The sequence below is a fragment of the Simplicispira lacusdiani genome, from assembly GCF_003604195.1.
In the GTDB taxonomy this organism is placed as follows: Bacteria; Pseudomonadota; Gammaproteobacteria; order Burkholderiales; family Burkholderiaceae_C; genus Simplicispira; species Simplicispira lacusdiani.
Window position 1 is genome coordinate 56,132 of sequence record NZ_QXGR01000006.1, and the last position, 56,931, is coordinate 113,062.

At 67.2% G+C, this 56,931-nt stretch carries 48 protein-coding genes and 2 tRNA genes (2 of these 50 only partly in view); 37 read left to right on the plus strand and 13 right to left on the minus strand.

The genetic code is table 11. From position 1 onward, the window contains the following. Together D8S75_RS09785 and D8S75_RS09790 are read right to left on the minus strand one after the other, a co-directional pair. On the minus strand, positions 1-987 hold the 5' portion of the coding sequence (locus tag D8S75_RS09785) for a glycerol-3-phosphate dehydrogenase/oxidase (protein ID WP_232829001.1). The gene continues 609 nt to the left of window position 1, outside the view; 987 of the gene's 1,596 nt are visible here — the first part of the coding sequence; its start codon is at positions 985-987; the stop codon falls past the left edge of the window. Next, positions 975-2,591: an FAD-binding oxidoreductase gene (locus D8S75_RS09790; protein WP_119966163.1), complete on the minus strand. Its 1,617-nt coding sequence runs from the start codon at positions 2,589-2,591 to the stop codon at positions 975-977. The genes D8S75_RS09785 and D8S75_RS09790 overlap by 13 nt, the downstream gene beginning before the upstream one ends. Before the next feature lie 95 nt (positions 2,592-2,686). Between D8S75_RS09790 and D8S75_RS09795 the strand changes: the two genes are divergently transcribed. From D8S75_RS09795 to D8S75_RS09835, 8 genes are all read left to right on the plus strand, one after another. Next, positions 2,687-3,700, plus strand: a complete 1,014-nt coding sequence (locus D8S75_RS09795) for an AraC family transcriptional regulator (RefSeq protein ID WP_198673178.1) — start codon at positions 2,687-2,689, stop codon at positions 3,698-3,700. Between the two features lie 179 nt (positions 3,701-3,879). Next, positions 3,880-4,077, plus strand: coding sequence for a hypothetical protein (locus D8S75_RS09800; RefSeq protein ID WP_119966165.1), 198 nt, complete (start codon positions 3,880-3,882; stop codon positions 4,075-4,077). Positions 4,078-4,289: 212 nt separating this feature from the next. Further along, positions 4,290-6,737: a YgiQ family radical SAM protein gene (locus tag D8S75_RS09805; protein WP_119966166.1), complete on the plus strand. Its 2,448-nt coding sequence runs from the start codon at positions 4,290-4,292 to the stop codon at positions 6,735-6,737. 205 nt (positions 6,738-6,942) lie between these two features. Continuing rightward, positions 6,943-8,673: a cation:proton antiporter domain-containing protein gene (locus tag D8S75_RS09810; protein WP_119966167.1), complete on the plus strand. Its 1,731-nt coding sequence runs from the start codon at positions 6,943-6,945 to the stop codon at positions 8,671-8,673. A 270-nt stretch (positions 8,674-8,943) separates the two neighbouring features. Continuing rightward, the gene (locus tag D8S75_RS09815; protein ID WP_119966168.1) at positions 8,944-9,852 is read left to right on the plus strand and encodes a DMT family transporter; all 909 of its coding nucleotides are present in this window, start codon (positions 8,944-8,946) and stop codon (positions 9,850-9,852) included. 295 nt (positions 9,853-10,147) lie between these two features. Next, positions 10,148-12,070, plus strand: a complete 1,923-nt coding sequence (locus D8S75_RS09820; RefSeq protein ID WP_119966169.1) for a PrkA family serine protein kinase — start codon at positions 10,148-10,150, stop codon at positions 12,068-12,070. A gap of 170 nt (positions 12,071-12,240) precedes the next feature. Continuing rightward, positions 12,241-13,506, plus strand: a complete 1,266-nt coding sequence (locus D8S75_RS09830; RefSeq protein WP_119966170.1) for a YeaH/YhbH family protein — start codon at positions 12,241-12,243, stop codon at positions 13,504-13,506. Beyond that, positions 13,503-15,131 carry a SpoVR family protein gene (locus D8S75_RS09835; protein WP_119966171.1) on the plus strand — a complete coding sequence of 543 codons (1,629 nt, stop codon included), beginning with the start codon at positions 13,503-13,505 and terminating at the stop codon, positions 15,129-15,131. The genes D8S75_RS09830 and D8S75_RS09835 overlap by 4 nt, the downstream gene beginning before the upstream one ends. Positions 15,132-15,201: 70 nt before the next feature. Here the strand turns inward: D8S75_RS09835 and D8S75_RS09840 are convergent, their stop codons facing one another. From D8S75_RS09840 to D8S75_RS09850, 3 genes are all read right to left on the minus strand, one after another. Beyond that, positions 15,202-15,840, minus strand: a complete 639-nt coding sequence (locus tag D8S75_RS09840) for a DUF1294 domain-containing protein (RefSeq protein WP_119966172.1) — start codon at positions 15,838-15,840, stop codon at positions 15,202-15,204. Positions 15,841-15,847: 7 nt separating this feature from the next. Further along, positions 15,848-16,735: a CoA transferase gene (locus tag D8S75_RS09845; RefSeq protein ID WP_119966173.1), complete on the minus strand. Its 888-nt coding sequence runs from the start codon at positions 16,733-16,735 to the stop codon at positions 15,848-15,850. A gap of 124 nt (positions 16,736-16,859) precedes the next feature. Beyond that, on the minus strand, positions 16,860-18,056 hold the full coding sequence (locus tag D8S75_RS09850) for an amino acid aminotransferase (RefSeq protein WP_119966174.1): 1,197 nt from the start codon (positions 18,054-18,056) through the stop codon (positions 16,860-16,862). Between the two features lie 101 nt (positions 18,057-18,157). Here D8S75_RS09850 and uvrB point away from each other — a divergent pair, with 101 nt between their 5' ends. From uvrB to D8S75_RS09905, 11 genes are all read left to right on the plus strand, one after another. Next, complete coding sequence (gene uvrB / locus D8S75_RS09855; protein ID WP_119966175.1) at positions 18,158-20,257, plus strand: excinuclease ABC subunit UvrB; 2,100 nt, start codon at positions 18,158-18,160, stop codon at positions 20,255-20,257. A gap of 224 nt (positions 20,258-20,481) precedes the next feature. Beyond that, positions 20,482-21,018 (plus strand): Fe-S cluster assembly transcriptional regulator IscR, encoded by a 537-nt coding sequence (iscR, locus tag D8S75_RS09860; RefSeq protein WP_119966176.1) that lies wholly within the window; start codon positions 20,482-20,484, stop codon positions 21,016-21,018. A 115-nt stretch (positions 21,019-21,133) separates the two neighbouring features. Then, positions 21,134-22,354, plus strand: coding sequence for an IscS subfamily cysteine desulfurase (locus tag D8S75_RS09865; RefSeq protein WP_119966177.1), 1,221 nt, complete (start codon positions 21,134-21,136; stop codon positions 22,352-22,354). A gap of 33 nt (positions 22,355-22,387) precedes the next feature. After that, on the plus strand, positions 22,388-22,786 hold the full coding sequence (gene iscU, locus D8S75_RS09870; RefSeq protein ID WP_119966178.1) for a Fe-S cluster assembly scaffold IscU: 399 nt from the start codon (positions 22,388-22,390) through the stop codon (positions 22,784-22,786). A gap of 4 nt (positions 22,787-22,790) precedes the next feature. After that, positions 22,791-23,114 (plus strand): iron-sulfur cluster assembly protein IscA, encoded by a 324-nt coding sequence (gene iscA, locus D8S75_RS09875; RefSeq protein ID WP_119966179.1) that lies wholly within the window; start codon positions 22,791-22,793, stop codon positions 23,112-23,114. A gap of 64 nt (positions 23,115-23,178) precedes the next feature. After that, on the plus strand, positions 23,179-23,697 hold the full coding sequence (gene hscB, locus D8S75_RS09880) for a Fe-S protein assembly co-chaperone HscB (RefSeq protein ID WP_119966180.1): 519 nt from the start codon (positions 23,179-23,181) through the stop codon (positions 23,695-23,697). A 63-nt stretch (positions 23,698-23,760) separates the two neighbouring features. After that, on the plus strand, positions 23,761-25,632 hold the full coding sequence (hscA, locus tag D8S75_RS09885; protein WP_119966181.1) for a Fe-S protein assembly chaperone HscA: 1,872 nt from the start codon (positions 23,761-23,763) through the stop codon (positions 25,630-25,632). 22 nt (positions 25,633-25,654) lie between these two features. Then, on the plus strand, positions 25,655-25,993 hold the full coding sequence (fdx, locus tag D8S75_RS09890) for an ISC system 2Fe-2S type ferredoxin (RefSeq protein WP_119966182.1): 339 nt from the start codon (positions 25,655-25,657) through the stop codon (positions 25,991-25,993). Continuing rightward, positions 25,990-26,703: a DNA polymerase III subunit epsilon gene (dnaQ, locus tag D8S75_RS09895; RefSeq protein ID WP_119966183.1), complete on the plus strand. Its 714-nt coding sequence runs from the start codon at positions 25,990-25,992 to the stop codon at positions 26,701-26,703. Before fdx ends, dnaQ begins: the two co-directional genes overlap by 4 nt. Before the next feature lie 37 nt (positions 26,704-26,740). Beyond that, positions 26,741-26,815 (plus strand) — tRNA-Val (locus D8S75_RS09900). A gap of 41 nt (positions 26,816-26,856) precedes the next feature. After that, positions 26,857-26,931: transfer RNA gene (locus tag D8S75_RS09905), tRNA-Val, on the plus strand. 49 nt (positions 26,932-26,980) lie between these two features. On the opposite strand, the gene D8S75_RS09910 is transcribed toward D8S75_RS09905, so the two are convergent. Beyond that, a complete protein-coding gene (locus D8S75_RS09910; RefSeq protein WP_232829002.1) occupies positions 26,981-27,592 on the minus strand; it encodes a TetR/AcrR family transcriptional regulator in 612 nt (203 codons plus the stop codon). A gap of 292 nt (positions 27,593-27,884) precedes the next feature. Here D8S75_RS09910 and D8S75_RS09915 point away from each other — a divergent pair, with 292 nt between their 5' ends. The 10 genes from D8S75_RS09915 (at position 27,885) to D8S75_RS09965 (ending at position 38,185) form a co-directional block, all read left to right on the plus strand. After that, positions 27,885-29,039: an acyl-CoA dehydrogenase family protein gene (locus tag D8S75_RS09915; RefSeq protein WP_232829003.1), complete on the plus strand. Its 1,155-nt coding sequence runs from the start codon at positions 27,885-27,887 to the stop codon at positions 29,037-29,039. A gap of 40 nt (positions 29,040-29,079) precedes the next feature. Beyond that, positions 29,080-30,285 (plus strand): acetyl-CoA C-acetyltransferase, encoded by a 1,206-nt coding sequence (locus D8S75_RS09920; protein ID WP_119966186.1) that lies wholly within the window; start codon positions 29,080-29,082, stop codon positions 30,283-30,285. 13 nt (positions 30,286-30,298) lie between these two features. Further along, positions 30,299-32,446 (plus strand): 3-hydroxyacyl-CoA dehydrogenase NAD-binding domain-containing protein, encoded by a 2,148-nt coding sequence (locus D8S75_RS09925; protein ID WP_119966187.1) that lies wholly within the window; start codon positions 30,299-30,301, stop codon positions 32,444-32,446. Beyond that, on the plus strand, positions 32,439-33,605 hold the full coding sequence (locus D8S75_RS09930; RefSeq protein ID WP_119966188.1) for an acyl-CoA dehydrogenase family protein: 1,167 nt from the start codon (positions 32,439-32,441) through the stop codon (positions 33,603-33,605). The genes D8S75_RS09925 and D8S75_RS09930 overlap by 8 nt, the downstream gene beginning before the upstream one ends. A gap of 180 nt (positions 33,606-33,785) precedes the next feature. Next, on the plus strand, positions 33,786-34,805 hold the full coding sequence (locus D8S75_RS09940) for a CaiB/BaiF CoA transferase family protein (protein ID WP_119966397.1): 1,020 nt from the start codon (positions 33,786-33,788) through the stop codon (positions 34,803-34,805). Between the two features lie 30 nt (positions 34,806-34,835). Beyond that, on the plus strand, positions 34,836-35,873 hold the full coding sequence (locus tag D8S75_RS09945) for a histone deacetylase family protein (protein WP_119966189.1): 1,038 nt from the start codon (positions 34,836-34,838) through the stop codon (positions 35,871-35,873). Between the two features lie 15 nt (positions 35,874-35,888). After that, a complete protein-coding gene (locus D8S75_RS09950) occupies positions 35,889-36,983 on the plus strand; it encodes an NAD(P)/FAD-dependent oxidoreductase (RefSeq protein ID WP_119966190.1) in 1,095 nt (364 codons plus the stop codon). A 129-nt stretch (positions 36,984-37,112) separates the two neighbouring features. Beyond that, a complete protein-coding gene (locus tag D8S75_RS09955) occupies positions 37,113-37,424 on the plus strand; it encodes a DUF883 domain-containing protein (RefSeq protein ID WP_119966191.1) in 312 nt (103 codons plus the stop codon). Between the two features lie 48 nt (positions 37,425-37,472). Beyond that, positions 37,473-37,868: a phage holin family protein gene (locus D8S75_RS09960; RefSeq protein ID WP_119966192.1), complete on the plus strand. Its 396-nt coding sequence runs from the start codon at positions 37,473-37,475 to the stop codon at positions 37,866-37,868. Continuing rightward, positions 37,865-38,185, plus strand: a complete 321-nt coding sequence (locus tag D8S75_RS09965; protein ID WP_119966193.1) for a hypothetical protein — start codon at positions 37,865-37,867, stop codon at positions 38,183-38,185. The genes D8S75_RS09960 and D8S75_RS09965 overlap by 4 nt, the downstream gene beginning before the upstream one ends. 56 nt (positions 38,186-38,241) lie before the next feature. On the opposite strand, the gene D8S75_RS09970 is transcribed toward D8S75_RS09965, so the two are convergent. Continuing rightward, positions 38,242-39,291: a quinone-dependent dihydroorotate dehydrogenase gene (locus tag D8S75_RS09970; RefSeq protein WP_119966194.1), complete on the minus strand. Its 1,050-nt coding sequence runs from the start codon at positions 39,289-39,291 to the stop codon at positions 38,242-38,244. A gap of 35 nt (positions 39,292-39,326) precedes the next feature. Between D8S75_RS09970 and rpiA the strand changes: the two genes are divergently transcribed. Then, on the plus strand, positions 39,327-40,016 hold the full coding sequence (rpiA, locus tag D8S75_RS09975; RefSeq protein WP_119966195.1) for a ribose-5-phosphate isomerase RpiA: 690 nt from the start codon (positions 39,327-39,329) through the stop codon (positions 40,014-40,016). Between the two features lie 31 nt (positions 40,017-40,047). Here the strand turns inward: rpiA and D8S75_RS09980 are convergent, their stop codons facing one another. From D8S75_RS09980 to D8S75_RS10000, 5 genes are all read right to left on the minus strand, one after another. After that, positions 40,048-40,716, minus strand: coding sequence for a glutaredoxin family protein (locus tag D8S75_RS09980; RefSeq protein WP_119966196.1), 669 nt, complete (start codon positions 40,714-40,716; stop codon positions 40,048-40,050). A 46-nt stretch (positions 40,717-40,762) separates the two neighbouring features. Beyond that, on the minus strand, positions 40,763-42,793 hold the full coding sequence (locus tag D8S75_RS09985; RefSeq protein WP_119966197.1) for a M3 family metallopeptidase: 2,031 nt from the start codon (positions 42,791-42,793) through the stop codon (positions 40,763-40,765). A 57-nt stretch (positions 42,794-42,850) separates the two neighbouring features. Further along, complete coding sequence (gene folD / locus D8S75_RS09990; RefSeq protein ID WP_119966198.1) at positions 42,851-43,705, minus strand: bifunctional methylenetetrahydrofolate dehydrogenase/methenyltetrahydrofolate cyclohydrolase FolD; 855 nt, start codon at positions 43,703-43,705, stop codon at positions 42,851-42,853. Between the two features lie 74 nt (positions 43,706-43,779). Then, entirely contained in the window at positions 43,780-44,406 is a 627-nt protein-coding gene (locus tag D8S75_RS09995; protein WP_119966199.1) for a response regulator transcription factor, read from the minus strand. Further along, positions 44,403-46,958, minus strand: coding sequence for a PAS domain-containing sensor histidine kinase (locus tag D8S75_RS10000; protein WP_119966200.1), 2,556 nt, complete (start codon positions 46,956-46,958; stop codon positions 44,403-44,405). The genes D8S75_RS09995 and D8S75_RS10000 overlap by 4 nt, the downstream gene beginning before the upstream one ends. 162 nt (positions 46,959-47,120) lie before the next feature. Between D8S75_RS10000 and aceE the strand changes: the two genes are divergently transcribed. Genes aceE through D8S75_RS10020 form a run of 4 tightly spaced genes read left to right on the plus strand, consistent with a single transcriptional unit; the run spans position 47,121 to position 53,615 of the window. Then, a complete protein-coding gene (gene aceE, locus D8S75_RS10005; protein WP_119966201.1) occupies positions 47,121-49,835 on the plus strand; it encodes a pyruvate dehydrogenase (acetyl-transferring), homodimeric type in 2,715 nt (904 codons plus the stop codon). 17 nt (positions 49,836-49,852) lie between these two features. Next, the gene (aceF, locus tag D8S75_RS10010) at positions 49,853-51,514 is read left to right on the plus strand and encodes a dihydrolipoyllysine-residue acetyltransferase (protein ID WP_119966202.1); all 1,662 of its coding nucleotides are present in this window, start codon (positions 49,853-49,855) and stop codon (positions 51,512-51,514) included. Between the two features lie 16 nt (positions 51,515-51,530). Next, on the plus strand, positions 51,531-53,363 hold the full coding sequence (gene lpdA, locus D8S75_RS10015) for a dihydrolipoyl dehydrogenase (protein WP_119966203.1): 1,833 nt from the start codon (positions 51,531-51,533) through the stop codon (positions 53,361-53,363). Positions 53,364-53,396: 33 nt separating this feature from the next. Next, complete coding sequence (locus tag D8S75_RS10020) at positions 53,397-53,615, plus strand: DUF3079 domain-containing protein (RefSeq protein WP_119966204.1); 219 nt, start codon at positions 53,397-53,399, stop codon at positions 53,613-53,615. A gap of 54 nt (positions 53,616-53,669) precedes the next feature. Here the strand turns inward: D8S75_RS10020 and D8S75_RS10025 are convergent, their stop codons facing one another. After that, on the minus strand, positions 53,670-54,626 hold the full coding sequence (locus D8S75_RS10025) for a DMT family transporter (RefSeq protein ID WP_119966205.1): 957 nt from the start codon (positions 54,624-54,626) through the stop codon (positions 53,670-53,672). Between the two features lie 157 nt (positions 54,627-54,783). Here D8S75_RS10025 and D8S75_RS10030 point away from each other — a divergent pair, with 157 nt between their 5' ends. The 3 genes from D8S75_RS10030 to D8S75_RS10040 form a co-directional block, all read left to right on the plus strand. Further along, entirely contained in the window at positions 54,784-55,683 is a 900-nt protein-coding gene (locus D8S75_RS10030; protein WP_119966398.1) for a LysR family transcriptional regulator, read from the plus strand. A gap of 236 nt (positions 55,684-55,919) precedes the next feature. Next, positions 55,920-56,579: a glutaredoxin family protein gene (locus D8S75_RS10035; protein ID WP_119966206.1), complete on the plus strand. Its 660-nt coding sequence runs from the start codon at positions 55,920-55,922 to the stop codon at positions 56,577-56,579. A 264-nt stretch (positions 56,580-56,843) separates the two neighbouring features. After that, positions 56,844-56,931 carry the start of a dihydrofolate reductase family protein gene (locus tag D8S75_RS10040; RefSeq protein WP_119966207.1) on the plus strand. It continues 563 nt past the right edge of the window, so 88 of the gene's 651 nt are visible here — the first part of the coding sequence; it begins with the start codon at positions 56,844-56,846; the stop codon falls past the right edge of the window.

Genomic DNA, 56,931 nt, shown 5'->3' on the forward strand with positions numbered 1-56,931 from the left:
CGGGGTGAGCTGGGCACCGGGAAACTGGTCGTTCACGGCCTCGATGAGGTAACCGACCTCGGCCGGGGTGATGCTGGCCTCAAGATCGAGCGAGCCTGGGTGGTCCAGGTCGGTGGTGCCGATCAGCGTGGCGCCCTCCCAGGGGTAGAGGAAGACCGGGCGGCCGTCGCGTGGGTGCATGAGGCTGATGCTTTGCGCCACCGGCAGGCGCCAGAACGGCACGAGCAGGTGGCTGCCGCGCAGCGGGCGCAGCAGGGGTGCGCCGCCCACGCCCGCGCGCAGCCGGTCGGCCCAGGCGCCGGTGGCGTTGACCACGCAGCGCGCGCGCACGGTGTGGGTGCGCCCATCCAGCGCGTCCTGCAGTTCCAGGCCCGCCACGCGGCCGTTTTCCAGCCGCAGCCCGCGCGCGGCCAGGTAGTTGAGCGTGGTGGCGCCCAGCAGCCGTGCTTCCTGCAGCACGCGCAGCACCAGGCGGGCGTCGTCGGTCTTGGCGTCCTGGAACACCAGCGCGCCGCGCAGGCCGGGTGGCGCCAGGCCCGGTGCCAGCGCCTGCGTGGTGGCCAGGCCGGCATGGAAGTGGCCGCGCTGCCCTGCCATGAGGTCGTACACCGCCAGTCCGGCCTGCATCAGCCAGCGCCCGGGCTTGCGGCCGGGGCAGTCGGCGAACAGGAAGCTTTGCGGTTCCACCAGGCCCGGGGCCTCGCGCAGCAGGCGGTTGCGCTCGCGCACCGAATGCAGGGTGGTCTTGAGGTCGCCCTCCTTGAGGTAGCGCAGACCGCCGTGCACCAGTTTCGACGAACGGCTGGACGTGCCCCAGGCGAAGTCGCGCTGCTCCACCAGCAGCACGCGCCAGCCCAGCCGCGCCGCCTGCTGCGCCACACCCGCGCCGGTGATGCCGCCGCCGATGACGGCCAGGTCCCATTCCTGCGCCGCGAGCCGGGCCAGCGCCTCGGCGCGCGCGGGGCAGGCGCCCATCAATCCGCCCATGGCCCGCCATCCTGCAGCAGCTTGCCGGGGTTCATGATGCCGTGCGGGTCGAACTGGCGGCACAGTCCGGCCAGCGTCGCCATGCCCAGCGGGCCTTTTTCGTCCGCGAGGTGCGCGGCATGGTCGCGCCCCACGCCGTGCTGGTGGCTCACGGTGCCGCCGTGCGCGGCGATGGCGCGGGCCACGGCGATCTTGAGCTTTTTCCAGCGCTCGAAATTGGGCGCGAAACCGCCCGGCGCCGTGGGCCAGACGTACTGCGCATAGATGCTGCTGCCCTGCGGGTAGACATGCGAGAGGTGGGTGAAGGCGTGCACCGGCTCGCCGAATGTGGCGAACACGTCGCGCGCGGCCTGCTCCATCGCGTGCATCAGCGGCTTGACCTGGGGCCAGTCCACCGCCGTCTCGATGGTGTCCACGCTGTAGCCCAGGTCCCACAGCGTGTTGCGCAGGTAGGGGCCACGGAAGCGGTTGGCCGCCCATTTGCCGCCCATGGCCGGGCCGATGTAGACGGCGCCGTGGCGGCCCAGCAGCTTGCGCGCCTCGCGCAGCGCATGGCGCGCGGTGGCGGGGTCGGCGGTCACGCCGAGCATCAGCAGGCACTTGCCCTCGCCGCAGCCGCGCCAACCCAGGTAGCGCTCCAGCAGGGCGATCAGGCGCTCGTGGCCGGCGAGGCTCAGGTTGGTCTCGGTCTCGATGGCGTTGGACAGGCGCAGCATCGACAGCGGCAGGCGCCGCTGCACCAGCGCGCGCACGGCGGCCTCGGCGCTGTCCCAGTCGGGCAGGAAGAGGGCGTGGAAGCTCTCGTGCCCGGGCAGGGGCGAGACGCGCACCGTGGCCTCGGTGAGGATGCCAAAGCGCCCCTCGGAGCCGAGCACGATTTCGCGCAGGTCGGGCCCCGCGCTGGAGGCAGGCAGGGTGGGCAGCACCAGTGGGCCCACGGGGGTCTCCATGCGGCCGCCCGCGAACAACTGCTCGATGCGCCCATAGCGCAGCGACTGCTGGCCGCTGGAGCGTGTGACCACCCAGCCGCCCACGGTGGAGTATTCAAACGACTGCGGAAAATGCCCCAGGGTGTAGCCTTGCGCGCGCAACTGCGACTCCACCAGGGGCCCCGGCGTGCCCGCGCCGAAGGTGGCGAGCTGGCTGGTTTTGTCCAGGTGCAGCAGACGGTTCATGCGCGTGAGGTTCATCGAGAGGATGGGCCGCTCGCCCAGCGGGCAGTCGAGGTGGCCCGACACGCTGGTGCCGCCCGCGAACGGGATCACCGTCCAGCGCTGGGCGTGCGCCAGATCGAGCAGCGCGCGCACCTGCTCGCCCGACTCGGGAAAGGCCACGCCATCGGGCACCGGGGGCAGGTGGCCGAAGCGCTTCTTGATCCAGTCGGAGTAGCTTTCGCCCAGCGCCACGGAAAGGCGCGCCGAGGGCCCGCGTTCGATCAGTGGGTGCTCCGGCAGGCGCGAGGCCGGAATGCGCGCCAACAGGGCCTCGCGCGTGGCATCCTGCCCGGGCCGCCCCGGCCCGAGGCGTTCTGCCAGCATGGCGCGGGCGCCTTCGCCCAGGTTCATCGAGGTGGCGTCGTCGCCCCAGCCGTTCCAGCGTCGCATGAATGCATACTCCCGTGTTTGAGCGCCACTGTAGGCGCGAGCCGCCCATTTGCCATTCCGCAATGCCGCCAACCGATTGTTCGATCACGCCAAACGTGCCGCCATCGCGTGTCGTGGGCCCCTATGCGCGCACGCTGTGGGACGCCGCGCACGCCGAGGGCGTGCCACCGGCGGACCTGGTCCGGGCGCTGGGCCAGGATGCGCCGGGCGAGCAGGACGTGCCCGTGGCCGCCTACCTCGCGCTGCTGCAGCGTGCGCTGGCGCATGCCGGGCCGGGCTTCGGCTGGCGCCTGGGGCAAAGTGTCAAGCCCACCACCTACGGCGTCAACGGCATCCTGCTGCTGGCCTGCCCCACGCTGGGCGAGGCCCTGGCCCGGGTGCTGCGCTTCGAGTCGCTGGTGCATGACCTGGGGCGCTCGTCCTTCGCGCGGCATGGCGACACGGTGGAATATGCCTGGCGCAACGACTGGGCCGGCCACCCGGCGGCCGACGCGCTGGCCGAGTCGGTGTTCTCGGGCATCCAGACCTGCGCGCAGTGGCTGGTGGGCCAGCCCATCGCCGGCTTCGGCCTCGAATTCATGCACCGGCGCGACGACGCCACCGCGCAGGCCATCGCCCAGGCCAGCGGCGCGCGGGTGCGCTGGGGCTGCGCGGCGCACCGCGCCGTGTTCCCGGCGGCGCTGTTGGATCTGCCCATCCCCCAGGCCAACAAGGCCCTGCTGCCGCTCTTGCAGCGCCATGCCGACGAGCTGCTGCAGGCGCGCCACCCGCGCGAGAGCGGCACCGTGGCCCAGGTGCGCCAGTGCATCTCGGGCCGGCTGGGGCAGGGCGCCGTCAAGCTGGCCGACGTGGCGCGCGACCTGAACCTGTCCACGCGCACCCTGCAGCGCCGCCTGGCGGAGGCCGGCGTGGCCTACCAGGCGCTGCTCGACGCCACGCGGCACGAGCTGGCCTGCCACTACCTGGCCACCTCGGCCATGCCCATTGCCGAGGTGGGCTACCTGCTGGGCTACCAGGAGCCCACGGCCTTCCACCACGCCTTCAAGCAATGGCAGGGGCAGGGGCCGGGGCAGTACCGGGCGCAAGCCCGGCCCGCCGGCGCCGGCTGAGCCGCGCGGCGGGTTGTGATTTCCATCACGCCCGCGGACATTTCGCGTGGGGTGCCCGCGCCATGAGGCTGCGCGGTGTGCGTTCTGTCACACGCCTGTACGGCTTGTCTTCCTACACTGGGCCTTGCTTCGCGCACCTACGCTGTCGTGCACGCCCCACTTCCCAGGAAAGCCCTCCCATGCTCGCAATCCCTCTCGCCGCCCCCCTGCAGCAGTCCCTGGCCAGCCATGTCTTCGGCCGCCTGATCGCGCGCACGCCGCCGGCCCGTGCCGCTGCCGCGCCGGTCGAGGCCAGCGCCACGCCCGCCATGCCGGAGCCGCTGGAGGAAGAGCTGCCCGACCTGGCCCAGCGCGTGCGCGAACTCGGCGAGTGGTGATCGGGCTTCCCAGTCGACGCGGATAGCTATCAAAATAGTAGCTTTTAGCGCCCTGTGGGCGGGCGAAAAGGCCATTTTTCCCTTGCGAAATCCGCACAACACCTGCTCGGTGTGGGGGCAAGTGTCCCGGGGTGCGGATTTTGGGGGTGCGTCGTAAAATCGAGGGTTATCCCCACAAGAGCGCCGCCGTTGCCGCATGGCCGCCCACCCCCATGACCGCCTACGTTGACGTTTCCCAGTTTCCGCGCGCCGCCAAGCCGCTGACCAGCTACCGCCCGTTCTGGGCCAAGCGCTTCGGCACGGCCCCGTTCCTGCCCATGAGCCGCGCCGAGATGGAGCAACTCGGCTGGGACAGCTGCGACATCGTGCTGGTGACCGGCGACGCCTATGTGGACCACCCGAGTTTCGGCATGGCCGTGATCGGCCGCCTGCTCGAAGCCCAGGGCTTTCGCGTGGGCATCATCGCCCAGCCCGACTGGCAGAGCGCCGAGCCCTTCAAGGTACTGGGCAAGCCCAACCTGTTCTGGGCCGTGACCGCGGGGAACATGGATTCCATGATCAACCGCTACACGGCCGACCGCAAGATCCGCAGCGACGATGCCTACACCCCCGGCGCCGAGGGCAACCGCCGCCCCGACCGCGCCGCCGTGGTCTACAGCCAGCGCTGCCGCGAGGCCTACAAGGACGTGCCCATCGTGCTGGGCGGCATCGAAGGCTCGCTGCGCCGCATCGCCCACTACGACTACTGGAGCGACAAGGTGCGCCGCTCCATCGTGGTGGACGCCAAGTGCGACCTGCTGCTCTACGGCAACGCCGACCGCGCCATCGTCGAGATTGCCCACCGCCTGGCCGCGCGTGAGCCCGTGCTGAACATCACCGACGTGCGCGGCACCGCCTTCGTGCGCCGCAGCTCGCCCGAGGGCTGGTTCGAGATCGACTCCACCAGCGTGGACCAGCCCGGCCGCGTGGAAGACCACATCAACCCCTACCAGACCACGAGCGAGCAGGCGGCGGCCCAGGGCGCCAGCTGCAATGGCCCGAACACTACGGTTTCGATAGCTGATGGCGCACAGCCGGCGGGCGCTGGCGGCCAAAATGGCCCAAAAACGGAAGACGCCAACACGCACAAGCTCAACTTCGTGCCCAACCCGGCCCTGGCCGCCAAGCGCAAGCTGCCGCCGCAGGACCGCACCGTGATCCGCCTGCCCAGCTACGAGCAGGTGCGCAGCGACGCCGTGCTCTATGCCCACGCCAACCGCGTGATGCACCTGGAGACCAACCCCGGCAACGCCCGCGCCATGGTGCAGGCGCACGGCGATGGCGCCACGGCGCGCGACGTCTGGCTCAACCCGCCGCCCATCCCGCTGACCACGGCCGAGATGGACTATGTCTTCGACCTGCCGTATGCGCGCAGTCCGCACCCGCGCTATGCCGACGAGCGCGGCCGCCACGACGGCGCGACCAAGATCCCGGCGTGGGAGATGATCCGGTTCTCGATCAACATCATGCGCGGCTGCTTTGGCGGCTGCACCTTCTGCTCGATCACCGAGCACGAGGGGCGCATCATCCAGAGCCGTTCCGAAGAATCCATCATCCGCGAGATCGAGGATGTGCGCGACAAGGTGCAGGGCTTCACCGGCACCATCTCCGACCTGGGCGGTCCCACGGCCAACATGTACCGCCTGGGCTGCCGCACGCCCGAGATCGAGGCCGCCTGCCGCAAGCCCAGCTGCGTCTACCCGGGCATCTGCCAGAACCTCACCACCAACCACGACCCGCTCATCAAGATCTACAAGCGCGGCCGCGAGATCAAGGGCGTGAAGAAGATCCTCATCGGCTCGGGCCTGCGCTACGACCTGGCCATCCAGTCGCCCGAGTACGTCAAGGAACTGGTGCAGCACCACGTGGGCGGCTACCTGAAGATCGCCCCCGAGCACACCGAATCCGGCCCGCTCACCAAGATGATGAAGCCGGGCATCGGCAACTACGACAAGTTCAAGGTGATGTTCGAGAAGTACACGGCCGAGGCGGGCAAGAAGCAGTTCCTCATCCCGTACTTCATCGCCGCCCACCCCGGCACCAGCGACGAGGACATGATGAACCTCGCCATCTGGCTGAAGAAGAACGGCTTCCGCGCCGACCAGGTGCAAACCTTCTACCCCAGCACCATGGCCACCGCCACGGCCATGTACCACACCGGCATCAACACCCTGAAGGGCGTGCACCGCGACGAGCGCGGCGAAAAGGTCGACGTGGTGCGCGGCGAGAAGCGCCGCCGCCTGCACAAGGCCTTCCTGCGCTACCACGATCCGAACAACTGGCCGCTGCTGCGGGACGCCCTCAAGGCCATGGGCCGGGCGGACCTCATTGGCAACGGCAAGCACCACCTGATCCCCACCTACCAGCCGCTGGCGGGGCAATGCTCCAAGGCCGACAAGGGCAAGTACCTGGTGATCCCGACCATGGTGCTGGACAAGGCGCGCGCCGACACCGCCAAGGGCCAGGCCGGGGCGCAAGCCGCCGGGCGCGGTGCAGGCCAACCGGCGGCCAAGATGGCGCCCAAGGCGCCGCGCCCTGGCCAGACCCTGACGCAGCACACCGGGTTGCCGCCGCGCGTCACGGGCAATGCCCGTCCGGGCCCGAAGAAGAAGCCCCGCTGAACGCTAGCGCGCGCCGCTTGCTACACTTTACGTAGCTGAAAACCCTGCCAGGCCCCGTGCCTTGGCATGGCCTGAGCCAAAACCCACGGTATTCCACCCAGAATGGTTTTCATCCTGGGGCCGTGGGCTGACTTCCTGCGCCCAGGTTGGGGTGCCCTTTGAAACGGTTGCACCCGGTCGTGTCCGGACTCACCATTGGAAGCCCATGGAACACAACATTCCGCTCATCACCACGCTGGCCGCGGGCTTCGGCATCGCCCTGGTGCTCGGCTTCATCGCCGAACGCATCCGCCTGCCCGCGTTGGTGGGCTACCTGCTCGCGGGCATTGCCATCGGCCCGGCCACGCCGGGTTTCGTGGCCGATATGCACATCGCCGCGCAGCTGTCGGAAATCGGCGTGATGCTGCTGATGTTCGGCGTGGGCCTGCATTTCTCGCTCAACGACCTCATGGCCGTCAAGCGCATCGCCATCCCCGGCGCCGTGGTGCAGATGGGGCTGGCTACGGTGCTGGGCATGGGGCTGGCCTCGTGGTGGGGCTGGAGCTGGGGCGAGGGGCTGGTGTTTGGGCTCTCGCTCTCGTGCGCCAGCACCGTGGTGCTGCTCAAGGCGCTGGAGGTGCGCGGCCTGCTCGACACCATGAACGGCCGCATCGCCGTGGGCTGGCTGGTGGTCGAGGACCTGGCCACGGTGCTGGTGCTCGTGCTGCTGCCGCCGCTGGCCGGGGTGCTGGGCGCCCCGGGGGCGCAGGCCGTGGACCAGCCGCTGTGGCGCACCATCGGCCAGACGCTGCTGCAGGTGGCGGCCTTCATCGCGCTGATGCTCATTTTCGGCCGCCGCGCGCTGCCCTGGCTGCTGTGGCAGGTGGCCAAGACCGGCTCGCGCGAGCTGTTCACGCTCTCGGTGGTGGCCTGCGCCATCGGCATCGCCTATGGCGCGGCGGGGCTGTTCAGCGTGTCGTTCGCGCTGGGCGCCTTCTTCGCCGGCATGGTGATGCGCGAGTCCGAGTTCAGCCACCGCGCGGCGCAGGAGTCTCTGCCGCTGCGCGACGCGTTCTCGGTGCTGTTCTTCGTGGCCGTGGGCATGCTGTTCGATCCCCAGGTGCTGCTCGAACAGCCGCTGCAGGTGCTGGGCGTGCTGGCCATCATCATCGTGGGCAAGTCGCTGGCCGCGCTGGGGCTGGTGCTGGCCTTCCGCTACCCGCTCAACGCCGCGCTCACGGTGGCCGCCAGCCTGGCGCAGATCGGCGAGTTCTCTTTCATCCTGGCGGGCCTGGGGCTCACGCTGGGTCTGCTGCCGCCCCAGGGCATGAGCCTGGTGCTGGCCGGCGCGCTGATCTCCATCGCGCTCAACCCCTTCCTGTTCACGGCGGTGGAGCCGGTGCGGCGCTGGATCCTGGAGCGCTCCGAGCTGGCACGCCGCCTGGAGCAGCGCGACGACCCCTACGCCGAACTGCCCATGAGCACCGAGCGCAAGTACCTCCAGGGCCAGGTGGTGCTGGTGGGCTACGGGCGCGTGGGGCGCCGCATCGCCCGGTCGCTGGAGGAGCGCGGCATTCCCTACGTGGTGGCCGAGCAGAACCGTGAGCTGGTCGAGGACCTGCGCAAGCAGGGCCGGGTGGCCGTCTCGGGCAATGCCGCCGAGCCGGTGGTGCTGGTGCAAGCCCACATCGCCGACGCCGCCATGCTGGTGGTGGCCGTGCCCGACCCGATCCATGTGCGCCAGATGGTGCAGACCGCGCGCACGCTGAATCCGGGCATCGAGGTGGTGCTGCGCAGCCACGGCGAGGACGAATCGCAGATGCTGCGCATGGACGGCGTGGGCACGGTGTTCTACGGCGAGGAGGAACTCGCCAAGGGCATGACTCGCCATGTGCTGGAACGCTTCGCGCCCGGGCCGGATGAACCCGCCGGCAAGCATGCCTCGCACGGCGCTTGATTTGCTATCGGAAGAGTAGCGTCTGGCGCTTTTTGGGTAAGCGCTAGAGCCGTTTTTCATGTGTTTTTTGGCCAGCGCGCTGTGTCGTCGCGGGCGCTGCTACCATGGGCGGCTTATGCATCTGCTTTCTCCTCCCTCCTTCCGCTGATCCGCGTTGCCCTCGCTGGCAACGCCCGGGCCCTGCGGGCCCGGGGTGGACCGCGCGCCCCTAGGGGCCGCGCGGCTTGGACACGGGTGCGCCGCCGCGCGCACCGCACGGGAGAACTTCACATGGAAAGATCGAAAGCCGCCCTGGCCTGGGGCGGAGTGTTGCTGGCGGGCGCGCTGTGGGGCGGTGGCGCCCTGGTGGCCCAGCAGTTGATGGCGGGCGGCATGTCGCCCGCGAGCCTGGCCCTGGCGCGGTTCGGGCTGGGTCTGCCCCTGCTTCTGGGCTGGGCCCATGCGGCTGCGGCGCGCGATGCGGGGCGGATGCGCCAGCCGCCATGGCCGGGACGGGTGCGCGCCCTGGTGCTGGGCACGGGGGTGGCCATGGCCTTGAGCGTGGGGTGCTGGTTCATGGCCATCACGCTCATGGGCGCGGCGCTGCCCACGGTGATTTCCGTCTGCTGCGCGCCGGTGTTCGTGGCGCTCATCGCCGCCTGGCGTGGCTATGAGCGCATGGATGCCGGGCTGCTGCGCGGCCTGGCACTGGCCTTGCTGGGCACCGGGCTGCTGGTGGCGCCTGAGGGCGGCTGGCATCTGCCGGCGGACCAGTGGGCGGGCGTGGCCTGGTCGCTCGGCGCCGCCGTGACGCATGCGCTGGTGGTTCTGGGCAATGCGCGCATGCCGCGCGCGGTGTCGCCCCTGGCGGCCTCGGCCTGGGGCATGGCGGCCGCCGCCGCGTGCACGGCGGCCGTGGCGTTGCTGCAGGGCCTGACCTGGCCTCGGGGCGCCGCGCAGTGGCTCGGCGCGGGCTACACCGGCGTGGTCACCACGGCGCTGGCCTACGTGGCGTTCGCCTGGGGCGCACGGCGCCTGGGACCGACCGCGGCGGTGGTGGGCACGCTGGTGGAGCCGCTCGTGGCGGCGCTGCTCGCGGCCTGGCTGCTGGGCGAGGCCCTGGGGGTTGCGCAGGTGGCTGGCGCGCTGGTGCTGTGCGCGGCGATCCTGGTGCTGTCACGCCGGGGGCGTTTTGCGTGAAGCTATTGAAAGGATAGCTTCCGGCGCCCGTCGCACGGCCGCTGAAGCCATGCTTCATGCGGCCCGTGGCGGCCGGGCACGGGGGAAAGCGATGTGCGCGAAGACATGAACTTTGCGCAGTGTGCCACGCTCTATCCATGTGCGTGCAGGCCATGAAAAAAAGCATCGCGTGCGTCCACGGATACCTGTTCAAGGGCGGGCCGTGGTGCTACAAAGGGCCAAGCCGGTAGCGATTCCCACTGCAACACCGTGGCACCACCCGAGCCCGCCGGGGGGTGCCGCCACAGGAGGTCGTATGGATGCCATCAGCAGTTTCACCGCGCGCTATGCCCGTAGCCGCGAAGAGGAAATGTCGGTCGACGAGTACCTCGCCGAGTGCAAGCGCGATCCCATGGCCTATGCCACGGCCGCCCAGCGCATGCTGGCCGCCATCGGCGAGCCCGAGATGGTGGACACGCGCAACGATCCGCGCCTCTCGCGCCTCTTCGCCAACAAGGTGATCAAGCGCTACCCCACGTTCGCCGAGTTCTATGGCATGGAGGATTCCATCGAGCAGGTGGTGAGCTTCTTCCGCCATGCCGCGCAGGGGCTGGAGGAGCGCAAGCAGATCCTCTACCTGCTGGGCCCAGTGGGCGGGGGCAAGAGCTCCATCGCCGAGCGGCTCAAGTACCTGATGCAGAAGGTGCCGTTTTATGCGCTCAAGGGCTCGCCGGTGAACGAGTCGCCGCTGGGTTTGTTCGATGCGGTGGAGGATGGGCCGGTGCTGGAAGAGCAGTTCGGCATCCCCAGGCGCTACCTGCAGCGCGTGCTGTCGCCCTGGGCGGTGAAGCGGCTGGAGGAATTCGGCGGTGACATCCGCCAGTTCCGCGTGGTCAAGCGCTACCCCAGCATCCTCAAGCAGGTGGGCATCGCCAAGACCGAGCCGGGCGACGAGAACAATCAGGATATTTCGAGTCTGGTGGGCAAGGTGGACATCCGCAAGCTCGAAACCTTCGCCCAGGACGACACCGACGCCTACAGCTACAGCGGCGGCCTGTGCCTGGCCAACCAAGGCTTGCTCGAATTCGTGGAGATGTTCAAGGCCCCCATCAAGGTGCTGCACCCGCTGCTCACCGCCACGCAAGAGGGCAACTACAAGGGTACCGAGGGCTTCGGCGCCATCCCGTTCGACGGCGTGGTGCTGGCGCACAGCAACGAGAGCGAATGGAAGGCGTTCCGCAACAACAAGAACAACGAGGCCTTCCTGGACCGCATCTACATCGTCAAGGTACCGTACTGCCTGCGCGTGAGCGAGGAGATCCGCATCTACGAGAAGCTGATCCGCGAATCGTCGCTGGGCAACGCCGTGTGTGCGCCGGGCACGCTCAAGATGATGTCGCAGTTCGCCATCCTCACGCGGCTGAAGGAGCCGGAGAACTCCAGCATCTTCAGCAAGATGCAGGTGTACGACGGCGAGAGCCTGAAGGACACCGACCCGCGCGCCAAGAGCTACCAGGAGTACCGCGACTATGCCGGCGTGGACGAGGGCATGACGGGCATCTCCACGCGCTTCGCGTTCAAGATCCTGTCCAAGGTGTTCAATTTCGACAGCGCCGAGGTGGCGGCCAACCCGGTGCACCTGATGTATGTGCTGGAGCAGCAGATCGAGCGCGAGCAGTTCCCCGCCGAGCTGGAGACCAAGTACACCAGCTACATCAAGGAATTCCTCTCACCGCGCTATGCCGAGTTCATCGGCAAGGAGATCCAGACCGCCTACCTGGAGAGCTACAGCGAGTACGGGCAGAACATCTTCGACCGCTACGTCACCTACGCCGACTACTGGATCCAGGACAACGAGTACCGCGACACCGACACGGGCGAGGTGTTCGACCGGGGTGCGCTCAACGCCGAGCTGGAGAAGATCGAGAAGCCCGCCGGTATTGCCAACCCCAAGGACTTCCGCAACGAGATCGTCAACTTCGTGCTGCGGGCGCGGGCCAACAACCAGGGCAAGAACCCGAGCTGGACCAGCTACGAAAAACTGCGCCTGGTGATCGAGAAGAAGATGTTCTCGAACACGGAGGAGCTGCTCCCGGTGATCAGCTTCAACGCCAAGGCCAGCGCCGAGGAGGCGCGCAAGCACGAGGACTTCGTCACCCGCATGGTGAACAAGGGCTACACCCCCAAGCAGGTGCGCTTGCTGTGCGAGTGGTACCTGCGCGTGCGTAAAAGCAGTTAGATATGGTGCAACCCCCTGAGTCGCTGCGCGCCTTCCCCCTTCTCTCGAATGGCTGCGCCATTCGGGAAGGGGGACGCAGCCAGCGCGGCGGGGCGGCCCTTGCGCGGCTGCCCGCGCGGGCGCGGGGGACGAACGGAGGCAGAGGGTCGGGGCCACACGAGGGCTGAAAAATGGCACTGCAGATCATCGACCGCAGACTCGCAGGCAAGAACAAGTCCGTCGGCAACCGCGAGCGCTTTGTCCGCCGCTTCAAGGAGCAGATCGCGGAGAGCGTGCGCCGCGCGGTATCGCAGCGCGGCATCCGCGACATCGAGCAGGCCGAGAGCATCACCATTCCCCGGAAGGACATCAGCGAACCGGTGTTCCACCACGGCCCGGGCGGCATCCGCGACGTGGTGCACCCCGGCAACGCGGAGCATGTGCGCGGCGACCGCATCCAGCGGCCCCAGGGCGGGAGCGGGCGCGGCTCGCAGGCCAGCGACAGCGGGGAAGGGGAGGACGACTTCACCTTCACGCTGACCAAGGAAGAGTTCATGCAGCTCTTCTTCGAGGATCTCGCGCTGCCGCACCTGCTGCGCACGCACATCGGCGAGAACCCGCTCTGGAAGTCGCGCCGCGCCGGCTACAGCCAGGACGGCATTCCGAACAACCTGGCGGTACTGCGCACCATGCGCGGGGCGCTGGGCCGGCGCATCGCGCTGGGCAAGGCGCCGCACCGGGAGCTGCTGGCGCTGCAGGAGCAGCTCGATGCCCTGCTGGCCCAGGACGATGGCACCAGCGAGGCGGTGGCGGAGCTGCAGCGCCGCATCGACACGCTCAAGGAGCGCCTTGGCCGCATCCCCTACCTCGATCCCATCGACCTGCGCTTCCGGGCCCGCATCCAGGTGCCCGTGCCCAACAGCCAGGCGGTGATGTTCTGCGTGATGGACGTGTCGGGCTCCATGGACCAGGCGCGCAAGGACCTGGCCAAGCGCTTTTTTATCCTGCTTTACCTGTTCCTCACGCGGCACTACGAGAAGATCGACATCGTCTTCATCCGCCACCACACCCAGGCCGCCGAGGTGAGCGAGGAGCAGTTCTTCCATTCCACCGAAAGCGGGGGCACGGTGGTCAGCAGTGCGCTGGTGCTGCTCGACCAGATCATCCGGGCGCGCTATCCCACGGGAGACTGGAATATCTATGTCGCCCAGGCCAGTGACGGCGACAACTTCACCAACGACAGCGGCAATTGCCGCAACCTGCTGGTGGACCGCATCCTGCCCTTGGTGCGCTACTTCGCCTACGTCCAGGTGGCCGAGGCGGAGCAGAACCTGTGGGAGGAATACAGCCAGTTGCTGCCGCTGTTCTCCCACTTCGCCATGCGCAAGGTCTCCGAGCCGGGCGAAATCTATCCCGTGTTCCGCGACCTCTTCAAGAAAGAGGGGGTGCAGGTATGAACATGGCCCAGTATCCGGTGCTGGAACGCCGCATCAACGACAACCCCTGGAAGGCCGCCGCCGTGGGTGAGCGCCGCCACCATGCCGTGCCCCGGCAGCCCCTGCCTGCCGGCGAGCGCCCGGCGCAGCCGCTGCCCGACCCGAGCGACTGGACGTTCGAGCTGATCGAGCGCTACCACGCCGCCATCGCCGCCACCGCCGAGCGCTTCGGCCTCGATACCTACCCCAACCAGCTGGAGATCATCACCGCCGAGCAGATGATGGACGCCTATTCCAGCGTGGGCATGCCGGTGAACTACCGGCACTGGAGCTACGGCAAGGAGTTCCTGGCCACCGAGCGGCGCTACCGGCGCGGGCACATGGGGTTGGCCTACGAGATCGTCATCAACTCCAACCCCTGCATCAGCTACCTGATGGAGGAGAACACCACCGCCATGCAGGCGCTGGTGATCGCCCATGCCGCCTACGGACACAACAGCTTCTTCAAGGGCAACTACCTGTTCCGCATGTGGACGGACGCCTCCAGCATCATCGACTACCTGGTCTACGCCAAGGACTACGTGGCCCAGTGCGAGGAGCGCTATGGCTTCGATGAAGTGGAGCGGCTCATGGACTCCTGCCACGCGCTGGCCAACTTCGGCGTGGACCGCTACCGCCGCCCCTCCAAGAAGAACCTGGCGCGCGAGCGCCTGGAGCGCGAGCAGCGCGAGGCCTATGCGCAGCAACAGGTCAACGAACTCTGGCGCACCCTGCCCACGCGCCCCGGCAAGGACGGCGCGGCGCTGGAGCACAACCGCTTCCCGAAAGAGCCGCAGGAGAACATCCTGTACTTCATCGAGAAGAACGCGCCGCTGCTCGAACCCTGGCAGCGCGAGATCGTGCGCATCGTGCGCAAGATCGCGCAGTATTTCTATCCACAGCGCCAAAGCCAGGTCATGAACGAGGGCTGGGCCACCTTCTGGCATTACACCCTGCTCAACACCCTGTACGACGAGGGCTACCTCAGCGACGGGGTAATGGTCGAGTGGCTGGGCTCCCACACCAACGTCATCTTCCAGCCCCCGGTCGGGCACCGCGCCTACAGCGGCATCAACCCCTACGCGCTGGGCTTCGCCATGTACCGCGACATCCAGCGCATCTGCCAGAACCCCACGCCCGAAGACCGGCACTGGTTCCCCGACATCGCGGGCACGCCCTGGCTGCCCGCGCTCGACCACGCCATGCGCAACTTCAAGGACGAGAGCTTCGTTGGCCAGTACCTGAGCCCGCACCTGATGCGCGAGATGCGCCTGTTCGCCCTGCATGACGACGCCAGCGAGGACGAACTGGTGGTCAGCGAGATCCACGACGAGAACGGCTACCGCAGCCTGCGCCAGATCCTCTCGCAGCAATACGACCTGGGCACGCGCGAGCCCAACATCCAGGTCTGGAACGTGAACCTGCGCGGCGACCGCAGCCTGACCCTGCGCCACACCCAGTACCAGGGCCGCCCGCTGGCCGATGATGCGCAGGAGGTGCTCAAGCATGTGGCCCGCCTGTGGGGCTTTGGCGTGCAGATCGAGAGCGTGGATGGCTACGGCAACCACCCCGTCCTGCTGCACTCGGTGCCGGCCCCCGCCGCATGAACGCGATGGCAATGCCGGGGTTTTGAGGTTTTTTGGGCCCTTTGGCCCGTGGAGCAAGCGCTTGCAGCTATTAAAAATGTAGCAATCCAGGCCGCAGCACGATGGCGGCCAGTGCCGTGCCGTGCAGCAGTACCGTGCCCCAGTAGGCCGCGCGGAACGACGGTTTGCGTGATTTGTGGCGCAGCCATTGCTGCGCCCACCAGGCGGCGGGCCAGCCGCCCAGCAGGGCCAGCAGGTGCAAGGTTTTTTCCGGCGTGCGCCAGGCGCCGCGCTGGGCGGCGCTCTTGTCGAGCGCGTAGGCGAAAAAGGTCACCATGTTGAGCAGCGCCAGGAGGCCCAGCAGCCCCAGCGGCAGGCGCTGCGCCCAGGCACCCCAGGCCAGCAGGGCCAGCCAGCCCAGCATCAGCGCCATCGCCAGGCTGGCGCCCGTGGGAGCGTCATTCTGCGACCCTGCGGGGCGGGGCCGTTCGGTGCGGCGCCGGGGCGGCGCTGGCCGGGTGGCTGCCACCGGCGCGGAGCGCGGCCGCACCTGCATGGCGCGCGGCCCCTTGCCACCGACCTGGATTTCTTCGTATTCCACTTCCATGCCTTCGGCGGGTGGCGCGGCGCCCTGGTAGTCGCGGATGTGGAAGAACACGTCGCGGTGGTGCGCGGCCGCGATGAAGCCAAAACCCTTGTCGGCGTGCCAGCGCCGGATGGTGCCTCGCATGGGGTGGTCAGTGCAGCGCGTGCAGCGGGATGTCGCGCTCCTGTGCCAGCGCCGTGAGCTGCGCGCGCGTCCGGCCTTGCAGGAAGCGGGCGATGGCCTCGTGCGTGGCCGGGTCGCGCAGGTGTTCCATGTCGCCCCGCACCGCCAGGCCCGCCGCCTCGCACAGGCGGGCGGCGAAATGCGGCTCCAGCGCGGCCACGGCCACGCGGCCGTCGGCACAGGGGTAGATGCGGTAGCCCGCGTGGGCGCCGCCCACGTCGCCCTGCGGCGTGGTCAGGCCCCACTGCAGCGGCAGGGCCAGCCACTCTGCGGCCTCGGCCAGGCCGACCTCGATGCACACGCCCGCGCCGTGCTGCGCGCGCGCCTGCAATGCCTGCAATACGGCCTCGCTGGCCATCAGGGCGCCGGCCATGTCGGCGAACAGGGTGGGGGGCACCTGCAGGCCGGCCAGCAAGCCGGCCTCGGCCTGGTAGGTGAGGTCGTGGCCGGGCTCCTCGGCGCGCTCGCCCAGCGCGCCGACGATGCGCACCAGCGACAGGCGCGGGTAGCGCGCCTGCAGCGCCTCCCAGCCCAGCCCCAGCTTGGCCAGCGCCGAGGGACGGAAGGAGGTGATCACCACATCGGTGCGCGCCAGCTCGGCGTGCAGCGCGGCCTGGCCTTCGTCCGTCTTGAGGTGGGCCTGCAGCACGCGCACGCCCTGGTGCAGCTCGCCGTAGGCCGCCGGGCTGTAGATGCCCATGGGGTCGGCGCTGGGCTGGCCCGGCGCCGGCAGGGGTTCGAGCTTGGTGCACTCGGCGCCCATGCGCGCGCAGCGCAGCAGGGCGGCGGGGCCGGGCAGGTTGAGCGCCAGGCTCAGGATGCGGGTGCCATGCAGGGGTTGCAGGGGCGTGGTCATGCGGCGGGTCTCCTTTTTGCTATTTATTCCATAGCTTCCGGCGCCCGATGGTAGGGCGCTAGAGCCGATTTTGTTCACAAAAAAGCCGCCCTGGGGCGGCTTCATGGCACGGCATGCGCTGCGCTTACATCACCTTGGCGATGGCCTGGCAGACGTAGTCGATGTTCTTGCTGTTGAGCGCGGCCACGCAGATGCGGCCGGTGTCGGTGCCGTACACGCCGAACTCGCTGCGCAGGCGCACCATCTGGTCCTTGGAGAGGCCGGAGTAGCTGAACATGCCGATCTGCTGCGTCATGAACGACATGTCTTGTTGCACGCCGGCGGCCTTGAGGCCGTCGACCAGCTTCTGGCGCATGGCCTTGATGCGCACGCGCATCTCGCCCAGTTCCTTTTCCCACAGGGCGCGCAGCTCGGGGTTGTTCAGCACCGCGGCCACCACGGCGCCACCGTGCGTGGGCGGGTTGCTGTAGTTGGTGCGGATGACGATCTTGAGCTGGCTCAGCACGCGGCCGGCTTCTTCCTTGTCGGCGCACAGCACCGACAGGCCGCCCACGCGCTCGCCGTAGAGGCTGAAGCTCTTGGAGAACGAGGTGGAGACGAAGAAGTTGAGGCCGGCGGCGACGAACTTCTGGATCACGGCGCCGTCTTCGGCGATGCCGTGGCCGAAGCCCTGGTAGGCCATGTCGAGGAAGGCGGTCAGGCCCTTGGCCTTGACGGCGGCGATGACCTGGTCCCACTGCGCGGGGGTGATGTCGTAGCCGGTGGGGTTGTGGCAGCAGGCGTGCAGCACCACGATGGTGCCGGGCGCGGCGGCGTTCAGGCTGGCCAGCATGCCGTCGAAGTTCACGCCGCGCTTGGCCGCGTCGTAGTAGGCATAGGTGTCGACCGTGAAGCCGGCGTTGGTGAACAGGGCGCGGTGGTTTTCCCAGCTCGGGTCGGAGATCAGCACCTTGGCGTCGGGGCTGACGCGCTTGAGGAAGTCGGCGCCGATCTTCAGGCCGCCGGTGCCGCCGATGGCCTGCACGGTGGCCACGCGGCCGGAGGTGACGGGTTCGCTGTCGGCGCCAAAGACCAGGCCTTTGACGGCGTTGTCATAGGCGACGATGCCGTCGATGGGCAGGTAGCCGCGCGCGGCGGGCTTGTCCATCATGGCCTTTTCGGCGGCCTGCACGCACTGCAGCAGGGGCAGCTTGCCGTTGTCGTCGAAGTACACGCCCACGCCCAGGTTGACCTTGTTGGGGTTGGTGTCAGCGTTGAATTGCTCGTTGAGACCCAGGATGGGGTCGCGGGGGGCCATTTCGACGGCGGAGAACAGAGACATGGAACGTCCTTGGAGGGTGGATGTGGCGGGCAAACCCAAGCTGCGTTAGGCTTTCGGGTTAACCCGCTGATTTTAGCGGCCCGCGCGGGCCGTGCCGCACCATGACCTTGCAAGAAGCCACCGCCGAGCCCGCCAAGGGGCAGTTCGTCCATTTCCCCGGTTCGCCCTTCGAGCTGTTCCAGCCCTATCCACCGGCGGGCGACCAGCCCGGCGCCATCGACCAGCTCGTCGAAGGGGTGAACGCGGGCGAGGTGTTCCAGACCCTGCTGGGCGTGACGGGCTCGGGCAAGACCTTCACCATGGCCAACGTGATCGCGCGCCTGGGCCGGCCGGCCATCGTGTTCGCGCCGAACAAGACACTGGCGGCCCAGCTCTACAGCGAATTCCGCGAGTTCTTCCCGAAGAACGCGGTGGAATACTTCGTGAGCTACTACGACTACTACCAGCCCGAGGCCTACGTGCCCCAGCGCGACCTGTTCATCGAGAAGGACAGCGCCATCAACGAGCACATCGAGCAGATGCGCCTGTCGTGCACCAAGAGCCTGCTGGAGCGGCGTGACGTGGTGATCGTGGCCACGGTGTCGGCCATCTACGGCATCGGCAACCCCGAGAGCTATCACCGCATGGTCATGACGCTGCGCGCTGGCGACAAGCTGGGCCAGCGCGATGCCATCGCCCAGCTCGTGCGCATGCAGTACCAGCGCAACGACATGGATTTTTCGCGCGGCAATTTCCGGGTGCGCGGCGACACCATCGATGTCTTCCCGGCCGAGCACTCGGAACTGGCCCTGCGTATCGAGCTGTTCGACGACGAGATCGAGAGCCTGCAGTTGTTCGACCCGCTGACGGGCCGCGTGCGCCAGAGCATTCCGCGCTTCACCGTCTACCCCAGCAGCCACTACGTGACGCCGCGCGACCAGGTGCTGCTGGCGGTCGAATCCATCAAGGCCGAGCTGGCCGAACGGCTGAAGCAGTTGCTGGCCGACGGCAAGCTGGTGGAGGCCCAGCGCCTGGAGCAGCGCACCCGCTTCGACCTGGAGATGCTCAGCGAGGTCGGGCACTGCAAGGGCATCGAGAACTATTCGCGCCACCTCTCGGGCTCGGCCCCTGGCGACCCGCCGAGCACGCTGACCGACTACCTGCCGCGCGACGCGCTGATGTTCCTCGACGAGAGCCACCAGATGATCGGCCAGCTCAACGCCATGTACAACGGCGACCGCTCGCGCAAGACCACGCTGGTGGAATACGGCTTTCGCCTGCCCAGCGCGCTGGACAACCGGCCGCTGAAGTTCGAGGAGTTCGAGCAGCGCATGCGCCAGGTGGTGTTCGTGTCGGCCACGCCGGCCGACTATGAAAAGCAGCATGCCGGTCAGGTGGTCGAGCAGGTGGTGCGCCCCACGGGGCTGGTGGACCCCGAGGTCGAAGTGCGGCCTGCCACCCACCAGGTGGACGATGTGCTGCAGGAGATCCGCATCCGCACCGAACGCAACGAGCGCGTGCTCGTGACCACGCTGACCAAGCGCATGGCCGAGCAGCTCACCGACTACCTCACGGACAACGGGGTGAAGGTGCGCTACCTGCATTCCGACGTGGACACCGTGGAGCGCGTGGAGATCATCCGCGACCTGCGCCTGGGGGCCTTCGACGTGCTGGTGGGCATCAACCTGCTGCGCGAGGGCCTGGACATTCCCGAGGTGTCGCTCGTGGCCGTGCTCGACGCCGACAAAGAGGGCTTTCTGCGTTCCGAGCGCAGCCTGATCCAGACCATCGGCCGCGCGGCGCGCAACCTCTCGGGCAAGGCCATTCTCTATGCCGACCGCGTGACCGACTCCATGGCGCGCGCCATGGGCGAGACCGAGCGGCGGCGCGCGCGGCAGATCGCCTTCAACGCGGAGCACGGCATCACGCCGCGCAGCATCGTCAAGCAGGTGCGTGATCTGATCGACGGTGTCTACAGCGAGAAGGCGGGCAAGGATGCCGAGCGCCTGGCCCAGGAGGCCCTGCAGCGGGCCAAGGCCGAGGACATGTCGGAAAAAGACATGGCCCGCGAGATCAAGCGCCTGGAGAAGCAGATGCTCGAACATGCGCGCAACCTGGAGTTCGAACAGGCCGCCCGGGTGCGGGACCAATTGGCCCGCCTCAAGGACATGGCGTTCGGCGCGCATGGGGGCGACAATATCCCTTCAGGCAAACAGGGATGAAAGGTTTTTGCAACTTGATGGGCGCATCGTGACCGCTGAGTCTATTTACCCGACAAAATTAATCTGGTTTGTGCTACAATGCCCCTACTAACGACAAGAACCCATGATTGAAGGGCCTGCAGCGCCTCAGGGCACCGCAGGAATAAGGGTGGAGACGGTGTCCTGGTGGCCATGAACCATTCAGGCGTTTCATGAACCAACAAGCCTGAACAAAGGAGCTTGCGATGCGTCTCACAACCAAAGGCCGTTTTGCGGTCACCGCCATGATCGACCTGGCCCTGCGCCAGAACAACGGTCCGGTCACCCTGGCTGCCATCAGCCAGCGCCAGCGTATTTCGCTGTCGTACCTTGAGCAGCTCTTTGGCAAGCTGCGCCGCCACGAGCTGGTCGAGTCCACGCGCGGTCCGGGCGGCGGCTACACGCTGGCCCGCAAGGCAGCCGACATCACCATTGCCGACATCATCGTTTCGGTGGACGAGCCGATCGATGCCACGCAGTGCGGCGGCAAGGAAAACTGCATGGGTGATTCCGGCCGTTGCATGACGCACGACCTCTGGGCCACGCTGAACCAGCGCGTGGTGGAGTTCCTCGATTCCGTCACGCTGCAGAAGCTGGTGGACGAGCAGCTCGCCAAGGGCCTGCAGATCGAGGAAAAGCCCATGGTGCGCCGCGCGATCTCCACGACGCCCGTGGTCAAGCCGATCCGTGTGAACGCGCCCAACTCGGTCTTTGCCCTGGGCAACGTGTTCGCCAAGCCCTGAAGACCCTGATAGAGACGCGGGTGGCTGTGCGCCTGCCGGTGCGCAGCGCTCGTTTGCGGCAAGCTATCGACTTCCGTATTGCAATTGCCAGCCCGTATATCCGACCGAGCCAGCCATGGACACGACCCCGCATTTCCCCATCTATCTTGACTATGGCGCCACGACGCCGGTTGATCCCCGCGTCGTGGACGCCATGATCCCGTGGTTGCGCGAGCATTTCGGCAACCCCGCCTCGCGCAGCCATGCCTGGGGCTGGGAGGCCGAGGAAGCGGTCGAGAAGGCGCGCGTGCAGGTGGCCGAGCTGATTGGCGCCGACCCGCGCGAGATCGTCTGGACCAGCGGCGCCACCGAGTCCAACAACCTGGCCATCAAGGGCGCGGGCCATTTCTACAAGGGCAAGGGCAAGCACCTGATCACGGTGAAGACCGAGCACAAGGCCGTGCTCGACACCATGCGCGAGATGGAGCGCCAGGGCTTCGAGGTCACCTATCTCGACGTCAAGGCCGACGGCCTGCTCGATTTCGAGGTGCTCAAGGCCGCCATCCGCCCCGACACCATCCTGATCAGCGTGATGTTCGTGAACAACGAGATCGGCGTCATCCAGGACATCCCGGCCATTGGCGCGCTGTGCCGCGAGAAGGGCATCATCTTCCACGTCGATGCGGCCCAAGCCACCGGCAAGATCGCCATCGACATGGCAAACCTTCCGGTTGACCTGATGAGCCTGGCCTCGCACAAGACCTATGGCCCCAAGGGCATCGGCGCGCTGTATGTGCGCCGCAAGCCGCGCGTGCGCCTGGAGGCGCAGATGCATGGCGGTGGCCATGAGCGCGGCATGCGCTCGGGCACCCTGCCTACGCACCAGATCGTCGGCATGGGCGAGGCCTTCCGCATCGCCCGCGAGGAAATGACCCAGGAGCAGGAAAAGGCGCGCCGCCTGCAGAAGCGCCTGCTCGACGGTCTCACCGACATGGAGCAGGTCTTCATCAATGGCGACATGCAGCAGCGCGTGCCGCACAACCTCAACATCAGCTTCAACTATGTCGAGGGCGAGTCGCTGATCATGGGCATCAAGGGCCTGGCCGTGTCCTCGGGCTCGGCCTGCACCTCGGCCAGCCTGGAGCCCAGCTACGTGCTGCGCGCGCTGGGCCGCAGCGACGAGCTGGCGCACAGCAGCCTGCGCATGACCATCGGCCGTTTCACCACCGAGGAAGAGATCGACTACGCCATCGCCACGATCCGCGAGAACGTGGCCAAGCTGCGTGAACTCAGCCCCTTGTGGGAGATGTACAAGGATGGCGTGGACCTGAGCACCATCCAGTGGGCCGCGCACTGACCCCACGGCACCCAGAATCAAAGAGGTAACACCATGGCTTACTCTGAAAAAGTGATTGACCATTACGAGAACCCGCGCAACGTGGGTTCGTTTGACAAGGGCGACGAATCGGTGGGCACCGGCATGGTGGGCGCGCCGGCTTGCGGCGACGTGATGAAGCTGCAGATCAAGGTCAACCCGGAAACCGGCGTGATCGAGGACGCGCGCTTCAAGACCTACGGTTGCGGCTCGGCCATTGCCTCGTCGTCGCTGGTGACCGAATGGGTCAAGGGCAAGACGCTCGACGAAGCGGCTGCGTTGAAGAACAGCGAGATCGCCGAAGAGCTGGCGCTGCCGCCCGTCAAGATCCACTGCTCCATCCTGGCCGAAGACGCCATCAAGGCGGCGGTCAACGACTACAAGACCAAACACGGCGCGGCTGTCGCCGCCTGAAACCATGGCAATCACCCTCACCGAAGCGGCAGCCCGGCATGTCAGCCGTTACCTGTCGCGGCGTGGCAAGGGCCTTGGGGTGCGGCTGGGCGTCAAGACCAGCGGCTGCTCGGGCCTGGCCTACAAGCTGGAGTATGTGGACGATGCCGAGCCCGAAGACATCATCTTCGAGCAGCATGGCGTCAAGGTGCTGATCGACCCCAAGAGCCTGGCCTATATCGACGGCACGGAGCTCGATTTCGTGCGCGAGGGCCTGAACGAGGGCTTCAAGTTCAGCAACCCGAACGAGCGCGACCGCTGCGGCTGCGGAGAGAGCTTCCGGATCTGATGCGTCCCCTTCTGTGCCATCTGAAACCGCCATCGCATCGCGTGCTGGCGGTTTTTTTGCTGATATGAACCTGCAATCCGACGATTTCGAGCTGTTTGGCGTCCCCCGGCGCTTTGCGCAGGACCGCGCGGTGCTCGACGCGCGCTGGAAGGAGTTGCAGCGCGAAGCCCACCCCGACCGCCATGCGGCCAGCGGCGCAGCGGCGCAGCGCCAGGCCATGCAATGGTCGGTGCGCATCAACGAGGCCTACCAGCGCATCAAGGATCCGATGCGCCGCGCGGCCTACCTCTGCGAGCTGCATGGCGCACCCGTGCGCGCCGAGGACAACACCGCCATGCCCGCCGCCTTCCTCATGCAGCAGATGGAGTGGCGCGAGGCGCTGGAGGAGGCGGACAGCGCCGCCGAGGTGGATGCGCTCGAAGCCCAGGTCCAGCAGGCCCGGCGCGCCGCCCTGGAGCACTGCGCCGAGTGCATCGACACGCGGCAGGACTACACCGCCGCCGCGCAGCAGGTCAGAGCCCTCATGTTCATTGCGCGATTTGCGCAGGATATCGAGCGCCGGCTCGATCAACTGGGACAATAGCGCCCCTAGACCCGTTTTTGCGTGTCCTGCGCGTGCAGGCACATTCCCGACAAGACAAGATCCATGGCGCTGCTGCAGATTTCCGAACCCGGCCAGTCCCCCGACCCGCACCAACGGCGCATCGCCGTGGGCATTGACCTGGGGACCACGCATTCGCTGGTGGCGGCCGTGCGCAATGGCGTGGCCGAGTGCCTGCCCGACGATGGCGGCCGGGTGCTGCTGCCCTCCGTGGTGCGCTACCTGGACGGGGGAGGGCGCCAGATCGGTCATGCCGCCGTGGCCGAGCAGCACGCCGATGCGCGCAACACCATCGCCTCGGTCAAGCGCTTCATGGGCCGGGGGCTGGGCGATATCGCCCATGCCGCGAAGCTGCCCTACGAACTCGTGGGCACCGGCCAGGACGGCGGTGGCATGGTGGCCGTGGCCACGGCCGGTGGCGTCAAGTCTCCGGTAGAGGTCAGCGCCGAGATCCTGGCCACGCTGCGCTACCGCGCCGAGGACACCTTCAACGACGACCTGTACGGCGCCGTCATCACCGTGCCGGCCTATTTCGACGATGCCCAGCGCCAAGCCACCAAGGACGCCGCGCAACTGGCCGGCATCCACCTGCTGCGCCTCATCAACGAGCCCACGGCGGCGGCCATCGCCTACGGCCTGGACAACGCCAGCGAGGGTGTCTACGCCGTCTACGACCTGGGCGGCGGCACCTTCGACATCTCCATCCTGCGCCTGACGCAGGGCGTCTTCGAGGTGCTGGCCACGGGGGGCGATTCGGCTTTGGGCGGCGACGACTACGATGCCGCGCTCGCCGACTGGGTGCTGGGCCAGCTTGGCCTGGAGGTGCAGACCCCCGCCGACAAGGCGGCCGCCCGTTTGGCGGCCCGGGCCTGCAAGGAAGCCTTGACTGCTACAGAAACAGTAGCTTACAGCGCCCGTCTGGCGGGCGTTGATGTGCGATTTGATGTGAAACGCAGCGATTTCGACGCCGCCACGGCCGACCTCACGGCACGCTCGCTGGCGGCCGTGCGCCGCACCCTGCGCGATGCGCTGCTGGCCCGCGACGAGGTGCAGGGCGTGGTGCTGGTGGGGGGCTCCACGCGCATGCCGCAGGTGCGCCGCGCAGTGGCCGAGTTTTTCGGCCGCGAGCCGCTCACCAACCTGAACCCCGACGAGGTGGTGGCGCTGGGCGCCGCCATCCAGGCCAACCAGCTGGCCGGCAACAACACCGCCGGCGACCTGCTGCTGCTCGATGTGATTCCGCTGTCGCTGGGCATCGAGACCATGGGCGGTCTGGTCGAGCGCATCGTGGCGCGCAACGAGACCATTCCCACGGCCAAGGCGCAGGATTTCACCACCTACAAGGACGGCCAGACCGCCCTGGCCATCCACGTGGTGCAGGGCGAGCGCGACCTGGTGCAGGACTGCCGTAGCCTGGCGCGCTTCGAGCTGCGCGGCATCCCACCCATGGCGGCGGGCGCGGCGCGCATCCGCGTCACCTTCACGGTCGACGCCGACGGGCTGCTGAATGTGAACGCGCGCGAGCAGATCAGCGGCGTGGAGGCGCGCATCGACGTCAAGCCCACTTACGGGCTGAGCGACGAGCAGATTGCCCGCATGCTGCAGGAGGGCTTCGCCACCGCCGCGCAGGACATGCAGGCGCGCGCGCTGGTCGAGGCCCGCGTGGACGCCGACCGCATGCTGATCGCCACGCAAAGCGCGCTGGATGCGGACGGTGACCTGCTGACCGAGGATGACCGCGCAGCGATCGGCGCACGCATGGAGGCGCTGCGCATCCAGATCGCCACCGCCACGGAGGCCGCGGCGCTGGAAGCCGCCACCCAGGCGTTGGCCAAGGACACCGAGCCCTTCGCCGCGCAGCGCATGAACCGGGGCATCCGCCAGGCGCTGGCGGGCAGGAACGTCCAGAACCTTTGACCACGAACACCCGAAGCGAGCCATGCCCGTCATCAAGATACTGCCCCACGCCGAGTACTGCCCCGAGGGCGCCGAGATCACCGCGCCCGCAGGCACCTCGATCTGCGAGGCCCTGCTGGAGCACCGCATCAACATCGAGCACGCCTGCGACATGAGCTGCGCCTGCACCACCTGCCACGTCATCGTGCGCGAGGGCTTTGCCTCGCTGAACGACGCCGAGGAAGAGGAAGAAGACCTGCTGGACCGCGCCTGGGGCCTGGAGCCGCAGTCGCGCCTGAGCTGCCAGGCCATCCTGGCCGCCAAGGACGTGACCATCGAGATCCCCAAATACACCATTAACCACGCCAAGGAAAACCACTGATGCGCCAGATCGTTCTGGACACGGAAACCACCGGTCTGTCGGCCGAGACGGGCGACCGCATCATCGAAATCGGCTGCGTGGAGCTGGTGGCGCGCAAGCTCACGGGCAACAACAAGCACTTCTACCTGAACCCGGGGCGCGACAGCCACGAGGACGCGCTGAAGGTGCACGGCATCAGCAACGAGTTCCTGCGCGACAAGCCCAAGTTCGAGGCCGTGGCCGACGAACTGCTGGACTATCTGCAGGGCGCCGAGATCATCATCCACAACGCGGCCTTCGACGTCGGCTTCCTCAACAAGGAGCTGGAGTTGCTGGGGCGGCCGCCATTGCGCAGCTTCGTCGCCGAGATCACCGACACCCTGGCCATGGCCAAGGAGCTGTACCCGGGCAAGCGCAACTCGCTCGACGCGCTGTGCGACCGCCTGGGCGTGGACAACTCCAGCCGCACCCTGCACGGCGCCTTGCTTGACGCCGAACTGCTGGCCGACGTCTACATCAACCTCACGCGCGGCCAGGATGCGCTGCTGATCGCCGACGACGCCACCGACGGCTCGGCCGGCCCGGTGGCGGCCAGCGTGGACCTGAGCCGCATCGCGCTGCAGGTGCTGCGCGCCAACGACCAGGAACTGGCCGCCCACGAGCAGACCCTGGCGCAGATCGACAAGGCCTCCGGCGGCAAAACAATTTGGCGATCCGTCGAATCCGCCTGAAAGCTGTGCCATAATAGAAGGCTGTCGCAACGGCAACGGGTGATTAGCTCAGCGGTAGAGCACTGCCTTCACACGGCAGGGGTCGCAGGTTCAAACCCTGCATCACCCACCACGTTTGCCGACAGCCTCGCAAGCATCTCCAAGGTGCGCGACGGGTGATTAGCTCAGCGGTAGAGCACTGCCTTCACACGGCAGGGGTCGCAGGTTCAAACCCTGCATCACCCACCAATTCCAAGCAGCCCCTTCCGGGGCTGTTTTTGTTTGCGCCGGCAAAAAATCAGTCGGCCGACATGGCCCGCCACAGAATGTGGAAAAGCTCGTCGAACTGCTCGGTCAGCGGGCGCTTCTCGCCACGCACGATGTGCATCAGCACCACGCGGCCCATCATGCCCATGAAGACGTCCAGCAGTACCTTGCTGGACACCTGGTTGTTGAGCACGCCGCGAGCCTGGCCGTCCTTGAACACGCCAAGGAAGGCGCCCATCAGCTCCGGGCTTTCGTAGATGCCGATGTTCTTGTGCCGCGACACCGGCACGGCGGTGAACATCAGCAGCATCACGGCCGGGTGCTTGTCCATGTAGTCCAGCGTCACCCAGCAGGTCTTGCGCAGGCGCTCGCGCGCGTCGTCGATACCCTGCAGGTGGTCGATCATGCGCTCGGCCAGCCGGCCCAGCATGATGTCGAGCATGGCGTAGACCAGCGCCTCCTTGCTGCCGAAATACTTGTAGATGGTCTGCAGCGACACATTGGCCGCGCGGGCGACGTCGATCAGGCCCACCTCATGGAAGTCGCGGCTCGAAAACAGCTCCAGCACGGCTTTTTCGATGCGGGCCAGGGTGTCGCTGCGCATCCGTGCCATCCGCGTGCGGTGGTCTTGGGCGGTGGTCAAGCCGGACTCTCTCGGCGCGGGGGATGGGTCTGTCATGGAAATTGATATTACCAAATGCATGCATCGGCAGTAAAAACGAACTGCGTCAGCTTGTCTTCCTGACGGGCTATGGTCAAGATGGCGACTGTTGCGGCACCCCTTTGCATACGGAGTATTAACGGTGTCGCCCCTGTGGACAGGCTGGTGATTGGCGTTCTTGCAGCAGGTATGTGAAGGTAATTTTAATTACCTTTTCCTTTGCGGGCAGTCGGGCCAGCCTTTTTTGAACGCTATCACTTGAGGATCTGACCCCGTGGCAATACAGAATTTCGCCCCCGCCTGGATGACCGAAGAGCACCAGATGCTGTACGACTCCGCCAGCCGTTTCTTCAAGGAGCAATGGGCTCCCAAGGACGAGGCCTGGCGCCAGGCCGGAATGATGGACCGCCAGGCTTGGGAGGAAGCCGGGGACAACGGTTTCCTGTGCGCTTCGATGCCCGAGGCTTATGGCGGCGCGGGCGGCGATTTCGGCCATGAGGCTGCGTTGATCCTGGCCCAGGGCGCGGCGGGTATTGCCGGATTCGGCGGTTCGCTGCACTCGGGCATCGTGGCGCCCTACATCCTGCACCATGGCACCGAAGAGCAGAAAAAGCGCTGGCTGCCGCGCCTGGCCACGGGCGAGCTGATCGGCGCCATCGCCATGACCGAGCCCGGCACGGGCTCGGACCTGCAGGGCGTGCGCACCACGGCCATCAAGGAAGGCGACAGCTACCGCATCAACGGCAGCAAGACCTTCATCACCAACGGCCAACTGGCCAACCTCGTCATCGTGGTCTGCAAGACCAACAAGGACCAGGGCGCGCAGGGCATGTCGCTGATGGTGGTCGAGACCGATGTGGTGCAGGGCTTCCGCCGGGGGCGCAACCTCGACAAGCTGGGCATGGATGCGCAGGACACCTCGGAGCTGTTCTTCGACGACGTGGTGGTGCCTGCCTCCAACCTGCTGGGCGGGCAAGAGGGCATGGGTTTCATTCAGCTCATGCAGGAGCTGCCCCAGGAGCGCCTGATCGTGGCCGTGGCAGGCATCGCCGCCATGGAACTGGCCATGAAGGAAACCCTGGCCTACACCAAGGAGCGCCAGGCCTTTGGCAAGCCCATCTTTGCTTTCCAGAACACGCGCTTCAAGCTGGCCGAGTGCCAGGCGCTGCTGATGGCCTCGCGCGCGCTGGTCGATGCGGCCATGGTGGCGCACCTGAAGGGCGAGCTGGGCGTGGACCGCGCGGCGCTCATCAAGTACTGGATCAGCGACAACCAGTGCAAGCTGATCGACGAATGCCTGCAGCTGTTTGGCGGCTACGGTTACATGAAGGAATACCCCATCGCCCGCCTGTATGCCGATGCCCGCGTGCAGCGCATCTACGGCGGTACCAACGAAATCATGAAGGAGCTGGCCTCGCGCTTCCTGTGATGCCAGACCTGTCCATCTACTCATTTATCAAGGAGCTTCCATGACCGAAGCCTATATTTACGACGCCGTGCGCACTCCGCGCGGCAAGGGCAAGAAGGACGGCAGCCTGCACCAGGCCACGCCCGTGTGGCTGCTGCGCACGCTGCTGCAGGCGCTGCAGGCGCGCAACCGGCTCGACACCGCGCTGGTCGATGACCTCGTGCTGGGCTGCGTCACGCCCGTGGGCGAGCAGGGTGCCGACATTGCCCGCACCGCCGTGCTGGACGCGGGCTGGGCACAAACCGTGGCGGGCGTGACGCAGTCGCGCTTCTGCGCCTCGGGACTGGAGTCCGTCAACCTGGCCACGGCCAAGATCATGTCGGGCATGGAAGACATGGTCGTCGCGGGCGGTGTGGAATCCATGAGCCGCTGGGCCATGGGCAGCGATGGCGGCGCCTGGGTGATGGACCCGCGCGTCAACAGCGGCACGGCCTTCATTCCGCAGGGCATCAGCGCCGACCTGATCGCCACGCTCGAAGGTTTTGGCCGTGCCGATCTGGACGGCTTTGCCGCCGAGTCGCACCGCCGCGCCGCGCAGGCCCAGGCCGAAGGGCGCTTTGCGCGCTCCATCGTTCCGGTCAAGGACATCAACGGCTTGGTGATGCTGGACCGCGACGAGACCGTGCGCCCCGGCACTTCGGTCGAGTCGCTGGCCAAGCTCAACCCCTCGTTCGAGATGATGGGCAGCATGGGCTTTGATTCCACCGCGCTGGACAAGTACACCACCATCGAAAAAATCCACCACCACCACCACGCGGGCAACTCCTCGGGCATCGTCGATGGCGCGGCGCTGATGTTGCTGGGCAGCAAGGCGGCGGGCGAGAAGGCGGGCCTCAAGCCCCGCGCCAAGGTGCGCATGTGCTCCGTCATCGGCTCCGAGCCCACCATCATGCTGACCGGCCCCACGCCTGCCGTGCGCAAGGCCCTGGCCAAGGCGGGCATGGCGGTGTCGGACATCGACCTGTGGGAGGTGAACGAGGCCTTTGCCACTGTGCCCATGAAGACAGCGCGCGACCTGGGCGTGTCGCTCGATCGCGTGAACGTCAACGGCGGCGCCATTGCCATGGGCCACCCCCTGGGCGCCACGGGCGCCATCATCCTGGGCACGGCGCTGGACGAGCTGGAGCGCACCGGCAAGTCCACGGCCCTGGCCACCCTGTGCGTCGGTGCCGGCATGGGCATCGCCACCATCATCGAACGCGTTTGAACGAGGCGAACCCATGACACAGCAAGATTCCGTCACTTTCGAAGTGGACGCCAGCGCCGTGGGTCTGGTCACTTTCGACCAGCCCGGCCGCGCCATGAACGTGCTCACGCCCGAACTGCTGGGCCGCTTTGCCACGCTGCTCGAACGCCTGGAGAAGGAAGAGGGCCTCAAGGGGCTGGTGCTCACCTCGGGCAAGTCCAGCTTCATCGCCGGCGCCGACATCGACCAGCTGAGCCAGATCACCACGGTGGAGCAGGCTTTCCAGCTGGGCGAGGAGCTCAAGGCCCTGTTGCGCCGCATGGAGAAATGCGGCAAGCCCGTGGTGGCAGCCCTCAACGGCACCACGCTCGGCGGCGGCCTGGAGCTGGCACTGGCTTGCCACGCCCGCTTTGCCATCGACGACCCCAGGGCCAAGATCGGCCTGCCTGAGGTCAAGCTGGGCCTGTTGCCCGGTGCCGGTGGCACGCAGCGCCTGCCGCGCCTGATCGGCATCCAGAAGAGCTTCGAGCTCATCACGCAGGGCACGGAGCTGAGTCCCGCCAAGGCCAAGGGCCTGGGCATCGTCAACGAGCTGGCTGCCTCGCGCGAAGAACTGCTGCAAAAGGCGCGTGACTGGTGCCTGGCCAATCCCAAGCCCGTGCAGCCCTGGGACGCCAAGGGCTTCCGCATCCCCGGCGGCGACAGCAAGAGCCCGTCCGTGGTGCAGATGCTGGCCATCGCCCCCTCCATGGCCAACGCCAAGGCCCATGGCAACTACCCGGCCATCACGCACATCATGAGCTGCCTGTTCGAGGGCTGCCTGCTCGACATCGACAACGCGCTGCAGGTCGAGTCGCGCTACTTCGCCGCCTGCATCGTCTCGCAGGTCAGCAAGAACATGATCGGTACGCTGTGGTACCAGCTCAATGCCATCAAGAAGGGCCAGTCGCGCCCCGCGAACCAGCCGCAGGGCAAGGTCAAAAAGGTCGGCATCCTGGGTGCGGGCATGATGGGTGCGGGCATTGCCTACGTCTCGGCCAAGGCCGGCATCGACGTGGTGCTGCTCGATACCACGCAGGAGAACGCCGACAAGGGCAAGGCCTACTCGCAAGGTCTGCTGGACAAGGCGCTGTCGCGCGGCAGGACCACGCCGGACAAGCGCGACGCGCTGCTCGCGCGCATCCTGCCGACCACGCGTTACGAAGACCTGCAGGGTTGCGATCTGGTGATTGAGGCCGTGTTCGAGGACCGCGCCATCAAGGCGGAATGCACGCGCAAGGCCGAGGCAGTCATCCTGCCGGATGCCGTGTATGCCTCCAACACCTCCACGCTGCCGATCACGGGCCTGGCCCAGGCCAGTGGCCGGCCAGAGAATTTCATCGGTCTGCACTTCTTCTCTCCCGTGGACAAGATGCCGCTGGTCGAGATCATCGTGGGCGAGAAGACCTCGGACGCCACGCTGGCGCGCGGTTTTGACTACGTGTTGCAGATCGGCAAGACCCCCATCGTGGTCAATGACAGCCGGGGCTTCTACACCTCGCGTGTCTTCGCCACCTATGTGATGGAGGGCCTGGCCATGCTGGCCGAGGGCGTGCATCCGCGCTCCATCGAGGTGGCGGGCGTCAAGGCGGGCATGCCCATGCCGCCGCTCGCCCTGCAGGACGAGGTGTCGCTGAGCCTGTCGCTGCACATCAGCGACCAGACGCGCCGCGATCTGGAAGCTGAAGGCAAGAGCTACCCCGAGCACCCCGGCGAGGCCGTGTTGCGCACGCTGTGCGCCGACAAGGGCCGTGTTGGCAAGAAGGCTGGCAAGGGCTTTTACGACTACAACGGCAAGGAGAAGAGCCTGTGGCCGGAGCTGACCACGCTGTTCCCGCCACGCGCCGACCAGCCCACGCAGCAAGAGCTGGTGGACCGGCTGATGTTCATCCAGGCCAACGAGGCCGCGCGCTGCTTCGAGGAAAACGTGGTGCGTTCGGTGGCCGATACCAATATCGGTTCCATCTTCGGCTGGGGCTTTGCGCCGCACCAGGGTGGGGCGTTGCAGTTCATCAACGCCATGGGCGTACCGCGCTTCGTCGAGCGCTCGCGTGAACTGGCACGGCAGCATGGCGCGCGCTTTGAGCCCGCGGCCATTCTGGTCCAGATGGCACAGGACAACCGGAGGTTCGAGGATGCGTGACAAGGCACTGAGCGGCGTTTACGTCGACTACTTCAACGAAACGCATGGCATGGTGCGCGACACCATGCGCCGCTTCGTCAACGAGGCCGTCAAGCCGCACATCGATGAATGGGAAGAGTCGGGTACTTTCCCGCGCGAGATCTACCAGCAGGCGGGTGGCCTGGGCTTGCTGAGCATCGGCCATCCGACCGAGTTTGGCGGCTCTGGCGAGCAGGATGTGTTCCTGAAGGTGGCTGCCAGCGAGGAACTGATGCGCAGCGGCTCGGGCGGCTTCGTCGCCAGCCTGGGCTCGCTGGACATTGGCCTGCCGCCGGTCTGGCGCACGGGCTCGGATGCACTGAAGGCACGCATCGTGCCGCAGGTGCTCGCGGGCGAGAAGATCATCGCCCTGGCGATCACCGAGCCCAGCGGCGGCTCGGACGTGGCCAACCTCAAGACCCGCGCGGTGCGTGATGGCGACCACTATGTGGTCAACGGCTCCAAGACCTTCATTACCTCGGGCATGCGCGCCGACTACTACACGGTGGCCGTGCGCACGGGTGAAGCGGGCTTTGGCGGCGTTTCGCTGCTGCTCATCGAGAAGGACACTCCGGGCTTCACCGTGGGGCGCAACCTGAAGAAGATGGGCTGGTGGGCGTCCGATACGGCCGAGCTGTTCTTCCAGGACTGCCGCGTGCCCGCGGAAAACCTGCTGGGGCCGGAGAACTCGGGCTTCTTCACCATCATGGCCAACTTCCAGGCCGAGCGCCTGAGCCTGGCCATCATGGCCTACATGACGGCCCAGCTCGCGCTGGAGCAATGCCTGGCCTACGTGAAAGAGCGCACCACCTTCGGCAAGCCGCTGTCCAAGCACCAGGTCATCCGCCACAAGCTAGCCGAGATGGCCACGCAGGTGAACGTGGCGCGCGAGTACACCTACCGCTGCGCCGCGCGCATGCAGGCGGGCGAGTCGGCGATCGCCGAGGTCTCCATGGCCAAGAACTTCGCCACCTCCGTCTCCACCATGGTGACCGACGAGGCGGTGCAGATCTTCGGCGGCATGGGCTACATGCGCGAGTCGCTGGTCGAGCGCCTGTACCGCGACAACCGCATCCTGTCGATCGGTGGCGGCACGCACGAGATCATGAACGAGATCATTTCCAAGCAATTGGGGTTATAGAGAACGACCCCCTGTGGCGCTGCGCGCCTTCCCCCTTCTCTCGCAAAGCTGTGCTTTGCGGGAAGGGGGACGCCGCCAGTGCGGCGGGGCGGCCCTTGCACGGCGGCCGCTGGCCTGCGCAGCGTTGAATGCAAGCGCAAGGGAACGGTACAAAAAAATGGGTGAAATCGAATGACTTCCATGCCCCCACTGCTGTCCGGCCTGCGCGTGCTCGACCTCACGCGCAACCTGCCCGGGCCGTTCGCCACGCGTCTGCTGGCCGACCTGGGTGCCACCATCGTCAAGGTGGAGCCGCCCGAGGGCGACCCGGCGCGGCCGTTGGCGGCGTTGTTCGAGGCGCTCAACCACGGCAAGGAATGCCGCACCATCGACTTCCGCAGCAGCGCCGACCTGGACCGGCTGCGCGCCTGGGTGCAGGAGGCCGACGTGCTGCTCGACAGCTTCCGCCCTGGCGTGCTGCAGGGCCTGGGGCTGGACGCGGCCACGCTGCATGCGCTGAACCCGCGCCTGGTGACGGTGTCCATCACCGGCTATGGCCAGCACGGCCCCTGGGCGCAGAAAGCGGGGCACGACCTCAACTTCATGGCGCTGTCGGGCGTGCTGGACCAGATGCGTGCGCCCACGGGTGAGTTGGCCCTGTCCAACGTGCAGTGGGGTGATCTGGCGGGCGGCAGCGCGATGGCCTGCATCGCCGTGCTGGCAGCGGTGTTCGAGGTGCAGCGCACGGGTCAGGGAAGGCACCTGGATGTCAGCATGGCCCATGGCCTGCACGCCCAACTGGTGATGCCCCGGGCCACCGGTGCCATGCTGGCGCCGCTGCTGGGGCGCCGCCCCGGTGCGGGCGAAGACCTGCTCAACGGCGTGCTGCCTTGCTACAACCTCTACGCCACGCAGGACGGGCGCCACCTGGCCGTGGGCGCGCTGGAGTTCAAGTTCTGGAAGGCCGCGTGCGAAGTCTTTGACCGCCCCGACTGGGTGCAGCGCCACTGGCAGCGCGGCCAGTTGCCCGGCTCCAGCGATTGCGCAGCGCTGCGCGCCGAGGTGGCGCAGCTCGTGGCCTCGCAGCCGCTGGCCGTGTGGATCGAACGCTTTGCGCAGATCGATGCCTGCGTGACCCCGGTGCTCACGCTGGAGGAGGCGCAGGCGCACCCGTTGTTCGCGGGTGGCGTGCGGCCGCAGCCCTGGGCTGAAATCGTCTAGAAGTTCTGCGCCGGCTTTTACACTCGGCGCATGATCACCTTCCACAACCCGCTGCACCACCTGCACGCCCCGGTGCATGAGTTCTTCCGGGGCGAGCGCGTGCCGTGCTTCGAGAAGCCCGCGCGCGCCGACTATGTCGAGGCCCGCCTGACCGAACGCGGCCACGTGCTGCTCGCGCCCGACCAGGACAGCAGCGCCGTGCTTGCGCGCATCCATGCGCCGCGCTACCTGCAGTTCCTGCAAACGGCATGGGCCCAATGGCTGGCGCTGGACCCGGCCAATGCCCAGGTGCAACCCTTTCCCTCGGTCTGGCCCGTGCGCACGCTGCGCAGCGACATCGAGCCGGACAATTTCGTCGCCAAGCTGGGCCTGTATTCCATGGACAACGGCACGCCGCTGGCTGCAGGAAGTTGGCAGGCCGCCAAGGCCGGTGCCGATGCCGCTGCCAGCGCGGCGGCGCGCGTGGCGGCCGGTGCGCGCGCGGCCTTTTGCTGCACCCGCCCGCCGGGCCACCATGCGGGGCCAGACTTCATGGGCGGCTACTGCCTGCTCAACAACGCCGCCGTGGCTGCCCAATGGCTGCGCGACCAGGGCGCGGCCCGTGTCGCCGTGCTGGACGTGGACTACCACCATGGCAACGGCACGCAAAGCATCTTCTACGACCGTGCGGACGTGCTGTTCGTCAGCATCCATGGCGATCCGCGCACCGAATATCCGTTCTACCTGGGCCACGCCGATGAGACAGGCGAGGGCGCCGGGGCGGGCTGCAACCTGAACCTGCCGCTGGCGGCGGGCAGCAGCGTGCAGACCTGGTTTGCCGCGCTGGAGCAGGCCTGCGCGCGCATTGCGGGCCATGGCGCCGAAGCGCTGGTGGTCTCGCTTGGCCTCGATACGTTCGAGGGCGACCCGATTTCGCGCTTTGCCCTGGCCTCGGCGGATTTCCTGCGCCTCGGCGAGCGCCTGGCACGCTTGGGCCTGCCCACTGTGTTCGTGCTGGAGGGGGGCTATGCCGCTGCCGATCTGGGCACCAACGCCGTGAACGTGCTCGAAGGCTTCGAGCAGGGTTGAGGCAGGAGGGCAACGATGGTGGACAAGGTCGATTGCGTGGTGGTGGGTGCTGGCGTGGTGGGATTGGCGGTAGCCCGCGCGCTCGCATTGCAGGGGCGCGATGTGCTGGTGCTGGAGGCACAGGACGCCATCGGCACGGGCACCAGTTCGCGCAACAGCGAGGTCATCCATGCCGGGTTGTACTACGCACAGGGCTCGCTCAAGGCGCGCCTGTGCGTGCGCGGGCGAGAACTGATGTACGCCTACTGCGCCGAACGCAACATACCGCACCGCCGCTGCGGCAAGCTGGTGGTGGCCACGTCCGTGGAACAGATGCCCGCCCTGCGCGCCGTGCAGGAACATGCGCGCGGCAACGGCGTGGCGCTGGAGTGGCTGGAGCGCGACGCGGCCCGCGCGCTGGAGCCCGCGCTGGAATGCGTGGCCGCGCTGCATTCGCCGGAAACCGGCATCGTGGACAGCCATGGTCTGATGCTGGCCTTGCAGGGGGACCTGGAGAATGCGGGGGGTGTTCTTGCATTACATTCGCCTCTGAGGCAAGCGCAGTGCACGCCATGTGCTATTGAATTAATAGCTTTTGACGGCACGCGTCTGTTGGCCCGCACGCTGGTGAATGCCGCCGGCCTGGCCGCGCCGGCTCTGGCGGCATGCTTTTCCGGGTTGGACCCGGTCCATGTGCCACAGGCGCGTTTCGCCAAGGGCAACTATTTCACGCTGGCTGGCCGGGCACCGTTCTCGCGCCTCATCTACCCCGTGCCCGAGGTTGCCGGGCTGGGGGTGCACCTCACGCTGGACCTGGGCGGGAAAGCCAAGTTCGGACCCGACGTGCAATGGGTGGACTCGCCCGGCGATCTCGTCGTGGACCCGGCGCGCGGCGACGCCTTCTATGCCGAGGTGCGTAAATACTGGCCCGCGCTGCGCGACGGCGCGCTCGCGCCGGGCTATGCGGGTATCCGGCCCAAGATCTTCGGGCCGCAGGGCGCGCTCACGGATTTCGTCATCCAGGGGCCTGCCGTGCACGGAGTGGCGGGACTGGTCAACCTGTTCGGCATCGAATCCCCCGGATTGACCAGCGCCCTGGCCATTGGCGAGCATGTGGCCGCGTTGCTCTGAACCCGACAGCGCTGCAGCACTTTTTTGCATGAAGGCCGTGACCCGACGCTAAGATGGACCCAAAGCGCGCGCGGCAAGCGAACTACCGCTGCGCAGGATTTCAATGGTGAACCGCAAAGAAAGGCCTGTATGACGACCTCTGCTTCCGATACCCTCCACAGCACCCAGACTGAACTGGAGAAGCTCGTTGCCGACCTGCGCGGCCTGATGGCCAGCAAGGATCTCGACAGCGTGCCCGAAATCAAGCTGCTGCGCCAGCGCCTGGACGACGGCATGCACAGCGTGCGCGATGCTGCCGTGCGCGCCGCCCAGGAAGCCGCCCACCAGGCCAAGGACGCTGCCCGCGCGGCCGACCGCTATGCCCATGACGAGCCTTGGCGCGTGGCGGGCGCTGCGCTGGCCGTGGGTGCGCTCGTGGGTTTCCTGCTTGCGCGCCGCTGATGTGCCGCGGCTCCGCCGGCAAGGACTTCGGGCTTCGGGGGGAAATGCATGAACTGGATCTCCTTGCTCGGGCTTGAATCTTTCGTCCTGCGCTGGCGTGCCGCCGCCGTCGAAGCAGCCATGGCCGTCGAGGACCGGGCCGAGCTGGCTCACCTCGAATGGCAGGAACAAAAGCGGCGCCTGCGCCAGATGCTGATGCTCACCATCGCCGTGGCGTCGCTGACGGTGGTGGCGCTGATCCTGTTGTCCGTGGCGCTGCTGGTGCAGTTCTGGGACACCCCCCACCGGACGCTGGTGGCCTGGCTGGTTGCGGGAACCTGGCTCGCGGCCTGGGCCGGCGCCTTGTACGCGTTGGTGAGCCTGGCCCGGCAAGCGGGCGATGCCTTCGCGTTGACTCGCCAGGAACTGACCCGGGACTGGCGCGAGATCAAGGAGCAACTGTGAACCAGCCGGCATCTTCTTCCGGGGCACGCCTGCCCCGTGCCACGCCAGCGCAGCGGCTGGTGCTTGAACGCATCGCGGCCCAGCGCGAACGCCTGCGAGAGCGCAGGGCGCAACGCAGGCAGGCGCTGGCCGAGGCCGCAAGCACCCAGGGCGCTGCCGCCGACACGCCCTTGGTGCAGCGGCTGGCAGGGTTCGTCCGGGAGCATCCCGTGGCGGTCGCGGCCGTGGCTGGGGCCGCCCTGATGGCGGGGCCCCGGCGGCTGGTGCGCTGGGCGGGCGTCGTGCTGCCCCTCATCCTGCAGTTGCGCGGCCGCTGAATCCGTCCACCGCTGTGTTTTCCGTGCCTGCGGCGCCTTCGGGCGCCGCAGGCATTTCAGCGCAGGGCCTTGATGGCGCGCGCGGCGCGCGCCACGAGCGCCGGGCCTTCGTAGATGAGGCCGGTGTAGATCTGCACCACGTCCGCCCCCGCGCGGATCTTGCTCACCGCATCGTCGGCGCTCATGACGCCCCCTACACCGATGATGGGGAAGTGGCTGCCCAGGGCCGTTCGCAGCTGGCGGATGACCTGGTTGCTCGGTTCCAGCACGGGCGCACCGCTCAGACCGCCGGTTTCCTCGGCGTGGCGCAGTCCTTGCACGGCCGTGCGGCCAATGGTGGTGTTGGTCGCCACCACGCCGTCCATGCCGTGGCGCTGAAGGGTGGCGGCGATCACCGCCACCTGGGCCTCGTCGAGGTCGGGGGCGATTTTCACGAAGAGGGGGGCGCGCTTGCCATGCTGCCGTGCCAACTGCTCACGCCGCTCGGCCATGGCTCCGAGCAGGCTGTCGAGCGCTTCGTCGCTCTGCAGTGCGCGCAGGTTCTTGGTGTTGGGTGAACTGATGTTCACGGTGACGTAATCCGCGTGCGGGTACACGCCGTCCAGGCAGGTAAGGTAGTCGCGCGTGGCGTCCTCGATGGGCGTGGCGGCATTCTTGCCGATGTTCAGGCCCAGCAGCATGGGGTGCTTCTGCTGGCGGCGAAATTTAGCCTGCTGCACGTTGTGCAGGAAGGCTTCGAGCCCGTCGTTGTTGAAGCCCAGGCGGTTGATGAGCGCGCGCGCCTCGGGCAGGCGGAACATGCGCGGCTTGGGGTTGCCGGGTTGCCCTTTGGGCGTGACCGTGCCCACCTCCACGAAGCCGAAGCCCATGGCGCCCAGGGCGTCGATGCAGCGCGCGTTCTTGTCCAGGCCGGCGGCCAGGCCCACGCGGTTGGGAAATTGCAGGCCAGCCAGCGTGATGGGGTCGTGCACGGTCTCGTTGCACCAGGCCCACTGCAAGGGCGTGCCCTGGCCGCGCGCGAGCATGTCCATGGTGAGGTCGTGGGCGGCTTCGGCATCCAGGCCGAACAAGAATGGGCGGGTGAGGGCGTAGGGGATCAGTGACATGGGGATAATTCAGGGTTCACCCCCGATTTTCCCCCATGACGACACCTACCCCCCTCTCCCAAGACGAACTCAAGGCCCTGGTCGGCCAGGCGGCGCTCCAGTACATCGTGCCCGGCGACATCGTCGGCGTGGGCACCGGCTCCACGGTCAACAAGTTCATCGATGCGCTGGCCACGGTCAAAGACCAGGTGCGTGGCGCCGTGTCCAGCTCGGTGGCCAGCACCGAGCGCCTGCGCGCCATCGGCATTCCGGTGTTCGATGCCAACGAGGTGGAGCAGCTCTCGGTGTACGTGGACGGCGCCGACGAGATCGATGGCCGGGGCCACATGGTCAAGGGCGGTGGTGCCGCGCTCACGCGCGAGAAGATCGTCGCCGCGCTGGCGCGCCAGTTCGTCTGCATCGCCGACGAATCCAAGCTGGTGCAGACGCTGGGCCGCTTTCCACTGCCGGTGGAGGTGATTCCCATGGCCGCGGCGCAGATCGTGCGCCGCTTTGCCGCCCTGGGCGGCCAGGCCACGCTGCGCCTGAAGGACGGCCAGCCGCTGGTGACCGACAACGGTCAGCACATCCTTGACGTGACCGGCCTGTCCATTACCGACCCGCTGGCGCTGGAATCGGAGATCAACCAGTGGCCCGGCGTGGTGACGGTGGGGATCTTCGCGCACCAGAAGGCGCAGGTCTGCCTCCTGGGTACGGCCCAGGGTGTGAAGACACTCACGTACTGAGCGGCGGGGCCGGCCCCTGGGGGCCGGCGCTTCAGAACCGGATGCCGGCCGGGTTGGAGGGGGTCGGGCCGCCGGGGTTGGGCTCGGGGGCCGGGCGCGCGCGTGGCGTGGCCCGCGTCGTGGCGGGCGTTTCTTCGGTCGCGGCGGCCGGTGTGGCGGGTTTGGGGGGGGTCAGCGGCGTGGCGGCCGGGCGGCGGTAATTGCCGGGCAGCTTCGACTGCTTGGGGTAGCCCGCCGCGTCGAGGTACTGCGTCCATTCGCTGTCGGAATAGCCGTGCAGCTGCTGCTGGCCGATGGTGCCGAAAGGCAGGCCTGTGTTGCCGCTCAGGCGCTTGAGCGCGTCGATGTCTTCATTGCTGCCGATGGTGCGCTCGGTGAAAGGTACCCCACGGTTCACCAGCAGGTTGCGCGCGCTCGCGCAAGGGGCGCAATCGGTACCGGTATAGAGGGTCACCGGGAAGCGGTTGGCGATCTGGCGCAGGTCGTAGGGCAGGGCATCGTTGGCCGAGCCCGAGCTACCGGTCGCCGACCCGCCGGAGGGGGGCTGGGCCGCGCTGTCGAGCGAGGGGGCGCGGTCGGAGAAGGTGACCTTGCCGTCGGGGCCGACGATGCGGTGGACTTGCTGGGCCTGGGCCAAGCCGTTCACGGCCAGCGAGCACAGCAGGGCAAGCAGGGCAGGGGTGGGGTGCGGCAGCTTCATCGAGGTGTCTCCGGGTCGGGCGCGAGCCGTGGCCTGCAAGTATGCATCAGGCCATGCCTTGGTGGCGCAAAAGGGCGTCCAGGCTGGGCTCGCGCCCCCGGAAGGCCTTGAACGACTCCATGGCCGGGCGGCTGCCGCCCGCTTCAAGGATGGCCTGGCGGTAGCGGCGGCCTGTTTCGGCGCTGTGCGAACCGTCGGCCAGGGCGGTTTCCTCGAAGGCGGCGTAGGCGTCGGCCGAGAGCACCTCGGCCCACTTGTAGCTGTAGTAGCCGGCCGCGTAGCCGCCCGCGAAGATGTGGCTGAAGGTGTGCGCCGTGCGGCTGAAGGCCGGCGGCTGCAGCACGGCGACCTCGGAGCGCACCAGACCCAGCAGGGGCATGAAGTCCTGCGCCGGGTCGTGTTCGGTGTGCAGCAGCATGTCGAACAGCGAGAACTCGATCTGGCGCAGCGTCTGCATGCCGCTTTGGAAGTTCTTGGCAGCGATCATCTTGTCGAACAGCGCGCGCGGCAGGGGCTCGCCGGTGTCCACATGGGCGGTCATGTGCTGCAACACCTCCCATTCCCAGCAGAAGTTCTCCATGAACTGGCTCGGCAGCTCGACGGCATCCCACTCGACGCCGCCGATGCCGGAAACATCGCGCTCGTTCACCTGCGTGAGCATGTGGTGCAGGCCATGGCCGAACTCGTGGAACAGGGTGATCACGTCGTCGTGCGTGAGCAGCGCGGGCTTGCCGTCCACGCCGTCGGCGAAATTGCACACCAGGTGCGCCACCGGCGTCTGGAGCTGGCCGGTGTCGGGGCGCAGCCAGCGTGTGCGCACGTCGTCCATCCAGGCGCCGCCGCGCTTGCCGGTGCGCGCGGGCTGGTCGAGATAGAACTGGCCCACGAGCTGGCCGCCGCGCTCGATGCGGTAGAACTCCACGGCCGGGTGCCACACGGGGGCCTGGTCGCGGCGGATGCTCACCTCGAACAGGGTTTCGATGATCTTGAACAGGCCGGCGAGCACGCGCGGCGCCGTGAAGTACTGCTTTACCTCCTGCTCGCTGAAGGCGTAGCGCGCCTCCTTGAGCTTTTCGGCCACATAGGGCCAGTCCCAGGCCTGCGGGTCATTCAAGCCCAGGTGCTCGGCGGCGAAGGCGCGCAGGTCGGCCACGTCCTTCTCGGCGTGGGGGCGGGCGCGGCGGGCCAGATCGCGCAGGAAGGCGACCACCTCGGCAGGCGATTGCGCCATCTTGGGCACCACGGACACCTCGCCGAAGTTCAGGTAGCCCAGCAGGCGCGCCTCTTCCTGGCGCAGTGCCAGGATCTCGCGGATGAAGGCGCTGTTGTCGAAGCGCTTGCCCTCGCCCTCGGCCTGGTCGGAGGCGCGGGTGGCATAGGCACGGTAGAGCCGCTCGCGCAGAGCGCTGCTTTGGGCGAACTGCATCACCGGGAGGTAGCACGGCATCTTCAGCGTGAGCTTGAAGCCGTCCTTGCCCTCGGCCTGGGCGGCCGCGCGGGCCGCTTGGCGAACGTCGTCGGGCACGCCGTCCAGTTCGGACTCACTGGCGTAGTAGGCGAAGGCGTCGGTGGCGTCGAGCGTGTTCTCGCTGAACTTTTGCTGCAGTTCGGCCTGGCGTTCCTGGATCTGGGCGAAGCGCTCCTTGTCGGCGCCAGTCAGCTCGGCGCCCGAGAGCACGAAGTTGCGCACGGCGTTCTGCCGGGCTTGGCGCTGCTCGGCATTCAGGGTGCTGGGATCGATGGCCTTGTACTTGGCGTACAGGCGCTCATCGGCGCCCAGGCGCGTCCAGAACTCGGTCACGCGCGGCAGGGCCTCGTTGTAGGCGGCGCGCAGCTCGGGCGTGTCGGCCACGCTGTTGAGGTGGCTCACGGCGCCCCAGGCGCGGCCCAGTTCCTCGGTGGCCACGTCCAGCACCTGGGCGATGGCATCCCAGCGCGCTGGAAAGTCGCTTGCCGTCACGGTTTCGAGCGCGGCATTGGCCCGCTCCAGCAGGATGTCGATGGCGGGGGCGACGTCGGTGGGAGCGATGCGGTCGAACGCGGGCAGGTCGGAGAAGTCGAGGAGAGGATTGCTCATGCGGGCTTAGATGGCGGCGCGGGGTGCGGGTTCAAGGCAGGTGGCGCGTGCGGAGTGTCAGTGCGCGGCCGCGCGCTCGGCGGCTTCGAGGGTGTTGACCAGCAGCATGGTGATGGTCATGGGGCCGACGCCGCCGGGCACGGGGGTGATGTGGCTGGCCACGGCCTTGACGCCGTCGAAGTCCACGTCGCCGCAGAGCTTGCCTTCGTCGTTGCGGTTCATGCCCACGTCCAGCACCACGGCGCCGGGCTTGACCATGTCGGCCGTCAGCACATCGCGCTTGCCCACGGCGGCGACGATCACGTCGGCCTGCAGGGTCTGTGCCTTGAGGTCTTTCGTGCGCGAGTGGCAGACCGTGACGGTGGCGTCCTTGGCCAGCAGCATCAGCGCCATGGGCTTGCCCACGATGTTGCTGCGGCCGATGACCACGGCGTGCTTGCCCTTGAGGTCGTAGCCGATGGATTCGAGCATCTTCATGCAGCCGTAGGGCGTGCAGGGCCAGAAGCCGGGCATGCCGGTCATCAGCGCGCCGGCGCTGGCGATGTGGAAGCCGTCCACGTCCTTGGCGGGCGAAATGGCCTCGATGACCTTCTGCGCGTCGATGTGCGCCGGCAGCGGCAACTGCACCAGGATGCCGTGGATGGCCGGGTCGTTGTTCAGCGCCTCGACGCGCGCCAGCAATTCGGCCTCGCCCAGGTCGGCGGGGTACTGCTCCAGCACCGAGTGCAGTCCGGCGTCGTGGCAGGCCTTGACCTTGTTGCGCACATACACCTGGCTGGCCGGGTTGTCGCCCACCAGCACCACGGCCAGGCCGGGCGTGACACCCCGGGCCTTGAGGGCCAGGGCGCGCTCGGCCACTTCGGAGCGCAGTTGGCGGGAGAGGGCGTTGCCGTCGATCAGTTGGGCTGTCATGGTGATTCTTTAACAATGAAAATGGCCAAAAGCGCTTTTGGGTAAAGCGCTGGCAGCTATTGAAACAATAGCAATCAGCCCTTGGGCGCGTTCTGGCCCAGGGCGATCTTGAGCAGGTCGGCCACGGTGTTGGCGCCCAGCTTCTCCATGATGTTGGCGCGGTGCGCCTCCACGGTCTTGATGCTGATGCCCAGGTCGTCGGCGATCTGCTTGTTCAGGCGGCCGGCGACGATGCGCTCCAGCACCTGCGCCTCGCGGCTGGTGAGCTTGGAGAGCAGGGCGTCGCGGCTGGCGGCCTGCTGGTAGCCGGCGAAGGCCTGGCGGGCGTGGTCGAGCATGCGCTCGACAAGGCTCACGAGGGCTTCTTCATTGAAGGGCTTCTGGATGAAGTCGAGCGCGCCCTTCTTCATGGTGTTGACGGCCATGGGGACGTCGCCGTGGCCGGTGATGAAGACGATGGGCAGGGGCGACTTGCGCTCGATCAGGCGGTCCTGCAGCTCCAGGCCGGTCATGCCGCCCATGCGGATGTCCACGATCAGGCAGGCCACCTCGCGCGGGTCGTAGCGCGAGAGGAAGGATTCGGCCGAATCGAAGCAGCGCACCCGGTAATCCTTGCCCTCCAGAAGCCATTGCAGCGAATCGCGCACGGCCTCGTCGTCGTCGACCACATAGACGGTACCTTTTTTGGGAATCAAGCTCATGCAATTGTCCTTGGGGGATGTGCGTTTGCTACAGGATCTGTAGTGTCGTTGGCAGGTGGCGCGGCGAGTGGCAGCCAGAAGGTAAACCGGCAGCCCGTGACCTCCGAACCATTGTAGATGTTCTCGGCCTGCATCCGGCCCTGGTGGGACTCGACGATGCTGCGGCACAGGTTCAGCCCCATGCCCATGCCTTCGCTCTTGGTGGAGAAGAAGGCCTCGAACAGGCGTTCGAGCACTTCCGATGCCAGGCCCTTGCCGGTGTCCTGCACCGAGAACTCCACCACCTGCTGGCCGTCGACCTGCCGGGGCACCACGCGCAGCTCCACGCTGCGTCCGGCGGGCGGGCGATTGGCCTGGGCGATGGATTCGGCGCCGTTCTTCATCAGGTTCACCAGCACCTGCTCGATCAGGATGGAGTCGGCCATGACCTGGGGCAGGCGCGCCGCCACGTAGTGCGTCAGGCGCACGTTGTGGCGCCGCAGCTCGATATCGGCCAGTTCCACGGCCTCGTTGACCATGGTGGTGACATCGGCCAATTGGCGGTTGGGCTCGCTCTTCTTCACGAAGTCGCGGATGCGCTGGATGATCTGGCCGGCGCGCTGCGCCTGGTGCGCGGTCTTCTCCAGGGCCGTGAGCAGGGCCTCCTGGGTGATGTTGCCGCTGTGGATGCGCGAGATGATGCCGCTGCAGTAGTTGCTGATGGCCGTGAGCGGCTGGTTCAGCTCGTGCGCCACGCTGGACGCCATCTCGCCCATGGTGATGAGGCGGCTGACCGACTGCGCGCGCTCGGTCTGGCGGGCCGACTGCTCTTCGGCCAGGCGGCGCGGCGTGATGTCGGTGGCGATCACCATCTGCGCCAGGCGGCCATCGACCCAGCTGAGATAGCGCGAGCGCACTTCGAGCCATTTGTTCAGGTCGGGCAGGTAGATCTCGGCGTTTTCCGGGTTGGCGCTGGTCAGGCTGTCGGTAGGCAGGCCCATGAGGCTGTCCTCGTCCTCGCCGCCATCGGTGCTGCTGCCGGGCAGCACGCCCGCCTGGGCCACCAGCTGCAGGTGGCCGCCGGTGTGCGAGCCGAACCACTGACGGTAGAGCTTGTTGGCGAACAGCAGCTCCTGGCTGCCCAGGGGCGCGACCGAGACCGAGGCGTCAAGTGCTTCCAGCACGATGGTGAAGCGCTCGTGCGAGGCGGAAAGCTGCTCGCGGATGCGGTTGGGCTCGGTGATGTCGGTCATCGACGTCATCCAGCCTGTCTGCTGGCCATGGGCGTCGATCAGGGGTGAGACATAGAGCCGCGCGTCGAACAGCGCGCCGTTGCGCTTGCGCACGCGCACCTGGAAGCCGCCGGGAATCGTCTTGCCCGACAGTTCCTCGCGCAGCTTGGCGTGCAGGTGCTCGTGGTCCGACTCGGGCCAATAGGAATAGGGCGGCAACTGCCCCACCAGTTCGGCCTCGCTCCAGCCCGTCATCTGGCAGAAGGCTGCGTTCACGTAGGTGATGCGTCCTTGCAGGTCCAGCGCGCGCATGCCGGTGAGGATGGAGTTCTCCATGGCGCGGCGGAAATTGGTCTCGGCGATCAGGGCCTCTTGCGTGCGCATGCGGCGGCGCGTGTGGCGCCAGGTGGCGATCAGCATCCAGGCCGTCATCGCGCTGAGGGTGCCCACCAGCCAGAACAGGCCGCTGCCCACCACGCCCAGCGAGGTGCGGTAGGCCTGGGCGCGCAGCACCAGGCCGTTGCCCACGGGCGAGACCGGCACCGCGTATTCATTGGCCCGTGCGCTCCAGGGCACCCACTGCGCCGCCCGGCCACGCGGCGCCAACGGCGTGCCTGCGAGCACCTGTTCCTTCTCGTCGAGCAGCGTGACGGCGTAGCGTGCCAGCACCTCGGTGGGCGTGCCATAGCGCAGCAGGCTGTCGATGGAGTATTCGCCCAGCACCACGCCGCCGAACTTGCCCTGAACGTTCAGCGGCACATGCAGCTGCAGCAGTGGCGTGGCGTCGCTGTCCGTGGCTGGGGGCTGGGCGTAGACCGGCTGCTGCAGGTCGCGCGTGAGCCCGAAGTTGTCCGCCGTCGAGCCCTTGCGCAGTACTTCGCCGGCCACCCGCACCTGGCTGCCCGCCAGCGTGGGCGCGGCGTGGCTGGCCCGGATGCGGCCGCGCTCGTCGATCCAGGTGATGGCCTGCAGCTCGGGGTATTGGCTGACCAGCGCCTCGGCGCGCTGGTCGAACTGGGTGCGTTCCATGTCCTGGTTGGACAGATCGCGCGCGATGCGCATGAGCTGCTCCTGGCGCTCCAGCAGGCGCAGGCGCACGCGCTGCTGGGCGTATTCCACGTCGCGGCGCAGGGCTTCGAGCTCGCGCTCGCCTTCCTCCACGCGCAGGTACCAGAAGGCGGCAACGATGGCCGCCATGAACAGCAGCACGGCCGCCAGCGGCGCGAGAGCGGCGAAGCGGTCCTGGCGCACGGGCGAGAGGCTGCGCCACCACCTGCGCCACCAGTCCGCGAGGGTTCGGTGTTCCGGCGGCGTGGCCTGCACGGGCGTGATGTCTGACATGCCTCAAGTGTAGGGGAGCCCGTGGCCGGCGGGCTTCGGGGAATGTGCGGTTGCAGCAAAATATCGCATTATGGAAATGATGGGCACAATTTGAAAAAATGGAATCTTGTGCAAAAATAGGGCCCACGTACTAAATTGTGGCCATCACCGAGGAGACACACCATGTCCGCACAGCCCGATTCGCAGGCCGTCCACAGCGCGCCGACCGATTACGACATCGACTTGCAGGAAACCCGCGAATGGATGGAGGCGCTGTCCGCCGTCATCGAAAAAGAAGGCCCCGAACGCGCCCACTACCTGCTGGAGCAGCTCCTGGAACATGCGCGCCAGAACAGCATCGACATGCCTTTCTCGGCCAACACCGGCTACGTGAACACCATCGAACCCGAGCAGGAAGCCCACTGCCCCGGCAACATCGCGATCGAAAAGCGCCTGCGCGCCTACATGCGCTGGAACGCCATGGCCATGGTGGTGCGCGCCAACCGCCTCAACCCCGCCGACGGCGGCGACCTGGGCGGCCATATCGGCTCTTTCGCATCGGTGGCCAGCATGTTCGGCGCCGGCTTCAACCATTTCTGGCATGCCGAGAGCGAGAACCACGGTGGCGACCTGCTCTATATCCAGGGCCACAGCGCCCCCGGCATCTACGCACGTGCCTTCCTGGAAGGCCGCCTGACCGAGGAACAGCTCGACAGCTTCCGCCAGGAGGTGGACGGCAAGGGGCTCTCCAGCTACCCGCACCCCAAGCTCATGCCCGAGTTCTGGCAGTTCCCCACGGTGTCCATGGGCCTGGGCCCGCTGATGGCGATCTACCAGGCGCGCTTCCTGAAATACCTGCACGCCCGTGGCATCGCCAACACCGAGAACCGCAAGGTGTGGGTGTTCTGCGGCGATGGCGAGATGGACGAGCCTGAATCGCTGGGCGCGATCGGCCTGGCGGCGCGCGAGAACCTGGACAACCTGGTGTTCGTCATCAACTGCAACCTGCAGCGCCTGGACGGTCCGGTGCGCGGCAACGGCAAGATCGTGCAGGAGCTGGAGGGCGAATTCCGTGGCAGCGGCTGGAACGTCATCAAGCTGCTCTGGGGCAATGGCTGGGACGAGCTGCTGCGCCGCGACAAGACCGGCAAGCTCAAGCAGCTCATGATGGAAACGCTCGACGGCGACTACCAGGCCATGAAGGCCAACGACGGTGCCTTCGTGCGCAAAAACTTCTTTGGCCGCTACCCCGAAACCCTCAAGCTCGTCGAGCACATGACCGACGAAGAGGTATTCGAGCTGCGCCGTGGCGGCCACGAGCCCGCCAAGGTGTACGCGGCCTTCCATGCCGCCAACGCGCACAAGGGCCAGCCCACCGTGCTGCTGGTCAAGACCGTCAAGGGCTACGGCATGGGCAAGGCCGGCGAGGGCAAGAACACGGTACACCAGACCAAGAAGCTGTCGGACGAGGACATCAAGTACATCCGCGACCGCTTCAACATCCCGATCCCCGACAGCCAGCTGGCGGACATCCCTTACTACAAGCCGGCCGACGACACGCCGGAAATGCGCTACCTGCACGAACGCCGCAAGGCGCTGGGCGGCTACCTGCCGCACCGCCGCCCCAAGGCCGAGGAGCAGTTCACCGTGCCCGCGCTCGACACCTTCAAGGCCATCCTGGAGCCCACGGCCGAGGGCCGCGAGATCAGCACCACCCAGGCCTATGTGCGCTTCATCACGCAGTTGCTGCGCGACCAGGCCCTGGGCCCGCGCGTGGTGCCTATCCTCGTGGACGAGGCGCGCACCTTCGGCATGGAAGGCCTGTTCCGCCAGATCGGCATCTACAACCCCAAGGGCCAGCTCTATACCCCGGTCGACCGCGACCAGGTGATGTACTACCGCGAAGACAAGGCCGGCCAGATCCTGCAGGAAGGCATCAACGAGGCCGGCGGCATGGCCAGCTGGATCGCCGCCGCCACCAGCTACAGCACGAACAACCGCATCATGGTGCCGTTCTTCGTGTACTACTCGATGTTCGGCTTCCAGCGCATCGGCGACCTGGCCTGGGCGGCCGGCGACATGCAGGCGCGCGGCTTCCTGCTGGGCGGCACATCGGGCCGCACCACGCTCAATGGCGAGGGCCTGCAGCACGAGGACGGCCACAGCCACATCCTGGCGGGCACCATCCCCAACTGCATCAGCTACGACCCGACCTTCGCCCACGAGGTGGCGGTGATCCTGCACCATGGCTTGAAGCGCATGGTCGAGAAGCAGGAAAACGTTTTCTACTACATCACCCTGCTCAACGAGAACTACGCCATGCCCGGCCTCACGCCCGGCACCGAGGAGCAGATCCTGCAAGGCATGTACCTGTGCAAGCCGGGCGCCGAGGGCGACAAGCGCGTGCAGCTGCTGGGCTCGGGCACCATCCTGCGTGAATCCATCGCGGCCCAGACCCTGCTGGCCGCTGATTGGGGCGTGCAGGCCGATGTCTGGAGCTGCCCCAGCTTCAATGAACTGGCCCGCGAAGGCCAGGACTGCGAGCGCTGGAACCTGCTGCACCCGCTGGAAGCGCCGCGCCAGTCCTTCGTGGCGCGCCAGCTCGGCGGCCATGCCGGTCCCGTGGTGGCCTCCACCGACTACATGAAGAGCTACGCCGAGCAGATCCGCCCCTTCATCCCGGCGGGCCGCCCCTACAAGGTGCTGGGCACCGACGGCTTCGGCCGCAGCGACTTCCGCAGCAAGCTGCGCGAGCACTTCGAGATCAACCGCCACTACATCGTGGTGGCCGCGCTCAAGGCGCTCAGCGAGCAGGGCAGCGTGCCCGTCGCCAAGGTGGCCGAGGCGATCGCCAAATACGGCATCAACGCGAACAAGATCAACCCGCTGTACGCCTAACCGAACCGGAGACAAACATGGCATTGGTAGACATCCAGGTCCCGGACATCGGCGACTTTGACGAAGTGGGCGTGATCGAGCTGCTGGTGAAAGCCGGCGACACGGTCAAGGCCGAGCAATCGCTCATCACCGTGGAATCCGACAAGGCGTCGATGGAAATCCCGTCGAGCCACGCCGGCGTGGTGAAGGACCTGCACGTGCAGGTCGGCGACAAGGTCAAGCAGGGCTCCGTGGTGCTCACGCTCGAAGTGGCGGGCGGCGCGGCGGAATCTGCATCAAATCAGGCTCCAGCGCCCGCTGCACAAGCGCCAGCAGCTATCAAAACAGAAGTGCCTGCTGCCGTTCCCGTGGCGACCGCCGCCAGCGGCCCGCTGGAAGTGCGCGTGCCCGACATCGGCGACTTCAAGGACGTTGCCGTGATCGAGCTGCTGGTCAAGCCCGGCGACACGGTCAAACCCGAGCAGTCGCTGTTCACCGTCGAATCCGACAAGGCGTCGATGGAAATCCCGTCGCCCGCCGCCGGCGTGGTGCAGGAACTCAAGGTCATGGTGGGCGACAAGGTCAACATCGGCGACCTCGTGGCCCTGCTGTCCGGCGCCGCCGTGGCCGCACCGGCCGCGACTGCAACCCCCGCAGTCCCCGCCTCGGCGCCCGCGCCCGCAGCCCCGGCCAGCGCCCCTGCGGCGGCAGCTTCGGTCGCTGTGGCAGTGCCCGCGCACCAGCCTGGCACGCCCACGGCCGGCCTGCCGCACGCCAGCCCCTCGGTGCGCAAGTTCGCCCGCGCGCTCGGCGTGCCGCTCGACGAGGTCAAGGGCAGCGGCCCCAAGGGCCGCATCACCCAGGACGACGTGCAGAACTTCACCAAGGCCGTGATGACCGGCGCCGCCCAGACGCGCGCGGCGGCGGCCAAGGCGCCCGCCAGCAGTGGTGGTGGCTCGGGCGAGGGCCTGAACCTGCTGCCCTGGCCCAAGGTCGATTTCGCCAAGTTCGGCCCCGTGGAGCGCAAGGACCTCTCGCGCATCAAGAAGATCAGCGGCGCCAACCTGCACCGCAACTGGGTGGTGATCCCGCACGTCACCAACCACGACGACGCCGACATCACCGACCTCGAAGCCTTCCGCGTGCAGCTGAACAAGGAAAACGAGAAGAGCGGCGTCAAGGTCACCATGCTGGCCTTCATGATCAAGGCCGCCGTGGCCGCGCTCAAGAAGTTCCCAGAGTTCAATGCCTCGCTCGACGGCGAGCAACTGGTGCTGAAGAACTACTTCCACATCGGTTTTGCCGCCGACACCCCCAACGGCCTCGTGGTGCCCGTCATCAAGGACGCCGACCAGAAGGGCATCGTGCAGATCAGCAAGGAGATGAGCGAGCTGGCCGGCAAGGCGCGCGAGGGCAAGCTGGCCCCGGCCGACATGCAGGGCGGCTGCTTCTCCATTTCATCGCTCGGCGGCATCGGCGGGCGCTACTTCACTCCCATCATCAACGCGCCCGAAGTGGCCATCATGGGCGTGTGCAAGAGCAGCATCGAGCCGAAGTGGGACGGCCAGCAGTTCGCCCCGCGCCTGATCCTGCCGCTGAGCCTGAGCTGGGACCACCGCGTGATCGACGGCGCCGCCGCCGCGCGCTTCAACGTGTACTTTGCCTCGCTGCTGGCGGACTTCCGCCGCATCGCGCTGTAACGAGAGGGCAACGCACATGGCAACGATCGATATCAAGGTGCCCGACATCGGCGACTTCGCCGAGGTGGCCGTCATCGAGGTGATGGTGAAGCCCGGCGACACCATCAAGGCCGAGCAGAGCCTCGTCACCGTCGAGTCCGACAAGGCCTCGATGGAAATCCCCTCCAGCCACGCCGGCGTGGTGCGCGAGGTGCGCGTGAAGCTCGGCGACAAGATCGCCGAGGGCAGCGTGCTGCTCACGCTGGAAGTGGCGCAGGCCGCCACCCCGGCGCCCGCGCCTGCGGTTTCGGAGCCAAAACCGGCTCCAGCGCCCGCAGCACAAGCGCCAGCAGCTCCTAAAACAGAAGCGGCCAGCTTTGCCGGCAGCGCCGACCTGGAGTGCGACGTGCTCGTGCTCGGCGGCGGCCCCGGCGGCTACAGCGCCGCCTTCCGCGCGGCCGACCTGGGCCTGAAGGTGGTGCTGGTCGAACGCTACGCCACCCTCGGCGGCGTCTGCCTGAACGTGGGCTGCATCCCGTCCAAGGCGCTGCTGCACGTGGCCGCCGTGATGGATGAGGTCAGCCACATGGCCGACCTGGGCGTGGACTTCGGCGCGCCCACCGTCAACGTGGACAAGCTGCGCGGCCACAAGGAAAAGGTCATCGGCAAGCTCACCGGCGGGCTGGCCCAGATGGCCAAGATGCGCAAGGTGACCACCGTGCGCGGCTACGGCGCCTTTGTGGGTGCGAACCACCTCGAAGTGGAAGAAACCACCGGTACCGGCCAGGAGAAGACCGGCACCAAGAAGGTTATCGCCTTCCAAAAAGCCATCATTGCCGCCGGCTCGCAGGCTGTGCGCCTGCCCTTCATGCCCGACGATCCGCGCGTGGTCGACTCCACCGGCGCCCTGGCACTCAAGGAAGTCCCCAAGCGCATGCTGATCCTCGGCGGCGGCATCATCGGCCTGGAGATGGGTACGGTGTACAGCACGCTGGGCGCGCGCCTGGACGTGGTCGAGATGATGGACGGCCTGATGCAGGGCGCCGACCGCGACCTGGTCAAGATCTGGCAGAAGATGAACGCCAAGCGCTTCGACAACATCATGCTCAAGACCAAGACGGTGGGGGCCAAGGCCACGCCCGAAGGCATCGAGGTGACGTTCGCTGCAGCGGAAGAGGGCGGCACCGCCCCCGCGCCGCAAACCTACGACCTGGTGCTGCAGGCCGTGGGCCGCACGCCCAACGGCAAGAAGATTGCCGCCGACAAGGCCGGCGTGGCCGTCACGGACCGGGGCTTCATCAACGTCGACATCCAGATGCGCACCAACGTGCCGCACATCTTCGCCATCGGCGACATCGTGGGCCAGCCCATGCTGGCGCACAAGGCGGTGCACGAGGCGCATGTGGCGGCGGAAGTCATCGCCGGTGAACTGCAGGGCAATAAGGAATTGGCCAGCGCCGCTTTCAACGCCCGCGTGATCCCCAGCGTGGCCTACACCGACCCCGAAGTGGCCTGGGTGGGCCTGACCGAGGACCAGGCCAAGGCCCAGGGCATCAAGGTCAAGAAGGGCCTGTTCCCCTGGGCGGCCTCCGGCCGCGCCATTGCCAACGGCCGCGACGAAGGCGTCACCAAGCTGCTGTTCGACGATTCGCCGGAGGCCCATGGCCACGGCAAGATCCTCGGCGGCGGCATCGTCGGCACCCATGCTGGCGACATGATCGGCGAGATCGCCCTGGCCATCGAAATGGGTGCAGACGCCGTGGACATTGGCAAGACCATCCACCCGCACCCCACGCTGGGCGAGAGCATCGGCATGGCGGCGGAAGTGGCGCACGGCTCCTGCACCGACGTGCCCCCGGCACGCAAGTAAGCCGGAGCAACGCCACCGGCACCGGGCACAGCCATGGCAGTCAAGAAGTTCCCCAAGGCCCCCGCCCACCCCGAGCGGGTGTGCTGGGGCTGCGACCTGTACTGCCCCGCCAAGGACATGCGCTGCGGCAACGGTTCGGACCGGACGCAGCACCCGGCGGAGCTGTTTGGCGACGACTGGGAAACCTGGGGCATGCCGGACGATGGTGAGCCCCAGGCGCCCGCCAGCACCGGCGGCGCGCCCGGCGCCTGACGCCCCACGCACTGCATACTGGCCGCGCAGTCCTCAAGGGCTGCGCGGCCAGTGTCATTTCAGCGCCGCGACGGTGCTCGCCGGCACCTGCGACCGGGGCTGGCTGCCCCGGGAGATGAGCAACACGCCCGCGAGCACCAGCCCGGCGCCCGCCAACTGCGGCAGCGACAGCCGCTCGCCCAGCAGCCACGCGCCCAGGAAGATCGTCAGCACCGGGCCGATGGTGCCGATCAGCGCGGTGCGCGATGCGCCGATGCGGCGGATGGCGCCCGAGGTCATGAATACCGGCAGCACGGTGGCGAACAGCGCCATGCCCATGGCGTGCAGGTAGACCGGCGCCGGCTGGGCCAGGGCGTGCACCGGCTGGGTGGCCACAAAGTGGAGCAGCGTCGCCGCTGTCGAGATCAGCATGGCCAGCGCGGTGAAGCGCGCCGCGCCCAGCCGCCGGATGGCGGGCTCGCTGCCGGCCTGGTAGAAGGCATACGACACCGAGGAGCCGAACACGAAGGCTGCACCAACCAGCACCGTCTGCATGTCGCCGGCCACTTGCAGGTCGTGCGCGAAGGCCAGGCCGATGCCGGCATAGGACAGTGCCAGCGCCCCCAATTCGCGTCGCGACGCCGTCTGGCCTAGAAAGAGCACGCCGATCAGGAGGGTGAGCGTGGGGTAAGTGAACAGAATCAGCCGCTCCAGCGCTGCGGTGATGTAGCGCAGGCCGATGAAGTCGAGAATGCTCGCGCCGTAGTACCCCAGCAGGCCCAGCGCGCTCAGCAGCAGCCAGTCGCGCCGGCTGAGCGGGGCCAGGCCCTGGCCCGAGCGCAGTCCCACCCAGGCAAAGAAGGGCAACGAGAAGGCCATGCGCAGTGTGAGCAGCGTGACGGAGTCCAACGGCACGGTTTGCGGCACCGCGTAGGCCAGCTTCACGAAAATGGCCTTGAAGGAGAACCCCAGGGCGGCCAGGATGGCGAGGGCGAACCCGAGGCGTTCGGAAGACCAGTGTTTCCAGGGCATGGGTGGTATTGGCTAGGCATGCGGATAGAGCGAACGATATGCAGGCATTTCATTGCGCTCTAAAAGATTGCTACATGGTGGCAGTGCCTACCGGCTGGCACAATTGCCCATTCCACATGCCAGCGTTCGTAAATACCGAACGATGAAGGATGCCGCCATGGGCTATGACCTGACCGATCTGCGCCTGTTCGTGGCCATCGCCGAGGAACGCAACCTCACGCGCGGCGCGGCCCGCGCCTGCCTGGCGCCGTCGTCGGCCAGCCACCGGCTGCGCCGCCTGGAGGAGAGCCTGAACACCACGCTGTTCGAGCGCGAGGCCCGTGGCGTGGCGCTCACGCGCGCTGGCGAGGCGCTGCTGCGCAATGCCCGCGAAGTCTTGGCCAGCATCGAGCAGATGCACGCCAATCTCTCGCCGTTCGCCACCGGCATCCGTGGCCATGTCAGCCTGTGGGCCAACACCCACGCCACCCATTCCTTCCTGCCCGACGACCTGGCCGGCTTCCTCAAGCAACACCCCCAGGTCAGCGTGAGCCTGGAAGAGCGCACCAGCGCCGAGATCGTCCTTGCCGTGGCGGGTGGCGAGATCGAGGTGGGCGTGCTGGCCGACAGCGGCAATACCGCTGGCGTGGAGCTGACCCCCTACCGGCAGGACCTGCTGGTGCTCATCGTGCCCACGGGCCACCCCCTGGCCACGCGCGCCCGGGTGGGCTTTGCCGAGGTGCTGGACCACGCCTTCGTCATGCTGCATGCGGGCTCGGCCATCCACACCTTCACCATGAACGCGGCTGCCGCCCTGGGCCGCCACCTCGACGTGCGCATCCAGGTGCGCAGCTTCGAGGCGGTCTGCCGCATGGTGGGCGCCGGCGTGGGCATCGGCCTGGTGCCGCGCAGCGCCGTCACCCTGGCGGGCCTGGGCGAGCCGCCGGTGCTCGTCGCCATGGATGAGTCCTGGGCGCAGCGCGACCTGCAGATCTGCGTGCGCAAGGGGGCGGTACTGTCGGGTTTTGCGGCGGCGCTGGTGGCGCATTTACGGCGCAGTGGAAACGCGTTGTCTTGAGGTGCTGAATTGGACGGGAGGCCGGCCTTTCAAGGGGAATCGAGCGGAAAGTGCGCGCTGCGGATCGGGATGGGTCGCAAGGCGTAAAGCGCAGCAGTAGCCGAAGCTATTGCGAGCATTTACAACGGCATGGACCGCCATGAGACCGTGGATGCGCACGGCGCCGGTGATTCGTGCAGGGTATTCCAAGGGGTTGCCGTTATAGTGCCGCCAGCAACCTCAATAGACACGTCAATATGAAGAAAATAATACTGCTCGCCTTGCTTGTTTTTGCTGGATTCAAGTTCTATCAAAATGGGTTCTCCCTTTCTTCCGCGAAAGGCGCATTCGACAAGCAAGGCAAGCCGCTGGTTGTCTTGTTTATTGGTCCGAACTGTGGCGAACCCTGTGAAAGGGTCAGGGCGACCCTGAGGGACCGTGGGGCGGTGTTCGAGGAAATCAACGTGGCTGGAAAAGACGGTGCCCCGGTATCGAACAAGTACGGCATCGATATTTATCCAACCACTCTTGTGGGCAAGCATGAGATTCGTGGGGATGACCTCATGCAAATCACCTCGGTTCTGGCGGAGACCTACGGCAAGGAGGTGTTGAGCCGCATGGAAAACATGGCCATGGATAACCATTTCAATTCCGGTGGCCGCGCCAAAGTGGTGATGTATGCGACAAATTGGTGCCCATACTGCAAAATGCAGCGTGAGTACTTTGCTGCAAATCAAATTCCTTTTGAAGAAATCGATGTGGAGCAATCGCAGTCGAATGAACTGCTCTACAGGGCACTCCAAGGAGCCGGGTATCCGTTGACATATGTTGGCTATCGCCGATTTTCTGGCTACAAGGAAGGGGAGATAGCGGCTGCCGTGAAAGAACTGGCGAAGGCAGGCCCGGTTCGCCGTTGAGCAGGGCGCGGCATTCTTTGGGCAGAGAGGCGTTTTTCTCTCATCAAGCAGCGCAGCCCTTGACGGCCGGCGCAGGGCCACCACAGGGCAGGGCGCCCCTGTGCGTGAACATGCCGAAATATGCGCGTCGGCGGCGCTGGTGGCGCCGCGAGAAACGCTTGCCGGAGGGGGTACGCGCCGCCGGTTGTGTTTCGCAGGCCTGGCCGGATACAGTGGGCCAGGGATCGCAGCAATCCCCACTGCTATTGGCAGCCAGGAGACACCATGTCCAAGCTTCGCGTCGAGAGCTTCACGATTTCACTGGACGGTTTCGGTGCTGGTCCGCACCAGGGCATCGACAACCCGCTGGGAG

What these genes read in the sequence shown, in the direction of transcription:
- D8S75_RS09970 (WP_119966194.1), bottom strand. Translation starts at nt 39,291, where the DNA reads ATGTCACTGATCCCCTACGCCCTCACCCGCCCATTCTTGTTCGGCCTG.
- aceE (WP_119966201.1), top strand. Translation starts at nt 47,121, where the DNA reads ATGTCCGCACAGCCCGATTCGCAGGCCGTCCACAGCGCGCCGACCGAT.
- D8S75_RS10030 (WP_119966398.1), top strand. Translation starts at nt 54,784, where the DNA reads ATGGGCTATGACCTGACCGATCTGCGCCTGTTCGTGGCCATCGCCGAG.
- D8S75_RS09790 (WP_119966163.1), bottom strand. Translation starts at nt 2,591, where the DNA reads ATGCGACGCTGGAACGGCTGGGGCGACGACGCCACCTCGATGAACCTG.
- D8S75_RS09865 (WP_119966177.1), top strand. Translation starts at nt 21,134, where the DNA reads ATGGACACGACCCCGCATTTCCCCATCTATCTTGACTATGGCGCCACG.
- D8S75_RS10020 (WP_119966204.1), top strand. Translation starts at nt 53,397, where the DNA reads ATGGCAGTCAAGAAGTTCCCCAAGGCCCCCGCCCACCCCGAGCGGGTG.
- D8S75_RS09820 (WP_119966169.1), top strand. Translation starts at nt 10,148, where the DNA reads ATGGATGCCATCAGCAGTTTCACCGCGCGCTATGCCCGTAGCCGCGAA.
- hscA (WP_119966181.1), top strand. Translation starts at nt 23,761, where the DNA reads ATGGCGCTGCTGCAGATTTCCGAACCCGGCCAGTCCCCCGACCCGCAC.
- D8S75_RS10025 (WP_119966205.1), bottom strand. Translation starts at nt 54,626, where the DNA reads ATGCCCTGGAAACACTGGTCTTCCGAACGCCTCGGGTTCGCCCTCGCC.
- iscA (WP_119966179.1), top strand. Translation starts at nt 22,791, where the DNA reads ATGGCAATCACCCTCACCGAAGCGGCAGCCCGGCATGTCAGCCGTTAC.
- folD (WP_119966198.1), bottom strand. Translation starts at nt 43,705, where the DNA reads ATGACAGCCCAACTGATCGACGGCAACGCCCTCTCCCGCCAACTGCGC.
- D8S75_RS09960 (WP_119966192.1), top strand. Translation starts at nt 37,473, where the DNA reads ATGAACTGGATCTCCTTGCTCGGGCTTGAATCTTTCGTCCTGCGCTGG.
- D8S75_RS09805 (WP_119966166.1), top strand. Translation starts at nt 4,290, where the DNA reads ATGACCGCCTACGTTGACGTTTCCCAGTTTCCGCGCGCCGCCAAGCCG.
- D8S75_RS09830 (WP_119966170.1), top strand. Translation starts at nt 12,241, where the DNA reads ATGGCACTGCAGATCATCGACCGCAGACTCGCAGGCAAGAACAAGTCC.
- fdx (WP_119966182.1), top strand. Translation starts at nt 25,655, where the DNA reads ATGCCCGTCATCAAGATACTGCCCCACGCCGAGTACTGCCCCGAGGGC.
- D8S75_RS09850 (WP_119966174.1), bottom strand. Translation starts at nt 18,056, where the DNA reads ATGTCTCTGTTCTCCGCCGTCGAAATGGCCCCCCGCGACCCCATCCTG.
- D8S75_RS09845 (WP_119966173.1), bottom strand. Translation starts at nt 16,735, where the DNA reads ATGACCACGCCCCTGCAACCCCTGCATGGCACCCGCATCCTGAGCCTG.
- D8S75_RS10035 (WP_119966206.1), top strand. Translation starts at nt 55,920, where the DNA reads ATGAAGAAAATAATACTGCTCGCCTTGCTTGTTTTTGCTGGATTCAAG.
- iscU (WP_119966178.1), top strand. Translation starts at nt 22,388, where the DNA reads ATGGCTTACTCTGAAAAAGTGATTGACCATTACGAGAACCCGCGCAAC.
- D8S75_RS09945 (WP_119966189.1), top strand. Translation starts at nt 34,836, where the DNA reads ATGATCACCTTCCACAACCCGCTGCACCACCTGCACGCCCCGGTGCAT.
- D8S75_RS09950 (WP_119966190.1), top strand. Translation starts at nt 35,889, where the DNA reads ATGGTGGACAAGGTCGATTGCGTGGTGGTGGGTGCTGGCGTGGTGGGA.
- D8S75_RS09925 (WP_119966187.1), top strand. Translation starts at nt 30,299, where the DNA reads ATGACACAGCAAGATTCCGTCACTTTCGAAGTGGACGCCAGCGCCGTG.
- D8S75_RS09840 (WP_119966172.1), bottom strand. Translation starts at nt 15,840, where the DNA reads ATGCGAGGCACCATCCGGCGCTGGCACGCCGACAAGGGTTTTGGCTTC.
- D8S75_RS09815 (WP_119966168.1), top strand. Translation starts at nt 8,944, where the DNA reads ATGGAAAGATCGAAAGCCGCCCTGGCCTGGGGCGGAGTGTTGCTGGCG.
- aceF (WP_119966202.1), top strand. Translation starts at nt 49,853, where the DNA reads ATGGCATTGGTAGACATCCAGGTCCCGGACATCGGCGACTTTGACGAA.
- rpiA (WP_119966195.1), top strand. Translation starts at nt 39,327, where the DNA reads ATGACGACACCTACCCCCCTCTCCCAAGACGAACTCAAGGCCCTGGTC.
- D8S75_RS09955 (WP_119966191.1), top strand. Translation starts at nt 37,113, where the DNA reads ATGACGACCTCTGCTTCCGATACCCTCCACAGCACCCAGACTGAACTG.
- D8S75_RS09930 (WP_119966188.1), top strand. Translation starts at nt 32,439, where the DNA reads ATGCGTGACAAGGCACTGAGCGGCGTTTACGTCGACTACTTCAACGAA.
- uvrB (WP_119966175.1), top strand. Translation starts at nt 18,158, where the DNA reads ATGACCTTGCAAGAAGCCACCGCCGAGCCCGCCAAGGGGCAGTTCGTC.
- D8S75_RS09980 (WP_119966196.1), bottom strand. Translation starts at nt 40,716, where the DNA reads ATGAAGCTGCCGCACCCCACCCCTGCCCTGCTTGCCCTGCTGTGCTCG.
- hscB (WP_119966180.1), top strand. Translation starts at nt 23,179, where the DNA reads ATGAACCTGCAATCCGACGATTTCGAGCTGTTTGGCGTCCCCCGGCGC.
- D8S75_RS09995 (WP_119966199.1), bottom strand. Translation starts at nt 44,406, where the DNA reads ATGAGCTTGATTCCCAAAAAAGGTACCGTCTATGTGGTCGACGACGAC.
- D8S75_RS09810 (WP_119966167.1), top strand. Translation starts at nt 6,943, where the DNA reads ATGGAACACAACATTCCGCTCATCACCACGCTGGCCGCGGGCTTCGGC.
- D8S75_RS09800 (WP_119966165.1), top strand. Translation starts at nt 3,880, where the DNA reads ATGCTCGCAATCCCTCTCGCCGCCCCCCTGCAGCAGTCCCTGGCCAGC.
- D8S75_RS09985 (WP_119966197.1), bottom strand. Translation starts at nt 42,793, where the DNA reads ATGAGCAATCCTCTCCTCGACTTCTCCGACCTGCCCGCGTTCGACCGC.
- D8S75_RS09940 (WP_119966397.1), top strand. Translation starts at nt 33,786, where the DNA reads ATGCCCCCACTGCTGTCCGGCCTGCGCGTGCTCGACCTCACGCGCAAC.
- iscR (WP_119966176.1), top strand. Translation starts at nt 20,482, where the DNA reads ATGCGTCTCACAACCAAAGGCCGTTTTGCGGTCACCGCCATGATCGAC.
- D8S75_RS10000 (WP_119966200.1), bottom strand. Translation starts at nt 46,958, where the DNA reads ATGTCAGACATCACGCCCGTGCAGGCCACGCCGCCGGAACACCGAACC.
- D8S75_RS09920 (WP_119966186.1), top strand. Translation starts at nt 29,080, where the DNA reads ATGACCGAAGCCTATATTTACGACGCCGTGCGCACTCCGCGCGGCAAG.
- lpdA (WP_119966203.1), top strand. Translation starts at nt 51,531, where the DNA reads ATGGCAACGATCGATATCAAGGTGCCCGACATCGGCGACTTCGCCGAG.
- D8S75_RS09835 (WP_119966171.1), top strand. Translation starts at nt 13,503, where the DNA reads ATGAACATGGCCCAGTATCCGGTGCTGGAACGCCGCATCAACGACAAC.